Source organism: Zestomonas carbonaria (assembly GCF_904061905.1).
Taxonomy (GTDB): Bacteria; Pseudomonadota; Gammaproteobacteria; order Pseudomonadales; family Pseudomonadaceae; genus Aquipseudomonas; species Aquipseudomonas carbonaria.
On the sequence record NZ_CAJFCI010000015.1, the window covers coordinates 1 to 54,566 of the forward strand.

The following is a 54,566-nucleotide window of genomic DNA, read 5'->3' on the forward strand; positions in this document are numbered from 1 at the left end:
GCTGGGGAGAGGGCCACGGTTTCAGCCAACACCACCCTCTCCCCCGGCCCTTCTCCCGTAAACGGGAGAGGGGTGACTTGGCCCCACCTCCGTCGCCCGGATGGAATCCGGGGAAAACCGGCAACTCCACTCCCCGGATTGCATCCGGACTACCCGCAACCTCGGCCTGCTCCCTCTCCCATTCATGGGAGAGGGCTGGGGAGAGGGCCACGGTTTCAGCCAACACCACCCTCTCCCCCGGCCCTTCTCCCGTAAACGGGAGAGGGGTGACTTGGCCCCACCTCCGTCGCCCGGATGGAATCCGGGGAAAACCGGCAACTCCGCTTCCCGGATTGCATCCGGGCTACCGCTGAACACACGGCGCACCCTACGAAAAACGGCGCCCGAAGGCGCCGTTCTGCGTTTCAGCGGAAACGTCGGCCGGGGTCTTCGTCGCTGACTTCCAGGCTTAGCCCTTCGGCCATGTGGCTGAGATGGTCGCCGTCGGTCTCCGAGCCGAGCTTGATCAGCAGGCGCAGGTCGTTGGCCGAGTCGGCGTACAGCAGCGCGTCCTCGTAGGTGATCTCGCCCTGGCTGTAGAGGTTGTACAGCGCCTGGTCGAAGGTCTGCATGCCCAGCTCGGTGGAGCGCTTCATCAGCGCCTTGAGCTCGTGCACCTCGCCCTTGCGGATCAGGTCGGCGGCCAGCGGGGTGTTGATCAGCACCTCGATCACCGCGCGGCGGCCCTTGCCATCCGGGGTCGGCACCAGTTGCTGGGCGACGATGGCCTTGAGGTTCAGCGACAGGTCCATCCACACCTGGTTGTGCCGGTCCGGCGGGAAGAAGTTGATGATCCGGTCCAGCGCCTGGTTGGCGTTGTTGGCGTGCAGGGTGGCCAGGCACAGGTGGCCGGTCTCGGCGAAGGCCACGGCGTAGTCCATGGTCTCGCGGGTACGGATCTCGCCGATCAGGATCACGTCCGGCGCCTGGCGCAGGGTGTTCTTCAGGGCCACGTCGAAGGACTCGGTGTCCAGGCCCACCTCGCGCTGGGTGACGATGCAGTTCTGGTGCTGGTGGATGTACTCGATCGGGTCTTCGATGGAGATGATGTGGCCGCTGCTGTTCTTGTTGCGGTAGCCGATCATCGCCGCCAGCGAGGTGGACTTGCCGGTGCCGGTGGCGCCGACGAACAGCACCAGGCCGCGCTTGGTCATCGCCAGTTTCTTCAGGATCTCCGGCAGCTTGAGGTCGTCGATGGTCGGGATGTTGGTCTCGATGCGACGCAGCACCATGCCCACCAGGTTGCGCTGGTAGAAGGCGCTGACCCGGAAACGGCCGATGCCGCGGGCGCTGATGGCGAAGTTGCACTCGTGGTTCTTGGCGAAGTCGTGCCGCTGCTGCTCGTTCATCACGCCCAGCACCGTCTCGCGGGTCTGTTCCGGCGACATGGCCGTCTTGGTCACCGGCATGATCTTGCCGTTGACCTTCATCGATGGCGGCACGCCGGCGGTGATGAACAGGTCGGACCCGCCTTTTTCCACCATCAGGCGGAGCAGCTTCTCGAATTCCATGGTGTCGTCTCTCGCTTACCCTGCGGGTTCGGTCAGAAGGTGTCCGGGTTCTTGGATTTTTCCCGCGCGACATCGCGGCTGACCAGCCCCTTGGCGACCAGGTTCTTCAGGCACATGTCGAGGGTCTGCATGCCCAGCGAGCCGCCGGTCTGGATCGCCGAGTACATCTGCGCCACCTTGTCCTCGCGGATCAGGTTACGGATCGCCGGGGTGCCGATCATGATCTCGTGGGCGGCCACCCGGCCGCCGCCGATCTTCTTCAGCAGGGTCTGCGAGATCACCGCCTGCAGCGATTCGGAAAGCATCGAGCGGACCATGGACTTTTCTTCCGCCGGGAACACGTCGACCACCCGGTCGATGGTCTTGGCCGCCGAGGTGGTGTGCAGGGTGCCGAACACCAGGTGGCCGGTTTCCGCGGCGGTCAGCGCCAGGCGGATGGTCTCCAGGTCCCGCATCTCGCCGACCAGGATGATGTCCGGGTCTTCCCGCAGCGCCGAGCGCAGGGCTTCGGAGAAGCCATGGGTGTCGCGGTGCACCTCGCGCTGGTTGACCAGGCACTTCTTGGATTCGTGGACGAATTCGATCGGGTCCTCGATGGTGAGGATGTGGTGGTACTTGGTGTTGTTCAGGTAGTCGAGCATCGCCGCCAGGGTGGTGGACTTGCCCGAACCGGTCGGGCCGGTGACCAGCACCAGGCCGCGCGGCACGTCGGTGATCTTGCGGAACACCTCGCCCATGCCGAGCTCTTCCATGGTCAGCACTTTCGAGGGAATGGTCCGGAACACCGCGCCGGAGCCACGGTTCTGGTTGAAGGCGTTGACCCGGAAACGCGCGACGCCGGGCACTTCGAAGGAGAAGTCGGTCTCGAGGAACTCCTCGTAATCCTTGCGCTGCTTGTCGTTCATGATGTCGTAGATCAGCGCGTGCACCTGCTTGTGGTCCAGCGGCGGCAGGTTGATGCGGCGCACATCGCCATCGACCCGGATCATCGGCGGCAGACCGGCCGAAAGGTGCAAGTCGGAAGCGCCTTGCTTGGCACTGAAGGCAAGCAGCTCGGTGATGTCCATGGAACTCCCCAAAGTCGAGCAAGCAGGTAGAATGCCGCTGTCTCCGAGCGGCTGGCGCAAGTAATGTCCACGATAGCAAAGAATATTGCAAAGGTCGGTGAGCGTATCCGTGAGGCGGCGCAAGCCGCGGGGCGCGAGGCCGCGACGGTCGGCCTGCTGGCGGTGAGCAAGACCAAGCCGGCCGCCGATATCCGCGAAGCGTTCGCCGCCGGATTGCACGACTTCGGCGAGAACTACCTGCAGGAAGCCCTGGCCAAGCAGGCGGAACTGGGCGACCTGCCACTGACCTGGCACTTCATCGGGCCGATCCAGTCGAACAAGTGCAAGGCGATCGCCGAGCACTTCGCCTGGGTGCATTCGGTCGACCGGCTGAAAGTCGCCCAGCGCCTGTCCGACCTGCGCCCGGACGACCTGCCGCCCTTGAACGTCTGCCTGCAGGTCAATATCAGCGGCGAAGCCAGCAAGTCCGGCTGCGCGCCGGAACAACTGGCCGAACTGGCGGTCGCCGTGGCCCGCCTGCCGCGCCTGAAACTGCGCGGGTTGATGGCGATTCCCGAGCCCTGCGACGATCCGCACGAGCAGCGCGCCGTATTCGCCCGCGTGCGGGCCCTGGCCGACGAACTGAACGCCAGCCTGCCACTCGACCTCGACACGCTATCCATGGGCATGAGCCACGACCTGGAGGCCGCCATCGCCGAAGGCGCCACCTGGGTGCGGATCGGCACCGCCCTGTTCGGCGCCCGCGACTATCCGGCGCCCTCTATATAAGGAAACCATCATGAGCCACTCCCGTATCGCCTTCATCGGCGCCGGCAACATGGCCGCCAGCCTGATCGGCGGCCTGCGCGCCCAGGGCCTGCCGGCCGACGCCATCCGCGCCAGCGACCCGGGCGCCGAGCAGCGCGCCAGGATCGCCGCCGAGCACGGCATCCAGGTCTTCGAAAGCAACGCCGAGGCCATCCAGGGCGCCGACGTGGTCGTCCTGGCGGTCAAGCCGCAGGTCATGAAAACCGTCTGCCAGGCCCTGGCGCCGAACCTGTCCGGCAACCCGTTGATCGTCTCGATCGCCGCCGGCATCACCTGCGCCAGCCTGGAAAACTGGCTCGGCGCGCCCCGTCCCATCGTGCGCTGCATGCCCAACACCCCGGCGCTGCTGCGCGAGGGCGTCAGCGGCCTGTACGCCAACGGCGAGGTGAGTGCCGCCCAGAAGACCCTGGCCGAGCAACTGCTGTCCGCCGTCGGCCTGGCGCTGTGGCTGGAGGAAGAGGCGTTGATCGACGCGGTCACCGCCGTTTCCGGCAGCGGCCCGGCGTACTTCTTCCTGCTCATCGAGGCGATGACCGCCGCCGGCGAGAAACTCGGCCTGCCGCGCGACACCGCCGCCCGGCTGACCCTGCAGACCGCCCTCGGCGCCGCGCGCATGGCAGTCGCCAGCGATGTCGACGCCGCCGAACTGCGCCGTCGGGTAACCTCCCCGGCCGGCACCACCGAGGCGGCGATCAAGACCTTCCAGGCCGGCGGCTTCGAAGCGCTGGTCCAACAAGCCCTGGACGCCGCCGCCAAGCGCTCGGCCGAACTGGCCGAACAACTGGGTCAATAAGGAGCCCCCATGTCCGGATTCGCCGAAGCCCTCATCTACATCATCCAGACCCTGGGCAGCCTGTACCTGCTGATCGTCCTGCTGCGCTTCATCCTGCAACTGGTGCGCGCCGACTTCTACAACCCGCTCAGCCAGTTCGTGGTCAAGGCCACCCAGCCGCTGCTCAAGCCGCTGCGCCGGGTGGTCCCCGGCTTCGCCGGGCTGGACCTGGCCTCGCTGGTCCTGGCCATCCTGGTGCAATTGCTGCTGATGGCGATCACCCTGACCCTGGCCGGCTTCAACGTCGGCGGCTTCCTGCTACAACTGCTGGTCTGGTCGCTGATCGGCGTCACCTCGCTGTTCCTCAAGGTGTTCTTCTTCGCCCTGATCGTCAGCGTGATCCTCTCCTGGGTCGCCCCGGGCAGCTACAACCCCGGCGCGCAACTGGTCAACCAGATCTGCGAACCGCTGCTGGCGCCGTTCCGCCGCCTGCTGCCGAACCTCGGCGGCCTGGACATCTCGCCGATCTTCGCGTTCATCGCCATCAACCTGGTGGACCGCTTCGTGCTCGGCTACCTGGCCGCCGCCACCGGCCTGGCCGGCCCGCTGAAGCAGATCGTCGGCCCGTTCTTCTGAAAACCCGCCGCGTGGCAGCGATACCGCGACCGCTGGCACGCACACTCCCCTCTCCCTTCGGAGCGGGGCGTGTAGCCAGGGGCCGGGAGTGAGGGGCCAAAGTGTCGCTGCAATACCTGGAACCAGGGCCGTTCGCACTTGATGACGCACCCAAGCCCGCGAGCTTCACGAAGGATGTCTGCATGAGTTTCTTCCGCTGGGACGGCGAGGACCTGATCCTCGATTGCCACCTGCAACCCAAGGCGAGCCGCGACGAGTTCGCCGGGCTGCACGGCGAGCGCCTGAAGATCCGCCTCACCGCGCCGCCCGTGGAAGGCAAGGCCAATGCCCATCTGCTGAAATTCCTGGCCGAGGCCTTCGGCGTGGCGAAAAGCCAGGTGCGCCTGGAAAGCGGCGAGCTGAACCGCCAGAAGCGGGTACGCATCCAGGCGCCGAAACGCCTGCCGGCCGAGCTGCAATTGACCGCCCACACCGGCTGACCGACCTTAGGGCGGGTCGTCCATGGCGGCCAATTGACGCCATCCGCCACTCCCGCATAATGCGTCGAGACGGTCACCGTTGCGCTGCAGCGTTACCTTTCTTCAAATGACCGCAGGATGCGCCGCCGAAAGGAGAGCCCGGATGAGCATGGAACGTCTCAGTCAGCAAGTCGAAGCCTATGTGGCCTGGAAGCGCGAGCTGATGCGCGAGGTCACCCGCTACCGTAGCTGGCTGGTGCAGAACCGGCTGAACACCGAGGCCATCGAGGCGCGCCTGGATGCCGCCATCCGCCTGCTGCGCACCGATCACATCACCCTGGCTTTCGTCGGCGAGTTCTCGCGCGGCAAGACCGAGCTGATCAACAGTCTGTTCTTCTCCTCCTACGGCCAGCGCATGCTGCCCTCGCAGGCCGGGCGCACCACCATGTGCCCCACCGAGCTGTTCTTCGACCCGCGCTCGGAGCGCCCCTACATCCGTCTGCTGCCGATCGAGACGCGCCTGGCCGAGGCCAGCGTCGCCCAGTTCAAGCGCATTCCCGGGCACTGGGTGAACATCCCGCTGGACCCGGACGACCCGGTCAACATGATCCAGGCCTTCGCCCAGGTGGCGAAGACCAAGCCGATGCCGGTCGAGCAGGCGATCCAGTTCGGCTTCCACCCGGACATGCTGGAATCCGCCGGCAAGCCCGACCTGGTGCAGGTGCCGGCCTGGCGCCACGCGCTGATCAACTTCGACCACCCGCTGCTGCGCCAGGGCCTGCGCATCCTCGACACCCCCGGCCTGAACGCGCTGGGCAGCGAGCCGGAGCTGACCCTGTCGATGCTGCCCAACGCCCAGGCGATCATCTTCCTGCTCGCCGCCGACACCGGGGTAACCGCCAGCGACATGGACATCTGGCGCAACCACATCCGCCAGCTCGACGAAGACACCCAGACCAGCCTGTTCGCCGTGCTCAACAAGATCGACGTGCTGTGGGACGACCTGGCCGGCGAGATCTTCGTGCAGAACGCCATCGCCCAGGTACAGAGCGCCACCGCCAAGCAGCTCGGCATCTCCAGCGACGACGTGCTGCCGCTGTCGGCCAAGCAGGCGCTGCTGGCCAAGGTGCGCAACGACAGCCAGTTGCTCCAGCGCAGCCAGTTGGAAGCCCTGGAGAACCTGCTCTGCGAACGCATCGTCGCGCAGAAGGAACGCCTCCTCGAGCAGCGCGTGGTCAACCAGGTGCTGGCCCTGGTGCAGAACAGCCAGCACGTGCTCAACCAGCGCCTGGAGAAGGTCCGCGAGCAGCAGGGCGAGCTCTCCAACCACCAGCAGGACAACGGCCAGTTGCTGTTCGAGCTGACCGCCAAGACCAAGCACGACCACAACCAGCACCACAAGCGCCTGCTCAACCTGAAGACCAACCAGCGCCTCCTGCAACGCCAGGGCGAACTGCTCTGCGCCGCAGTGCGCGGCGAGCGCCTGGACGAGCATCTGGAGAAGCTGCGCGCCAACCTCGGCGGAAGCTGGACCACCTTCGGCATCCACCAGGCGATCCTGCATTTCTTCCACTCGGTGGAGCAGGACATGCACCATCTCGGCCAGGAAGCCGAGACGGCCAACAAGATGGTCGCCGCCATCTACCAGCGCCACAACGAGGAAAACCCGCTGCACGGCATCGACGCGCCGCTGTTCAACATCGCCCCCTACCAGCGCGAGCTGCAACAGTTGCGCGAGAAGGGAGACCAGTTCCGCCTGCACCTCAAGACCCTGCTGACCGAACAGCGCGTGCTGACCCGGCGCTTCTTCGCCACCCTGGTGCAGGAAGTCGTCGGCCTGCACCAGCGCCTGCGCCAGGAAGCCGCGCAGTGGTCGCACGACGCGCTGATGCCGCTGATGCAGCACACCCTGGAGCACAAGCAACTGCTGGAAAGCCACATGTTGCGCCTCAAGGCCCTGGCCCAGGACACCCAGCAGGCGCGCCAGCGCGGCGAGCGCCTGCAACGCTACGTCAGCGAACTGGAACAGCAGCTCCAGCAATCGGCGGAAATCCTCCGCGCGCTGCGCCGACCCGCGCCGATCCAGCGCCAGGGCAAGGTGGTCACCCTGCCAGTGGCCAGCCGGCAGCAGAGCGGCGAGTAGCCTCAGACTCCCCGTAGGGTGGGCTTCAGCCCACCAATTCAAACTTCATCTCCGCTCGGTGGGCTGAAAGCCCACCCTACTCTTTTCATGGCGCCGCCACCCCGCCCCAGCCCGCTTGCCGCAAGGGGCGACGCTCTTTAGACTGGCGCCCTTTCCCCATCCGAGAGCAGGGTGATGCCCGCCGTCTTTGCCGAAGACTCCGTTGGCCTGGTCACACCCCAGGTCGCCCATTTCAGTGAACCCCTGGCGTTGGCCTGTGGCCGCAGCCTGGGTGACTACCAACTGGTCTACGAGACCTATGGCGAGTTGAACGCCGCGCGCAGCAACGCGGTGCTGATCTGCCACGCGCTGTCCGGCCATCATCACGCCGCCGGCTATCACAGCGCAGACGAACGCAAGCCGGGCTGGTGGGATAGCTGCATCGGCCCCGGCAAGCCGATCGACACCCGCAAGTTCTTCGTCGTCAGCCTCAACAACCTCGGCGGCTGCAACGGCTCCACCGGCCCGTCGAGCATCAACCCGGCAACCGGCACCCCGTTCGGCGCCGAGTTCCCGGTGATGACCGTGGAAGACTGGGTGCACAGCCAGGCGCGGCTGGCCGACCTGCTCGGCATCCAGCAATGGGCGGCGGTGGTCGGCGGCAGCCTCGGCGGCATGCAGGCGCTGCAATGGACCATCACCTACCCCGAGCGCGTGCGCCACTGCCTGGCGATTGCCTCGGCGCCCAAGTTGTCGGCGCAGAACATCGCCTTCAACGAGGTGGCGCGCCAGGCGATCCTCACCGACCCGGAATTCCACGGCGGGCATTTCCAGGAACAGGGCGTGATCCCCAAGCGCGGCCTGATGCTGGCGCGCATGGTCGGGCACATCACCTACCTGTCCGACGACGCCATGGGCGAGAAATTCGGCCGCGGCCTGAAGAGCGAGAAGCTCAACTACGACTTCCACAGCGTCGAGTTCCAGGTGGAAAGCTACCTGCGCTACCAGGGCGAGGAGTTCTCCGGGCGCTTCGACGCCAACACCTACCTGCTGATGACCAAGGCGCTCGACTACTTCGACCCGGCGGCCGCCCACGACGGCGACCTGGCCAGGACCCTGTCGGTGGCCCAGGCCGACTTCTGCGTGATGTCCTTCACCACCGACTGGCGCTTCTCGCCGGCGCGCTCGCGGGAGATCGTCGACGCCCTGCTCGCCGCGCGCAAGAACGTCAGCTACCTGGAAATCGACGCGCCGCAAGGACACGACGCCTTCCTGATGCCGATCCCGCGCTACCTGCAGGCGTTTCGCGGCTACATGAACAGGATCGAGGTGTAATCATGCGAGCGGATCTGGAGATCATCCAGGAATGGATCCCCGCCGGCAGCCGGGTGCTCGACCTCGGCTGCGGCAATGGCGAACTCCTCGCCTGGCTGCGCGACCACAAGCAGGTCAGCGGCTACGGCCTGGAAATCGACGCCGACAAGATCGCCCAGTGCATCGAGCGCGGCGTCAACGTCATCGAGCAGAACCTCGACGAAGGCCTCGGCAACTTCGCCAGCAACAGCTTCGACGTGGTGGTGATGACCCAGTCGCTGCAAGCCCTGCACTTTCCCGACAGGGTGCTGGAGGAAATGCTGCGGGTGGGCAAGACCTGCATCATCACCTTCCCCAACTTCGCCCACTGGCGCTGCCGCTGGTACCTGACCACCAAGGGCCGCATGCCGGTGTCGGAATTCCTGCCCTACACCTGGTACAACACGCCGAACATCCACTTCTGCACCTTCAAGGATTTCGAAGCGCTGTGCCGCGAACGCCGGGTGCGCGTACTCGACCGCCTGGCCGTCGACCAGCAGCATCGCGACGGCCTGGCCAGCCGCCTTTGGCCTAATCTGTTAGGGGAGATCGGCATCTATCGCGTCAGCGGGCCTGGCGTGCTGGATCACCGCATCGCCGTCTGACCGCCTGAACAAGGAGATCCACCATGCGCCGCTTCGTCCTGTTTCTCTGCGCCCTGTGCCTGGCCTTGCCGGCGCTGGCCGAGCGCAAGATCAGCTTCGGCGAGCTGGATGTGCACTACAGCGCCTTCAACTCCAGCTTCCTGCAACCTGAGATCGCCACCGCCACCGGGCTGACCCGCAGCAAGACCCAGGGCGTGCTCAACATCGCCGTGCTCAAGGGCGGCAAGGCCAGCACCGCCAAGGTCAGCGGCCAGGTCACCGACCTGCTCGGCAAGATCCGCACGCTGAGCTTCAAGGAAGTCAACGACAGCGGCGCCATCTACTACCTGGCGCAGTTCCCCATGGACCAGCAGGAAGTCCTGCGCTTCGCCATCCAGGTGCAGGCCGGCGAAGGCGCCGTCAACAGCTTCGATTTCAGCCAGGAATTCTTCCCCGACCCATGATGCCGCTTCGCGAACTCGTACTGGCCAGCCACAACGCTGGCAAACTCAAGGAACTCCAGGCTCTTCTCGGCGACGCGGTGCGCGTGCGCTCGGTGGCCGAGTTCAGCAGCCACGAACCGGAAGAGACCGGTCTCTCCTTCATCGAAAACGCCATCCTCAAGGCCCGCCACGCCGCACAGGTGTCCGGCCTGCCGGCGCTGGCCGACGACTCGGGCCTGGCGGTGGACGCCCTCGGCGGCGCGCCGGGCATCTACTCGGCGCGCTACGCCGATGGCCAGGGCGACGCCGCCAACAACGCCAAGCTGCTGGAAGCCCTGAAGGACGTACCGGACGCCGAGCGCGGCGCCCAGTTCGTCTGCGCCCTGGCCCTGCTGCGGCACGCCGAAGACCCGCTGCCGATCCTCTGCGAAGGGCTCTGGCACGGCCGCATCCTCCACGAGGCGCGCGGCGAGCACGGCTTCGGCTACGACCCGCTGTTCTGGGTGCCCGAACGCGACTGCTCCAGCGCCGAACTGTCTCCCGTCGAGAAGAACCAGCTAAGTCACCGGGCCAGGGCGATGGCGCTGCTCAGGCAGCGGCTGGGACTATGAAAGCGGCAAGCCACGAGCCGCAAGCAGCAAGCAAAAGCGACTTGCAGCTTGAGGCTTGCAGCTTCGAGCTGCCGCCTCTGGCGGCCTACATCCATATCCCCTGGTGCGTGCGCAAGTGCCCGTACTGCGACTTCAACTCCCACGCCGCCGGGCCCGAGCTGCCGGAGGAGGCGTACGTCGATGCGCTGCTCGCCGACCTGGATGCCGACCTGACGCATGTCCACGGCCGCGAGCTGACCTCGATCTTCTTCGGTGGCGGCACGCCCAGCCTGTTCAGCGCCGCAGCCCTGGGCCGGCTGCTGGAAGGGGTCGAGCGGCGGGTGCCGTTCGCGCGCGACATCGAGATCACCCTGGAAGCCAACCCCGGCACCTTCGAGCAGGCCAAGTTCAGCGCCTACCGCCGGCTCGGTATCAACCGCCTGTCGATCGGCATCCAGAGCTTCCAGGAAAGCCAGCTCAAGGCGCTCGGCCGCATCCACGACGGCGCCGAGGCGATCCGCGCGGCGGACATGGCGCGCGCCGCCGGCTTCGACAACTTCAACCTCGACCTGATGCACGGCCTGCCCGGCCAGACGGTCGAGGACGCTCTGGCCGACCTGCGCACCGCCATCGCCCAGGCGCCGACGCACCTGTCCTGGTACCAGTTGACCCTGGAACCCAACACGGTGTTCTGGAACCAGCCGCCGACGCTGCCCGAGGACGACATCCTCTGGGACATCCAGGAAGCCGGCCAGGCGCTGCTCGCCGAGCACGGCTACGCGCAGTATGAAATCTCCGCCTACGCTCGCGACGGCCGCCGCGCGCGGCACAACCTGAACTACTGGACCTTCGGCGACTTCCTCGGCATCGGCGCCGGTGCCCACGCCAAGCTGAGCACCCCGGACGGGCTCATCCGCCGCACCTGGAAGACCCGCCTGCCCAAGGACTACCTCGACCCGGCCAAGCGCTTCCAGGCCGGCGAGCGACGGCTCGAAGCGGACGAACTGCCCTTCGAGTTCCTGATGAACGTACTGCGCCTCAGCGAGGGCGCACCGGCCGCGCTCTTCACCGCCCGCACCGGCCTGCCCCTGGCCAGCCTGAGTGCCGGCCGCCATGAGGCCGAGCGGCGCGGCCTGCTGGAAGCCGACCCGCAGCGGCTGGTGGCTACCGCCAAGGGGCAGTTGTTCCTCAATGATCTGTTGCAGTTGTTTTTGGCTTAGTGCCTGGTAGGTGGGGCAGGCTCAGGTTTTTTTTATAGAGTGAGTGATCTGGCCGCCGGGCTGGCTCCAAAGTCCGCCCCTCACCCTAGCCCTCTCCCGAAGGGAGAGGGGACTGTTCGGTGTGGCTTGGCGGCTCGGTGCTTGAACCTTGCCGTCGAGTGGCCTGACAGAATTCTCCGGAGCACGGCACGATACCTGACCGACGCCACGGTATAGCCCCCTCTCCCTCCGGGAGAGGGTTGGGGTGAGGGGCGGAGCTTCAGTCACACTCCAGGCTCCCCAACCACCCCCTCCCCAAAACCCGGAAAAGCGACTCGGCAGACCCGGCCACAAGCCTTAAACTCGGCCTTTTCCATCAGAGCCAAGGAACCGCATGGACCTGCTACTCGACCTGATCGCCACCGTGTCGCGTTGGACGCGCGGCCATCTCCACGACATCTCCCTGGCCATCATGGCCACCCTGCTGGTGCTGTTCGGCCCAGGCATCAACGCCTGGGTGCAGCAGCGCATCGGCGGCCTCAATTTCGTCTTCCGCACCCTGCTGTTCGTGGTGCTCTGCGCGGTCGGCTACGGCCTGGCGATGATCTTCCTGACGCCCTGGCTGGCCAAGGGGCTGGGCTACTTCAACAACTACGCCCTGGCGCCGGTACTGCTGCTGGTGTTCTTCCTGATCGGTGTAATCGCCGATCGCAACTGAAGCGTCTCCAACGAAAAAGCCGCCTTGAAAGGCGGCTTTTCATTTGCAACGACAACAGCTCAGTTCCCTTCGCGGCGCAGCGCCTGCGGGGTGAAGTCGCGTGGGCTGAGCGTCGCCTGGAAGTTGTACATCGGCTCGTTGTTGTCGAGGCCGTCGGCGAAGTAGCGGTCGCCCGCGAAGTCGTAGATGGTCTCCAGGGTGCTGCCGAACATCGGCGCATCGTAGTAGCTGATCGGGTGGCTTTCCTGCAAGCCGACCAGTTCGCCGCGCTTGTCGTACAGGTCGACGGCGAGGATCTGCCAACTGTCCTCGTCCAGATAGAAGCGGCGTTGCGCATAGGGATGGCTGAAGCCGGTGCGCAACTGCGCCTCGACCACCCAGACACGGTGCAGCTCGTAGCGCAGCAGCTCGGGATTGACGTGCTTGCGCTGCAGGATGTCGGCGTAGGGGATGCCCTTCTGGTGCACCGCGTAGCTGTTGTAGGGCACCAGCATTTCCTGCTTGCCGAGCATCGTCCACTCGTAGCGGTCGGGCGCGCCGTTGTAGGTGTCCACCTGGTCGGCGGTGGCCATGCCGTTGGTGTCCGGCTGCGGCGTGTCGAAGGCCAGCATCGGCAGGCGGCGCACGCGGCGTTCGCCACGGTTGAAGCGCCAGGCCTTGCGGATCGCCAGCACCTGATCGAGGGTTTCCTGCACCACCAGCGCGGAGCCGGCGACCTTGGCCGGCGCCACCACCCGGTACTTGTAGTAGAACAGGGTGTTGTCCAGGCCCTGCGGGGTCATGCCTTCGCGGCCGTAGACGAAGTAGATGTCGCGATCCAGCTTGAGCAGGTTGTAGCTGCCATTGGCGAGCACCGCCGCCTGGTTGGTGACCAGGTGGATCTGCTCGCCGCGATAGCGCAGGACATGGTTCCAGATCGCTTCCTGGCCGCTCTGCGGCAGCGGGAAGGGAACGCCCGCGGCAACGCCCTGCACGCCGTTGCCGCCGGAGATCAGTTCGGCGTTCTCGGCGTTGAAGCGGGTCGCGGCGTAGATGCGCTGCGGGGCCGCGGCGCTACGGCGGCTGGGCATCACCCGCAGGTGATAGGACGGCTGGCGTTCGAGCAGGCGCTGCAGGCCCGGCGTCAGCAGCTTCTGGTACTGATCCAGGTTGTCGCGGTTGACCACGTACTGCACGGCGTCGGCTGCGTAGGGATCGGGATGGTGCATGCCCGGCTGGTAGCCGGCGATGGGCTTGTCCAGGCCGCCATCCCAGGCGGGGATGGTACCGGCGGCGTTGCCAGCGCGTTCACCGCCCAGCGGGGTGAGGTCCTGGCCGAGCCGGTCGGCCTGCTCGGGGCTGACCTTGGCCTGGGCCGGCAGCATGGCCAGCGTCAGCAACAGAATGGCAAACGATCTCAAGGGGGATACTCCTTCGCGGCGACGTGGCGGCGTCGCTCCAACCTTCATGGCTGTTGTGTTTGTCGTGGCGAGGGCTCCTGGCCAGGCCAGGGCGCGTCCAAGCGGAATGGCATGTTAGGCCAGAGCGTTGGCGCTGTCTCGCCGCAACGGATGCAAATGCGAAGGAGTCGGGATGACTGGCTGGTCAGGGTCTGGAGGCGACGCCACACCCTCTGCTCGCGAAGCTTTCGAGGGGCCGATATTCGCGAGCAGAGCTCGCTCCTACAAAAGTGGCGTCTTGCTGTCGATCCGTTCTAGTCGATGCGCTGGAACTTGAGGTCCCACACGCCATGGCCGAGACGCTCGCCACGGCGCTCGAACTTGGTCACCGGACGCTCCTCGGGACGCTCGACCCAGCGCCCGTCGGCGGCCAGGTTGCGGAAGCCGGGCGCCGCGCTCAGCACTTCGAGCATGTGCTCGGCGTAGGGCTCCCAGTCGGTGGCCATGTGCAGCACGCCACCGACCTTGAGCTTCTGGCGAATCAGCTCGGCGAACGCCGGCTGGACGATGCGCCGCTTGTGGTGGCGGGCCTTGTGCCAGGGGTCGGGGAAGAACAGCAGGACGCGGTCCAGGCTGGCATCGGCCACGCACTGGCGCAGCACGTCGAGGGCGTCGCAGCTATACACGCGCACGTTGCTCAGGCCCCGCTGCTGCACGCCCATGAGCAGCGCGCCGACGCCGGGCCTGTGCACCTCGACGCCGATGAAGTCCTGCTCCGGTGCCGCCGCGGCCATTTCCAGGGTGGAGTGGCCCATGCCGAAGCCGATCTCGAAGGTGCGCGGCGCGCTACGGCCGAACACCGCGTCGAAGTCCTGCAGACCGTCCTCCAGTTCCAGGCCGAACTGCGGCCAGCCCTGTTCGAGGGCGCGCTGCTGGCCCTCGGTGATGCGTCCGGCGCGCATCACGAAGCTCTTGATGGTGCGCAGGCGCGTTTGCTGTTCGGCAGGAGTCTGGGTGTCGGTCATCGGGAAACTCGGTGTGTATCCGCAGGAGCGAGCCATGGCTCGCTCCTGCGAGGGGACGATGTTTACTGGATCAGGCCTTCCAGCGGCGACGAAGCGCTGGCGTAGAGCTTCTTCGGCATGCGCCCGGCGAGGTAGGCCAGGCGTCCGGCCTCGATGGCGTGCTTCATGGCGCGGGCCATCAGCACCGGGTCCTGGGCGTGGGCGATGGCGCTGTTCATCAGCACCGCCTCGCAGCCCAGCTCCATGGCGATGGTGGCGTCGGAGGCGGTGCCGACACCGGCATCCACCAGCACCGGCACGGTCGCCTCTTCGAGGATGATGCGCAGGTTGTAGGGGTTGCAGATGCCCAGGCCGGTGCCGATCAGGCCGGCCAGCGGCATTACCGCGATGCAGCCCATCTCGGCCAGTTGGCGGGCGATGATCGGGTCGTCGCTGGTGTAGACCATCACGTCGAAACCGTCCTTGACCAGCACTTCGGCAGCCTTGAGGGTCTCGATGACGTTGGGGAACAGGGTCTTCTGGTCGGCCAGCACTTCCAGCTTGACCAGTTTGTGGCCGTCGAGCAGTTCGCGCGCCAGGCGGCAGGTGCGCACCGCATCTTCGGCGGTGTAGCAGCCGGCGGTGTTCGGCAGGACGGTGTAGCGATCCGGGCTGATCACGTCGAGCAGGTTCGGCTCGCCGGGATTCTGGCCGATGTTGGTGCGGCGCACCGCGACCGTGACGATTTCCGCCCCCGACGCCTCGATGGCCGCTCGGGTCTCTTCGAGGTCCTTGTACTTGCCGGTGCCGACCAGCAGGCGCGACTGGTAGGTGCGACCGGCCAGGGTGAAAGGCTTGTCGGTGCGAACTTGGCTCATCGGGAGTCCTCTTGCTTGGCGGGTAGAGCGGATGGCGGCGGTACGAACGGCTGGGCGCGTTGTCCTCAGCCGCCGCCGATGGCGTGGACGATCTCTACCCGATCGCCCTCGCGCAGGGAGGTGATGGCGTGCTGGCTGCGCGGCACGATATCCAGGTTCAGCTCGACGGCCACGCGCTTGCCGGTCAGTTCCAGGCGCGCGAGCAGGTCGCCGAGGTTTTCGCCCTCGGGCAGCTCGTAGGGTTCACCGTTCAGTTGAATACGCATGGCTGGCGATCACACGGGAAGGGGGCCGGCATTCTAGCGCCATCGGCACGGGTGGACCAAGGCAAAGGGCCGGCCATTCGTCCCGGAACTGACGCACGGGTCAGCTTATCGGGCAAGGTTCCAGGCCGCCACCCCCAGGCTCAGCCAGCCGCCGAGGAAGGCCACGCCGCCGAACGGGGTGATCGCGCCCAGGATGCGCACGCCGCTCAGGCTGAGCAGGTAGAGGCTGCCGGAGAACAGCAGGATGCCCAGTACGAAGAGTCCGCCGGCCACCAGCAGGGCCTTGCCGGGCGCGTGCAGGCCGAGCAGCACCACCGCCAGCAGCGCCAGGGCGTGGACCATCTGATAGTGCACGCCGGTCTGGAACACCGCCAGCAGATCGGGGCTCAGTTGGCTCTTCAGGCCGTGGGCGGCGAAGGCGCCGAGCGCCACGGCGGTGAAGCCGAAGAACGCGGCCAGCAACAAGAGGATACGCAGCATGGTTCGAATCTCCATGGATCGGCGCCGGACAGACGGCAAGCGGCCGCTATAATGGCCGCCTCCCGCTTCCAGGCCAAGGCGTCATATGCGCGCACTGTTCCATCGACTCATCAAGATCCTGCTCTGGGCCATGGCCATCAGCGCCGCGCTGGTCCTGGCACTGCGCTGGGTGCCGCCGCCGGGCAGCGCCCTGATGGTCGAGCGCAAGATCGAGTCGTGGGTCGACGACAAGCCGATCGACCTGCAGCGCACCTGGCGGCCCTGGCAGGAGCTGCCGGACAGCCTGAAGATGGCGGTGATCGCCGGCGAGGACCAGAAGTTCGCCAGCCACTGGGGCTTCGACGTCGCGGCGATTCGCCAGGCCCTCTCCCACAACGAACGTGGCGGCTCGCTGCGCGGCGCCAGCACGCTCAGCCAGCAGGTGGCCAAGAACCTGTTCCTGTGGTCCGGGCGCAGTTGGGCGCGCAAGGGGCTGGAAGCCTGGTTCACCGCGCTGATCGAGCTGCTCTGGCCGAAGCAGCGGATTCTCGAGGTGTACCTGAACAGCGTCGAATGGGGCGATGGCGTATTCGGCGCCGAGGCGGCGGCCAAGCACCATTTCGGCATCGGCGCGCCCTACCTGTCGACCACGCAGGCCAGCCAGCTCGCCGCGGTACTGCCCAACCCGCGCCGCTGGAGCGCCGGCCGGCCGGATGCCTACGTCAACCGCCGCGCCGCGTGGATCCGCCAGCAGGTACGCCAGCTCGGCGGCAGCGACTACCTGGTCCGCCTCGACCCCAGCCGCCCGGCCTGGATGGTGTCGGTCATGCCGTAGGGCCCATCCGCCGACCCGCTCATTGGTAAGAAAAGGTATCGACCGCCAGCGCCCTGCCCATGGGACTCTCGTCGAGGCTCAGGCAGATATTGATGGGCTTCTTGGCGTAGAAGGCCGCCAGCATGAACTGATGGAACTGCTGGTTCAGCGCCTGCTGCTCCGCCGTGGCCCCCGCCGGGGCGAAGGGCGCCAATGCATAAGGGCTCCAGAAGTGGGGAATCTTCTGCTCCGCGGGTACCTCCAGGTCATACCTGTACTCGTTCAAGCCACGGGCCGCCTGGCGGTCGGCGGAAACCTCCAGGTCGTACAGGTATCCGAGCAGCGCGCGGGGCGTATAGCTGAAGCTGATGGAGTCTATGGTGGCCTCGGTGAACTTGTGGCAGTCGAAAGACGTGGCATTGGCCTGCCCTGGTGCTCCCCAGAAGCTCAGAAAAGACAGCGAAAATAGCGCTGCTCGAAGCGACTTGGCATTCATGAGATCGGCTCTTCACGGTTTCAAAGCGGCGCCGAGTCTAAGGCAACGCACCATCGGCGTAGCCATTGAAAGTTCTTAAAAAAGCAGTCTTTCCGCTGATTCGGCACGCGCAAAAAGAAAAGCATCGATTCGCGCTACGGTTCCGGGCGCTCATCCTGCTTTCCGTTCGACGCCACCTGCATCAGGTCCAGCCGGCCGTCGGTGAGGTAGAGGGTCAGTCCCGACTGCGGGTAGAGCCAGGCCTCGCCGCCGTCCGGCAGGCCGAAGCGGGCGCGCGGGGCGCCCAGGCTGGCACTCAGGCGGTCCTCGCGGACTTCGCTTTCCGGCTTGAGCAGCAGATCGCTCAAGCGGTGCTGGCCGAGCTGTTCGAGGAGCGTATCGCTGAGCACCTGCTCGCCATCCTCGGCGGTGGCGCCGAGCGCACCCAGCAGGCTGGCGCGCTCCTTGTCGCTCAGCGCCAGCTCGGCCTCGACCTTCCAGCGCACGTCGCCATCCTGCCAGTCGGCCCGATAGAGCAGGCGCGGCCCCTCCTCTCCTTTCGGTGCCAGCCACAGGCTGCCAGGAGCCCGCTCCCGCAAGCCCTGCACGCTCAGCACGCCGCCAGCCAGCGGCACGAACAGCTCGCCCTGCCAATCGACCAACCAGCCCATCGGCTCGGCCGGGCGCTGCTGCCACTGGGTCCACAGGCTCCAGGCGCAGATCGCCAGGACGGCGGTGTAGATCAGCCAGCGGAAGCGGCTCAGGGCGGATGGCATGGCGGTGATCTCCAGATAACAAAAAGCCGCACCAGGGTGCGGCTTTTCGAGGGGGGCGCGGCTCAGGCGGCGATGCTGCCCTTGAGCTTGTTCATCGCGTTCTTCTCCAACTGGCGGATGCGCTCGGCGGAGACGTTGTACTTGGCGGCCAGCTCGTGCAGGGTCGCTTTCTCCTCGGCCAGCCAGCGCTGGTAGAGGATGTCGCGGCTGCGCTCGTCGAGACCTTCCAGCGCTTCGTGGAGGCTGGCGCTGGAACTGTCGCTCCAGTCGGAATCCTCCAACTGGCGGGCCGGGTCGTAGCGGTGGTCTTCCAGGTAATGCGCCGGCGACTGGAAGGCGCTTTCGTCATCGGCGTCGGCGGCCGGGTCGAAGGCCATGTCCTGGCCGGTCAGGCGGCTTTCCATCTCGCGCACTTCATGGGGCTCGACGCCCAGGCTCTCGGCCACCGCGTGCACTTCTTCGTTGTTCAGCCAGGCCAGGCGCTTCTTCTGGCTACGCAGGTTGAAGAACAGCTTGCGCTGCGCCTTGGTGGTGGCGACCTTGACGATGCGCCAGTTGCGCAGGATGAATTCGTGGATCTCGGCGCGAATCCAATGCACCGCGAAGGACACCAGGCGCACGCCCATTTCCGGGTTGAAGCGCTTCACCGCCTTCATCAGGCCGACGTTGCCTTCCTGGATCAGGTCGGCCTGGGCCAGGCCATAGCCCGAATAACTCTTGGCGATGTGCACGACGAAACGCAGGTGGGCCAGCACCAGTTGCCGGGCCGCTTCCAGGTCTTGCTGGTAATAGAGGTTTTCCGCCAGCTCGCGCTCCTGCTCGACGCTCAGCAGCGGGATGCTGTTCACCGTATGCACGTAGGCTTCGAGGTTGGCCCCCGGCGCCAGGGCATAGACAGGTTGCAGAGAAGTGGTCATTCGAATCCTCCGATTCTTGAACTCTCGAGTTCAGTATTGCCGATATGACATGGAATCTGACTCGAAGTTCAAAAACAGCCAAAACGGGCGGAGCAAGAACTTACTACTTAGGTGCCAGCTCGCTCAAGTGCCGTGCGACGGCCAGCCAGGCGCCAATGTAACCGAGCAATACAGCCCCGAGCAGCAACGACAGGCCATCGCCCGCCGGCACGCCGGCCAGCGCGAAGTCGCTGCCGTACAGGCCGGCCAGGCGCACCACCGCGCCGTTCAGCCAGTCCAGGCTGTAGGCCAGCACCGCCCAGGCCAGCAGGCCGGCGCCGCAGCCGTAGAACGCCCCCATGTAGAGGAAGGGCCGGCGCACGTAGCCGTCGGTGCCGCCGACCAGCTTGATCACCTCGATCTCGCTGCGGCGGTTCTCGATGTGCAGGCGGATGGTGTTGCCGATCACCAGCAGCAGGGCCAGCACCAGCAGCAGGGTCAGGCCGAAGATGAAGCGGTCGCCGAGCTTGAGGATCGCCCCCAGGCGCTCGACCCACAGCAGGTCGAGCTGGACCTGGTCGACCTTGGGCAGCTCCACCAGGCGCTGGCGCAGCATTTCGAGGGCGACCTTGTCGATCTCCTGGGGCGTGACCAGCAAGCTGCCCGGCAGCGGGTTCTCCGGCAGGTCCTTGAGCGCCTGGCCGAGCCCGGACTGCTGCTGGAACTGCGCCAGCGCCTGCTCGCGGCTGATCCACTGCGCCTCGGCGACATCGGGCATCGCGGCGATCTCGTCGCGCAGCCGCTCGCCGTCGGCATCGCTGGCGTCCAGCTTGAGGTAGACGGAAATCTGCGCGGCGCTCTGCCAGGAGCCGCCGAGCCGTTCGAGGTTGTGGAGCAACAGCGCCAGGCCCATCGGCAGGGCCAGGGCGATGGCCATCACCAGGCAGGTGAAGAAGCTGCCGATCGGCTGGCGGACCAGCCGGCGCAGGCTGTCGACCAGGCTGGCGCGATGGCTTTCCAGCCAGGCGTGGAACAGTTCCTGGAAGCTCGGGCCGTCGTGCTCGCGCTGTTTGTCGGCCTTCTTCGGCGCGCCGCCGAGGCGTTCGGCGGTCTTCTCTTGCGGCGTCTGCGAAGCACCCATCAGGCAGCCTCCCCATCGCCGATCAGGCGTCCGCGTTGCAGGGTCAGCATGCGGTGGCGCATGCGTGCGATCAGCGCCAGGTCGTGGCTGGCGATCAAGACGGTGGTGCCCAGGCGGTTGATGTCCTCGAACACGCCCATGATCTCGGCGGCCAGGCGCGGGTCGAGGTTGCCGGTCGGTTCGTCGGCGAGCAGCAGGGCCGGGCGATGGACCACGGCGCGGGCGATGCCGACGCGCTGCTGCTGGCCGGTGGACAGGTCGGCGGGGAACTGCTCGGCCTTGTCGGCCAGGGACACGCGCTCCAGCGCGGCGCCGACCCGCTTGGCGATCTCCGGCTTGGACAGGCCGAGGATCTGCAACGGCAGGGCGACGTTGTTGAACACGGTGCGGTCGAACAGCAACTGGTGGTTCTGGAACACCACGCCGATCTGCCGGCGCAGGAAGGGAATCTGCGCGGTGGTGATCTGCGAGAGGTCCTGGCCGGCGAGCAGCAGCTTGCCGGTGGTCGGCCGCTCCATCGCCAGCAGCAGGCGCAGCAGGGTGCTCTTGCCGGCGCCGGAATGCCCGGTGACGAACAGGAACTCGCCGCGCCGCACGCGGAAACTCAGCTCATGCAGGCCGACATGGCCATTGGGGTAACGCTTGCCGACCTGCTCGAATCGAATCATGCACGCTCCCGCTCTGCAAAAAGGGCTTGAACGAAGGCTTCGGCCTCGAAGGTGCGCAGATCGTCGATGCCTTCGCCGACACCAATGTAGCGGATCGGCAGGCCGAACTGCTTGGCCAGGGCGAAGATCACCCCGCCCTTGGCGGTGCCGTCCAGCTTGGTCAGCGCCAGGCCGGTGAGGTTGACGGTCTGGTTGAACTGCTTGGCCTGGTTGATGGCGTTCTGGCCGGTGCCGGCGTCGAGCACCAGCAGCACCTCGTGGGGCGCCGTTTCGTCCAGCTTGCCGATCACCCGACGGACCTTCTTCAGCTCCTCCATCAGGTTGTCCTTGGTGTGCAGACGGCCAGCGGTGTCGGCGATCAGCACGTCGATGCCACGCGCCTTGGCGGCCTGCACCGCGTCGAAGATCACCGAGGCGGAATCGGCGCCGGTGTGCTGGGCGATCACCGCGATATTGTTGCGCTCGCCCCACACCTGGAGCTGTTCGACGGCGGCGGCGCGGAAGGTGTCGCCGGCGGCGAGCATGACCTTCTTGCCTTCCAGTTGCAGCTTCTTGGCCAGCTTGCCGATGGTGGTGGTCTTGCCGGCGCCGTTCACGCCGACCACCAGGATCACATAGGGCTGCTTGTCGGTGGCGATCGCCAGGGGCTGCTCGACCGGCTTGAGCAGCGCGGTCAGCTCGTCCTGCAATGCCTTGTAGAGCGCGCCGCTGTCAGCCAGTTCCTTGCGCGCCACGCGCTTGGTGAGGTTCTGCACGATGGCGGTGGTGGCCTCGACGCCGACGTCGGCGGTCAGCAGGCGGGTCTCGATCTCGTCGAGCAAGTCGTCGTCGATGGCCTTCTTGCCGAGGAACAGGCTGGCCATGCCCTCGCCGAGGTTGGCGCTGGTCTTCGACAGGCCCTGCTTGAGGCGGGCGAAGAAGCCGGGCCGGGTTTCCTCGCGGGATTCGGCGACGGGGGCGGCCGGGGCCGGCTCGACGGGAACGGGCTCGGCCGCGACCGGCGCCTCGACGACCGGCTCGGCCGGCGCCGGGGCATGGGGCACTTCGCTGCCGATGTTCAGGCGGAAGCGCGATGGCGCGGCCACCGGTTCGGGAGTGGGCGCGGGCTCGGGGATCGGCTCGGGCGCCGGGGCTTCCGGCACGGCGGCCGGCACGCTGTCGGCAGCGGGCTGCGGAGCGGCTTCCGGCACCGGCTGCGGGGCGGCCTCGGTGACGGCGGGAGCGGTTTCCACCGGCGCTGCGGCATCGGCCGGGGTGGTTTCCTGCGGCTTCTTGCGCATCCAGCCGAACAGGCTTTTCTTCTCCCCGGGCGCGGCCGGAGCTTTCTTGTCGTCGTTGGAACCAAACATGGGGACGGCTATCTCAAGGTAGCGACGCGCCAGCGGAATCCGTTCGCAACCTTGCGCTACGGATCCGGGCGTGGCCGCCGGGAAAACGAACCAGTATCCTAGCACCTCCTCGCCCGCCGGCGCTAAGCCCGCCGAGGGCTGTCCGACAGGTCGCCCCATCGATGAAAATGACTGCCCGCCGCATGGCTGGACTGCTCCTCGCCACCCTTTGCCTGCCTTTCGCCGCGCTGGCCGCCGAGCCGCAGGCGACCCACGAATTCAGCCTGGACAACGGCCTCAAGGTCATCGTCCGCGAAGACCACCGCGCCCCCGTGGTGGTTTCGCAGGTCTGGTACAAGGTCGGCTCCAGCTACGAGACACCCGGCCAGACCGGCCTCTCCCACGCCCTCGAACACATGATGTTCAAGGGCAGCGCCAAGCTCGGCCCCGGCGAAGCCTCGCGCATCCTCCGCGAGCTGGGCGCCGAAGAGAACGCCTTCACCAGCGACGATTACACCGCCTACTACCAGGTGCTGGCCCGCGACCGCCTGGCCGTGGCCTTCGAACTGGAGGCCGACCGCATGGCCAGCCTCCGGCTCCCGCCGGAAGAGTTCGCCCGCGAGATCGAGGTGATCAAGGAAGAGCGCCGCCTGCGCACCGACGACCGCCCCAACTCGCTGGCCTACGAGCGCTTCAAGGCCATCGCCTACCCGGCCAGCGGCTACCACATCCCGACCATCGGCTGGATGGCCGACCTCCAGCGGATGACCGTCGACGACCTGCGCCGCTGGTACGAACACTGGTACGCGCCGAACAACGCCACCCTGGTGGTGGTCGGCGACGTCACCGTCGACGAGGTGAGAAGCCTCGCCGAGCGCTGGTTCGGCCCCATCCCGCGCCGCGAGCTGCCGCCCGCCAAGCTGCCGCTGGAACTGCCGGAACCCGGCGAGCGGCGCATCACCCTGCACCTGCGCACCCAGTTGCCGAGCCTGGTGATAGGCTTCAACGTGCCCGGCCTGGCAACCACCGAGCAGCCGCGCGAAGTGCACGCCCTGCGACTGATCGCCGCGCTGCTCGACGGCGGCTACAGCGCGCGCCTGGCCACCCGCCTGGAGCGCGGCGAGGAACTGGTCTCCGGCGCCTCGGCCAGCTACGACGCCTTCAACCGTGGCGACAGCCTGTTCCTGCTCTCCGCCACGCCCAACGTGCAGACCGGCAAGACCCTGGAGCAGGTCGAGGCCGGCCTGTGGGGCCAACTGGAAGACCTCAAGCAGAACCCGCCGAGCGCCGGGGAGCTCAAGCGCGTGCGGGCCCAGGTGATCGCCGGGCTGGTCTACGAGCGCGACTCGATCACCCGCCAGGCCAGCACCATCGGCGAACTGGAGACGGTCGGCCTGTCCTGGCGGCTGATGGACCAGGACCTCGCCGCCATCGAGGCGGTGACCCCGGCCGACATCCAGCAGGCCGCCCGCACCTACTTCACCCGCGAACGGCTCACCGTCGCCCACGTCCTGCCCGAGGAGTCCCGCCATGAGTGAGCGTAACGGCCTGCGTTACGGGCTGATCGTCCTGGTCACGCTGCTATTGACCGGTGCCCTGACCCTGCTGGCCAGCCGCCAGGCCTCGGCGCCCGACACCGCCCCGGTCGCGGACAACGGCACCGCGCCGCGCCTGGAATCCCTGGCCGGCCTCAACGGCCAGGCGCCGGGCCGCCGCGCCCTGCAGATCCAGACCTGGCATACCGCCGAAGGCACCAAGGTGCTGTTCGTCGAGGCCCGCCAGTTGCCGATGTTCGACCTGCGCCTGACCTTCGCCGCCGGCAGCAGCCGCGACGGCGACACCCCCGGCCTGGCCATGCTGACCAACGCCATGCTCAACGAAGGCGTGCCCGGCAAGGACGTCACCGCCATCGCCGAGGGCTTCGAGGATCTCGGCGCCGACTTCGGCAACGGCTCCTACCGCGACATGGCCATCGCCAGCCTGCGCAGCCTGAGCGACCGCGAGCAGCGCGAGCCGGCGCTGGCACTGTTCGCCCAGGTGATCGGCCAGCCGACCTTCCCCGAAGACGCCCTGGCGCGCATCAAGAACCAGGTGCTGGCCGGCTTCGAATACCAGAAGCAGAACCCCGGCAAGCTGGCCGGACTCAAGCTGTTCGAACGCCTGTACGGCGAGCACCCCTACGGCCATCCCAGCGAAGGCACCGAGCGGTCGATCCCGCCGATCACCACCGCCCAGTTGCGCGACTTCCACGCCCGGGCCTACGCCGCCGGCAACACGGTGATCGCCCTGGTCGGCGACCTCGACCGCAGCGAAGCCGAGGCCATCGCCGCGCAGGTCTCCGCCGCGCTGCCCAAGGGCCCGGCGCTGCCGCCGCTGCCCGAACCCAAGGCGCCGGAGCCGGGGCTGACCCATATCGAGTTCCCCTCCAAGCAGACCCACCTGATGATCGCCGAACTGGGCATCGACCGCCGCGACCCGGACTACGCCGCGCTCAGCCTGGGCAACCAGATCCTCGGCGGCGGCGGTTTCGGCAGCCGGCTGATGGAAGAAGTGCGCGAAAAGCGCGGACTGACCTACGGCATCTACTCCGGCTTCAGCCCGATGGCCACGCGCGGGCCGTTCATGATCAACGTGCAGACCCGCGCCGAACAGAGCGCCGGCACCCTCGGGCTGATCCAGCAACTGCTCGCCGACTACCTGAAGGAAGGCCCGACCCAGAAGGAGCTGGACGACGCCAAGCGCGAGATGGCCGGCAGCTTCCCGCTCTCCACGGCGAGCAACGCCGACATCGTCGGCCAGCTCGGCTCGATCGGCTTCTACGACCTGCCGCTGACCTACCTGGAAGACTTCATGCAGGAAGTCCAGGGGCTGACCGTCGAACAGGTCAAGGCGGCCATGGCCAGGCACATCGACCCGCAGGCGCTGGTGATCGTCAGCGCCGGGCCGACCGTCGAGCAGCAACCGCTGCCGCCGCCCACCGACAAACCCGCCGTGCAACCGCTCGGCGTTCCGGAGCACTGATGGCCAGGCGACCCACGAAACCCGCACGCAACCACGGCGGCCAGGGCCAGGTACGGATCATCGGCGGCCAGTGGCGCAGCCGGCGCTTCCCGGTGCCCGACGGCCCGGGCCTGCGGCCGACCCCGGACCGCGTGCGCGAAACCCTGTTCAACTGGCTGGCGCCCTACGTGGAAGGCGCCCGGGTACTCGACCCCTTCGTCGGCAGCGGCGCGCTGTACCTGGAAGCCCTGTCGCGCGGCGCCGCCCAGGCCCTTGCGCTGGACAGCAACGCCGCAGCGATCGCCACCCTGCGCCAGACCCTGCAAACCCTGGACTGCCCCGACGGACAACTCCACCAGGGCGACGCCCTGCGCTACCTGGAAGGCCAGCCGGCGACACCGTTCGACCTGGTGTTCCTCGACCCGCCCTTCCACCAGAACCTGCTGCTGCCCGCCTGCCAGTTGCTGGAAACCCGCGGCTGGCTGGCCCCGCATGCCTGGATCTACTGCGAAAGCGAAGCCGCCCCCTCCGCCCTCGGCCTCCCACCCAACTGGCGCCTGCACCGCGAGAAACAGACCGGGCAGGTCTACTACTCGCTGTGGGAGCGCCAACCGTAGGGTGGAAAACCGCGAAGCGTTTTCCACCACGCGCTGGTGGATGTAAAAAGCAACATCCACCCTACGAAAGCCATCCCGCATGAACACCGCCCCCTTCCACCCCGCCTGGTGGCTTCCCGGCCCGCACTTGCAGACGCTGTGGGCGCCGTTCTTCCGGCGTGCGCCGCAACTGGTGCGGCGCCGTGAGCGGTTGTGGCTGGAGGATGGGGATTTCCTCGATATCGACTGGTACGGCCCGCACGACGCCCAGGCGCCATTGGTGCTGGTGCTGCACGGGTTGACCGGCTCCTCGGAGTCGCACTACGTGCTCGGCCTGCAACAGCGCCTGGCCGAACGCGGCTGGGCCAGCGCGGCGCTGAACTGGCGCGGTTGCTCGGGCGAGCCGAACCTGTTGCCGCGCGGTTACCACTCCGGGGTCAGCGAGGACCTGGCCGCCACCATCGCCCACCTGCGCGCCTGCCGGCCGCTGGCGCCGTTGTATGCGGTGGGTTATTCGCTGGGCGGCAACGTGCTGCTCAAGCACCTCGGCGAGACCGGCGAGGAGTGCGGCCTGCGCGCGGCAGCGGCGGTGTCGGTGCCGTTCCGCCTGGACCAGTGCGCCGACCGCATCGGCATCGGCTTCTCGCAGGTCTACCAGCGCCATTTCATGACCGAGATGGTCGCCTACGTGCAGCGCAAGCAGCAGCGCTTCCAGCAGTTGCGCGAGGATGCCCACCTGGCCGCCCTGCAACGCCTCGGCCCGCTCGACGGCCTGCGCACCTTCTGGGACTTCGACGGACGCATCACCGCGCCGCTGCACGGTTTCGCCGACGCCGAGGACTACTACCGGCGCGCCTCCTGCCGCTATTACCTGGGCGGCATCCGCGTGCCGGCGCTGATCGTCCAGTCCGCCGACGATCCCTTCGTGTTCCGCCACAGCCTGCCCGAGGCCGGCGAGCTGGCGGCCGGCGTCGAGTTCGAGCTGCACGCGCGCGGTGGGCATGTCGGTTTCATCGAGGGCTCGCCGCGCCGGCCGGGTTTCTACCTGGAGCGGCGGGTTCCGGAGTGGCTGGCGACGCAGGGCTAGGACTTGGAGGGGTCTTGCTCGGCCGATTTGGCGAAGGCGAGAATGACTTCGCGGACGATCTTGCGCTGCGGCAGGGGCAAAGCCAGGTAGGCTTCGAAGGTCTGGCGTTCCTGGTAATAGCGGGAGTCTTCCCAGACGCCACGGTTCTCGCGCAGTTGCCTGACCGCCCAGTCGCCGAAGCGCAGCGCCTGCGGCTCCACGCCCAGCCACTCGGCCAGCACCTGGAGCTTGTCCTGGGAAGGAATGGACAGTCCGCGCAGCCAGCGCGAGACAGCCTGGAAGGATACCGAGCGCCCCCAGTAGCGGGAGTTGAATTCCCGCTCCAGCACGGCAGGGCGGACGGGATAGCCTGCGGCCTGCATGGCGGCTTTCAAGCGTTCGGCGAATTCAGCTTTTTCGTTCATGGAAGCAAAGCTAAATTCTGCTTCCATCACAAATTTAACCTTCGATTCCAAATTTTATGGAAGATTTGATTTAATCGGCGAGACATTCAGGCCATGGAGTACTGGAACGAGGCCACCGACCAAGGAAAGGACATGGAACGCAGGAAACGAAAAGCCCTGGTTTGCGCCACGCTTTTGCAAACGCTGGAAACCCTGACCGAGCTGCTCGAACGGGTACAGACCCCGGAAGCCCGCAAGCGCCTGGAGCGGCAGAAGAAGCGGCTGTACGCGCGACTCAGGAACGAGAACGACTAGGGCGAACGACATTCGACCCGGATCTCATTGCCTCGTGATCCGGAACATTTCCCCGGATGACGTTCGAAACACATTGCTCACAGGGTGAGCCGTGCACACCGGAACGCTCGACAGGTGCGCACGGCGCCCCTACCTCCCGGATTGCATCCGGGCTACGGAATCACCTGCTCCAGCGGCACGTGCAGCTTGTGGTACAGGGTATCGACCGCCGCCCGCGCGGACGGAGCCGTGTAGCCGCCCTCCAGCGCCAGCACCTGGTAGATGCCACGGCGCATCAGCTCCTCGCTGAGGTCGCCCGGGTCGCCACGAGTGGTGCACAGGAAGCGCACCCAGGAGGTCATGATGATCCAGCTATTGAGCGCCAGCGCCTCGATCTGCGCGGCGTCCATCAGCAGGATGCCGGCCTCGACGAAACCCTGGTAGATCACCACGGCGTTGCTCAGGCAGTGCCGGGCGAACAGGCGGTAGCGCGCCGCCAACTCCGGATCGGCGTCGAGCAGGTGTTCGAGGTCGCGGTGCAGGAAGCGGTACGCCCACATCTCCGCGAGCAGCGCCTCGAGGTAGAAGGTCTTGTCCTCCACCGTCATCGCGCGCCCTTCGGGCACCCGCAGGATGGCGTCGACCCGCGCCTCGTAGGCGGCGAACAGCTCGGCGATGATCGCCTGCTTGTTGCGGAAGTGGTAGTACAGGTTGCCCGGCGAAATGCCCAGGTGCGCGGCGATGTGGTTGGTGGTGACGTTGCGCTCCCCCTGGCTGTTGAACAGCTCCAGGCTGGCTTGGACGATACGCTCGCGGGTCTTGATGGGTGCGGCCATAACTCAGCTCTGTGGTGAAGGGCGGGCGCGGGCAAAGGTACACGCAGTTACCGGCGGAATGTTACCCCCGGAAGCGCTGCGCCGCTTGGCGGTTCAAGGGCCTATCGCGGCCATGGGCCGCTCCTACGTTTCTGTCTAGTGGATCCCCGCGTTCGCGGGGACGACGGCTGGACGCCGATCTTTCCCGCGTCATTCCCGCGAACGCGGGAATCCAAAAGACAAACGCAGAGATGTAGCCAGCTTTTCGTTGGGCTGCATCTCGTCAGTCGAACCGGCATTCTGTTTGACACTTTAGAGTAATTGCTCTAAAAATCCAGCGAACCACAACAACAGACGGTCCGCCGAGGAGCCGCCCCATGGTTGCCGATATCGCCCACATCCAGCAGAACCAGCAGCAGATCAGCGAGTTGGAAGGCCTGTTCCAACGCCAGCGCGAGGCCTTCCGCGCCAATCCGATGCCCACCGCCGAACAGCGCATCCAGTGGCTGCAATCGTTGCGCGAACTGCTGCGCAACGAGCAGCAGGCGCTGATCGACGCGATCAGCCAGGACTTCAGCAACCGCTCCGCCAGCGAGACCCTGCTCGCCGAACTGATGCCCTCGCTGCAAGGCATCCACTACGCCAGCAAGCGCATCAAGAAGTGGATGAAGCCGTCGCGCCGCGCGGTCAGCGTGGCCTTCCAGCCGGCCTCGGCCAAGGTGGTCTACCAGCCGCTCGGCGTGGTCGGGGTGATCGTGCCCTGGAACTACCCGCTGTTCCTCGCCGTCGGGCCGCTGGTCGGCGCGCTGTCGGCCGGCAACCGGGTGATGATCAAGATGAGCGAGTCGACCCCGGCCACGTCGCAACTGTTCAAGGAACTGATGGCGAAGATCTTCCCCGAGGATCTGGTCGCCGTGGTGCTCGGCGAGGCGGAGGTCGGCATGGCCTTTTCCAAGCTGCCGTTCGACCACCTGCTGTTCACCGGCGCCACCAGCATCGGCAAGCACGTGATGCGCGCCGCCGCCGAGAACCTGGTGCCGGTGACCCTGGAACTGGGCGGCAAGTCGCCGGCCATCGTCAGCGCCGACGTGCCGCTGGCCGATGCCGCCGAGCGCATCGCCTTCGGCAAGACCCTCAACGCCGGGCAGACCTGCGTGGCGCCGGACTATGTGCTGGTGCCGCGCGATCGTCTCGACGGCTTCGTCGAGGCCTACCGCCAGGCGGTACAGGGCTTCTACCCGCAGCTCGAGAACAACCCCGACTACACGGCGATCATCAACGAGCGCCAGTTGCAGCGCCTGCGCGGCTACCTCGCCGATGCCGAGAGCAAGGGCGCGCGCCTGGTGCCGCTGTATCCGCAGGCCCAGGGCCGGCGCCTGCCGCACACCGTGGTGCTGAACGTCAACGACGACATGAAGCTGATGCAGGACGAGATCTTCGGCCCGCTGCTGCCGGTCATCCCCTACGACCGCCTGGAAGAGGCCTTCGACTACATCAACGACCGGCCACGGCCGCTGGCGCTGTACTACTTCGGCTACGACAAGCGCGAGCAGCAGCGCGTGCTGCACGAGACCCACTCCGGCGGCGTGTGCCTCAACGACACCCTGCTGCACGTCGCCCAGGACGACATGCCGTTCGGCGGCGTCGGCCCCTCGGGCATGGGCCACTACCACGGCCACGAGGGCTTCCTGACCTTCAGCAAGGCCAAGGGCGTGTTCATCAAGCAGCGCTTCAACGCCGCCAGGACCATCTACCCTCCCTACGGCAAGGCGTTGCAGAAGCTGGTCTTCAAGCTGTTCGTGCGCTGACGGCGCTGTTTTATTGGGTCCCCGCGTTCGCGGGGACCCAGAAGACCCAGAAAAATAAAAACACACCGGTGAATACAACAATGACAGACACCACCCTCGACGCCCCCGGCCTGTCGCGGCGCAACCTGCTCAAGGTCGGCCTGCTCGGCTCGGCGTTCCTGGCCACCGCCGGGGTCGCCGCCAGCCTCAGCGGTTGCTCGGCCGACACCCCGGCCAGCGGCATGCGCGCGCTGCGCCAGTCCGACCTGCCGTTCCTGCGTGCGCTGGTCCCGGCGATGCTGGCCGGCGCGGTGCCCGCCGCCAGCCTGCCGCAGGCCGTGGACAAGACCATCGCGGGCCTCGACTACAGCCTCGACCACCTGTCGCCGGAAATGCTCAAGCTCACCCTGCAATTGTTCGACGTGCTCGCCCTGCCGGTCACCCGCGGCCCGCTGACCGGGATCTGGGGCAGTTGGGAAAAGGCCTCGGCGGAGGACGTCCGCGCCTTCCTGGAACGCTGGCAGAACAGCTCGCTGAGCCTGCTGAAGATGGGCCACAGCTCCCTGCTGCAACTGGTGATGATGGCCTGGTACGGCAACCCCGAGTCCTGGGCGCATTGCGGCTACCCCGGCCCGCCCAGCATCTGATCCCGCACGCCCCATAACGACAAGAGATACGCCTGATGCCTGTACCCGATCTGTTCGCCGAGGGCCTGGCCCGCGGCTGGAAGACCCATGACGGCTCGCGCCTGGAGCAGGACCTGACCCTCGAAGCCGACGTCGCCATCGTCGGCACCGGCGCCGGCGGCGGCACCACCGCCGAAATCCTCAGCGCGGCCGGCCTCAAGGTGCTGCTGATCGAGGAAGGCCCGCTGAAGACCAGCCGCGACTTCAAGCTGCAGGAACCCGAGGCCTACGCCAGCCTGTATCAGGAAGGCATCGGCCGGATGACCAAGGACGGCGCCGTCACCATCCTCCAGGGCCGCGCCGTCGGCGGCACCACGCTGGTCAACTGGACCTCCAGCTTCCGCACCCCCGACCCGACCCTCGAACACTGGGCCAGGGAGCACGGCGTGAAAGGCCATAGCCCGGCCGAGATGGCGCCGTGGTTCGAGAAGATGGAAGAACGCCTCGGCGTGGCGCCCTGGATGGTGCCGCCGAACCCCAACAACGAGGTGATCCGCGCCGGCTGCGAAAAGCTCGGCCTGCACTGGAAGGTGATCCCGCGCAACGTGCGCGGCTGCTGGAACATCGGCTATTGCGGGATGGGCTGCCCGACCAATGCCAAGCAGTCGATGCTGGTCACCACCATCCCGGCGACCCTCGACAAGGGCGGCGAACTGCTCTTCCTGGCACGCGCCGAACGCCTGCTGCTGGACGGCGACAAGGTCGCCGGCATCGAATGCCTGGCCCTCGACGAGCGCTGCGTGGCGCCGACCGGCCGCAAGATCACCGTCAAGGCGCGCCACTACGTGCTGTCCGGCGGCGGCATCAACACCCCGGCGCTGCTGCTGCGTTCCGACGCGCCGGACCCGCACGAGCGGGTCGGCAAGCGCACCTTCCTGCACCTGGTGAACTTCTCCGCCGCACTGTTCGAGCAAGTGATCAACCCCTTCTACGGCGCGCCGCAGTCGATCTACTCCGACCACTTCCAGTGGGACGACGGCACCATCGGGCGGATGTCCTACAAGCTGGAAGTCCCGCCGCTGCACCCAGCGCTGGCGAGCACCCTGCTCGGCGGCTTCGGCGAGGCCAACTCCCTGCGCATGGAACAGTTGCCGCACACCAACGTGATGCTCGCCCTGCTGCGCGACGGCTTCCACCCGGACAGCGCCGAAGGCACGGTGGAACTGCGCGGCGACGGCAGCCCGGTGCTCGACTACCGGGTCACCGACTACACCTGGGACGGCGTGCGCCGCGCCTTCCACAGCATGGCCGAGATCCAGTTCGCCGCCGGCGCCAAGGCGGTGATGCCGATGCACAGCGACGCCGGCTACGTGAAGACCCTGGCCGAAGCCAGGAAGCTGATCGACGGCCTGCCGCTGGAGCTGTACCGCACCCGCCTGGGCAGCGCCCACGTGATGGGCGGTTGCGCCATGGGCGAGGACGCGAAGCTGGCGGTCACCGACAGCCTCGGCCGCCATCACCAGTTGCAGAACCTGTCGATCCACGATGGCTCGCTGTTCCCCACCAGCATCGGCGCCAACCCGCAGTTGTCGGTCTACGGCCTCACCGCCAAACTGGCCAGCGCCCTGGCCGAACGCTTGAAAACGTAAGGTGAGTGAAGAAAACGCAGGATGGGTGAAGGAGCGCAGCGACGAAATCCATCGAGCCGTGCGATGAACAGGCCATGGAGCTGAGGTCACGCACGCTCCCTCACCCCAACCCTCTCCCGGAGGGAGAGGGAGTTAGCCCGAGTTGCCGACGGACACCGTGCGTGATCGCAGCACCGATCAGCCCCCTCTCCCCCTGGGAGAGGGCTGGGGTGAGGGGCGGCGCCAACCTCCCTCACCAACCCCCAGCATCCACCCATGAGGAAACCCCATTTCCGCCTCGGCTTGGCCGCCGCGCCTTCGCTGCGCTACCATCCGACTCCCCCAGGGACTCCGCCAGGACGTCACGATGAATCGAGTGCTTTACCCCGGTACCTTCGACCCGATCACCAAGGGTCACGGCGATCTGATCGAGCGCGCCTCGCGGTTGTTCGACACGGTGATCATCGCGGTCGCCGCCAGCCCGAAGAAGAATCCGCTGTTCCCCCTCGAACAGCGCGTGGCACTGGCCCGCGAGGTCACCAAGCATCTGCCCAACGTCGAAGTGGTCGGCTTCTCCAGCCTTCTTGCGCACTTCGTCAAGGAACAGAACGCCAACGTGCTGCTGCGCGGCCTGCGCGCGGTGTCCGACTTCGAGTACGAGTTCCAGTTGGCCAACATGAATCGCCAGTTGGCGCCGGACGTGGAAAGCATGTTCCTCACCCCGTCGGAGAAGTACTCCTTCATCTCCTCCACCCTGGTGCGCGAGATCGCCGCGCTGGGCGGCGACATCACCAAGTTCGTCCACCCGTCGGTGGCCGAGGCGCTGACCCGACGCTTCCAGAGCTGATCCGGGGTGGGCGCTGCCCGGCGGTCCGGCGTGCAAGCCGGCCGCCGATCCGGCACAATTCGCCCATGATTTCCCCATTGCCACGGTCGCCCGACCTGGCAGGAGTTGTTCGATGTCCCTGAAAATCACCGACGACTGCATCAACTGCGACGTCTGCGAACCCGAATGCCCGAACGGCGCGATCTCCCAGGGCGAGGAGATCTACGTGATCGACCCCAACCTGTGCACCGAATGCGTCGGCCACTACGACGAGCCGCAGTGCCAGCAGGTCTGCCCGGTCGACTGCATCCCGCTGGACGAAACCCACGTGGAGAGCAAGGACGAGCTGATGGAGAAATACCGCAAGCTCACCGGCAAGGCCTGAGCCCGCCATTTCTCCCGCGCACGAAGCGTCTGCAGTGCCAACGCCCGCTCCCAGCAGCATCGTCCATACTGCAACGACCCCGCCCGACCCGGACCCGCGATGAAACGCCTGCCGCTGCTGTTCCTCCTGCTGACCGCCAGTTTCGCCGCCTGGGCCACCGGGCCCGGCAAGGGCGCGGTGGCCACCGCCCACCCGGCCGCCACGGTGGCCGGCCTGGAGGCGCTGAGCAGCGGCGGTAACGCCTTCGACGCGGCGGTGGCGATCAGCGCCGCGCTGGCGGTGGCCGAACCCTACGGCTCGGGCCTCGGCGGCGGCGGTTTCTTCCTGCTGCGCCAGGCCGGCGAACCGCCGCAGTACCGCTTCATCGATGCCCGCGAACGCGCCCCGCAGGCCGCGCGCGCCGACCTTTACGTGCGCGGCGGCAAGGTCGAGCCGAGCCTGTCGCTGGACGGCGCACTGGCCGCTGCGATTCCCGGCCTGCCGGCGGCCCTCGACCACCTCTCCTCCGGCTACGGCCGGCTGTCGCTGGCCGACAACCTGGCGCCGGCGATCCGCCTGGCCCGCGACGGCATCTCGGTGGACCGGATCTACCGCGAACGCGCGCTGTGGCGCCTGGCCGCGCTGCGCGACGACCCGGAAAGCGCCCGCCTGTTCCTCGACAAGGGCCAGGTGCCGGAACAGTGGAGCCTGCTGCGCCAGCCGCACCTGGCGCGAACCCTGGAACGCATGTCGCGCTATGGCCGCAGCGGTTTCTACGCCGGCGAGACGGCGGAGAAGCTGGTCGCCGCGGTGCGCGCCGGCGGCGGCATCTGGACCCTGCGCGACCTGGCCGACTACCGGGTGGTGGAGCGCGCGCCGCTGCGCTTCCCCCTTGAAGGTGGCCGCGAGCTGATCAGCGCGCCGCCGCCCTCGGCCGGCGGCGTGGCCCTGGCGCAGAGCCTGGCGATCCTCCAGCAACTGCCCTGGCGCGAGGCCGACCGGATACAGCGCAGCCACTATGTGATCGAGACGCTGCGCCGGGTCTACCGCGACCGTGGCCTGCTCGGCGACCCGGACTTCGTCGCCAACCCGCTGGGCCAGTTGCTCGCCCCCGCCTACCTCGAGCGCCTGGCCAGCGGCATCGACCCACGGCGCGCCACGCCGAGCAGCACCCTGCCACCGGCGCCGGCCTGGCGCGAGGGCGACCACACCACCCACTTCACGGTGATCGACGCGGACGGCAACGCGGTGGCCGGCACCCTGTCGATCAACCTGCCGTTCGGCGCCGCCTTCACCGCACCCGGCACCGGCGTGCTGCTCAACAACGAGATGGACGATTTCGCCGCCGATCCGCATGGCGCCAACGCCTACGCGCTGGCCGGCAGCCAGGCCAACGTCATCGCCGGCGGCAAGCGCCCGCTGTCGAGCATGAGCCCGAGCTTCATCGAAAGCGCCGAGGTCTTCGCCAGCTTCGGCACTCCGGGCGGCAGCCGCATCCCCAGCATGGTGCTGCTCGGCATGCTCGACTACCTGGACGGCAAGGCGGTCAGCCAGTGGCCGGCGACGCCGCGCTACCACCACCAGTACCTGCCCGACGTGGTGCAGTACGAGCCGGGCACCTTCAACGTCGCCGAAGTGCAGGCTCTGGAGCAGCGCGGCCATCGCCTGGAGCGCCGGCAGCAGCGCTACGGCAACCTTCAGGTGCTGCTGTGGGACAAGCGCGGCGACCAGGTCGAAGTGGCCAGCGATCCGCGCGGGGTCGGCGAGGCGACCGTGCTGATGCCCTGGCCGGCCCCACCGGTGGATGCCCGCCCGGCGGCGCGCGTTCCCGTGCAGCCCAGGGTGCCCTGAAGGGCGAGCGAAGCGAGTCAACCAGAGAAAACAGGCCAGACCGTTATCCCCTGTAGCCTGGCCGGCCCAGATCCTCCTCACTCCACCACGATCAGCGACTCATCCCCGGCCGGCGCGCGCCGCAGGGCGCGGAGCGCTTCCTGGCCCTCGCCGAGCAGCAGCACGTTGCGCAGGCTCTGGAAGATGCGGCTGGCATAGCCCAGGTCGTTCATCAGCGAGCTGGTCTGCAAACCGTCCAGCTCGCGGGTGCGGACCATGGCGAATAGCCGCACGCGGAAGGCGGCGTCGAAGTCGGCGGCCCGCTCGTCGAGCGCCTGCAACTGCGCGCGCCAGGCCTCGTCGCTGAGCTCCGAGCGCGCCAGTTCGTGCATAGCGTGGAGCAGCGAGAGCAAGTGCCGGCGCAGCTCCACATAGGCGGTGCGCGCGGGCGACGGCTCCTGGTTCAGGTAGTGGCCGAGGTTCTTCTGCAGGTGCTTGGCGTCCTTGACCGCGTCCACCAGTTGCAGGGCGGCCAGTTGGCAATTGACCCAGAACTGCTGGTGGGCCTCGTCCAGCGTCACTTCCAGGCGCCCCATGAAGCTCAGCAGGTCGCCGTACACGCCCTTGATGTGCCGCTGGTAGAGCGTCTCGGCATCCAGCCCGCGCGGGTCCGGGCGCGCCTGCAACAGCGCCTCGTCGCCCTGGGCGCGGGCCAACTGGTCGACCGGCAGGTACAGGGCGTGGCAGATCACTTCCAGGCTCAACCGGCCGAGGTGGCGCAGTTCCTGGACCACCGCGCTGGCGGCGGCGTCCGCCGAGTCCAGCGCCCGCTCGCTGAGGTAGCGCGCCCTGGTCCGCTCGGGTTCCCGGTTGTCCGGGGCCAGTTCGGTGATCAGTACCTGCGGCTCGACGCGGTCGGGCAACAGGCGGATGAGCAGCCGCGCCAGCCCGGCCTGCCAGGGCCAGAACAGCAGCACGCCGGTGGCGTTGAACAAACTGTGGAACAGCGCCAACTGGATCAGGCTGTTGTCGCCCAGGCCGACCTGCGCGGTCAGCCACTGCACCAGCCAGGTCAGCGGCAGCAGCAGGGCCAGCGCCAGGCAGGCGGTCACCACATTGAACAGCACATGGGCGAGCGCCAGGCGCTGGCCGCTGCGGTTGCCGCCGAGCGAACCGACCACCGCCGTGCTGACGCTGCTGCCGACGTTCGAGCCGATGGCGATGGCCAGGCCCTGGCCGAGTTCCAGTTGGCCGCCGGCCAGGGCCGCCAGGGTCAGCATCAGGGTCGCGTGGCTGGATTGCAGGACCACCGTGACCAGCAGGCCGATGGCGGTGAACAGCAGCGGACCGGCGATGCCTTCGACCTGGTACTGGCTCATGTCCAGGTCGCCGCCGAAGCTGGAGAAGCCATCCTTGATCTGGTCGATGCCGAGGAAGATGAAGGCGATGCCCAGCACGATGCGCCCGGCCGCCTTGCTCTTCGGCCCGTTGAAGCCGGCCAGCACACCGAACACCAGCAGCGGCAGGGCCAGCGGGCTGAGGCTGAGGTTCTGCCCGGCCAGCGCCAGCAGCCAGATGCCGCTGGTGGCACCGAGGTTGGCGCCGAACAGGATGGCGATGCCGCCGGCCAACTGGATCAGCCCGGCGCTGATGAAAGCGATGGTGAGCAGCGAGACCAGGGTGCTGGACTGCAGCAGCATGGTGCCGCAGACGCCGAACATCAGGGCCTTGAAGGGTGTTTCCGTGCTCTTGCCGAGCAACTGTTCGAGCTTGCCGCCGGCCAGTTGGCGCAGGCCCTCTTCCAGGCACTGCATGCCGAACAGGAACAGCGCCAGGCCGGCGCAAAGCTGCAGCCAGCCGGCGCTGGACCAGAAGGACCAGGAAAGCCCCGCTCCGATCAGAACCAGAAGAATGATGCGCGAGTAGTGCTTCACGCCCTTGCCGCTCCATTGCCAGGAGCGGCAATTACACCACAGCGCGGCACTCCGGAAGGAGTCTTGTGCCCGGTCTTTTCCGGGCTCCCGCATGCGCGGGAGCGATGGGGTGGAGGGAAGCTCCGTGGCTCAACCGTCATCCCCGCGAACGCGGGGACCCAATTACGGTCACGAGCGCACACGAAAAAGCCCCTGGCGCTTGCGCACCAGGGGCTCTGGCCGGCAGGCCGGGGGAAATCAGTCGCGCTGGTAGCCGCTGGAGGTGCAGCCCAGGCAGCGCACGAAGGCTTCCTTGCCGGGATCGACCACCAGCGCCTTGCCGGCGGCGCCGATGTTGCCGCCGGCGGCGCTGAACGGCAGGCTGATGACGAACAGGCCGGCACCGATGATGGTGCCGGCGATCAGCAGCGGACGGGCGATCAGCAGGTCGCCGACCATGGCGTAGGCCGGCGGCGCTTCGACGGTGTAGAACGGGTCGCCACTGACATTCTCCTGAACCACCTGCCCGGCGTTTGCCGGCAGCGTCAGCAGGCCAGTGGTCAGAGCCAAGACAACAGCGGTTGCACGGAACAGGTTCATGGGGCGGTCCTTCGAGTGTCGGTTTTATTGGATGGCAGTGCCGGTAACTATAACAGCGCTCCGCCAGATGTCAGCGTGATGGCCTTCAATCACCGAGAAATGCGTACTGCGGCTTTTTCGGCGGAAAGTCGCGATAGAACGCCAGTATCTGCCGCAGGTCCGCGGCCTCGTCGCCGGTCGGCACGAACGGCGGGCCGATGACGATGCGCCGCCGCTCGTAGTCCAGCGCCGCCAGCACCACCGGCACGCCGGCGCCACGGGCGATGTGGTAGAAGCCCATCTTCCAGCGCTCGACCTTCTTGCGGGTGCCTTCCGGGGCGATCACCAGCATGAACTGGCGCTGCTCGCGGAACTGCTGCACGGCCTGGTCGACCACGTTCGACTGGCGGTCGCGACGGATCGGCACGCCGCCCCAGCGCTTCAGCAGATCGCCGAACGGCCAGCGGAAGATCGAATGCTTGGCGAACCAGCGGGCATTCAGGCGCAGCACGAACTTGGCGGCGATGAACAGCACGAAGTCCCAGTTGGAGGTGTGGTGGGCGCCGATCACGACGAACTTGTCGAGCGGCGGCAAGGCGCCTTCGATGCGCCAGCCCATGAGCGCCAGGATGGTGTTGCCGACCCGCTCGGCGAACGGGTTGGGCGGCAGGTAGTTGGTGTTGTCCACGTTCTTGTTCTTATAGGAGTTGGTAGAGGATTGGATTCCCGCGTGCGCGGGAATGACGGTCAACTTCGTGTCATCCCCGCGAACGCGGGGACCCAGAAAAAACAGCTCAGCGCTGGCAACGCGGGCAATACACGCTCGCGCGCTGCCCCAGCCTGATCTCCCGCAACGTGCTGCCACAGACCTTGCAGAACTCGCCGCCACGGCCGTAGACGAACAGCTCCTGCTGGAAGTAGCCGGGCTTGCCGTCGCCGCCGACGAAGTCGCGCAGGGTGGTGCCGCCGCACTCGATGGCCTGGGCGAGGATGCGCTTGATCTCTTCCGCCAGCCGCATATAGCGGGCCCGCGAGATGGAACCGGCGGGGCGGCGCGGGTCGATGCCGGCGGCGAACAGCGCCTCGCTGGCGTAGATGTTGCCGACCCCGACCACCACCGCGTTGTCCATGATGAACGGCTTGACCGCCACGTTCTTGCCGCGCGAGAGCTGGTACAGGCGCTCGCCGTCGAACAGTTCGCCAAGCGGCTCCGGGCCGAGGCGCACGAGCAGCTCGTGGTGCAGCGGGTCGTTGCTCCACAGCAGCGCGCCGAAGCGGCGTGGATCGGTGTAGCGCAGCGCCAGGCCGGACTCCAGCTCGATGTCGACGTGCTCGTGCTTGGCCGCCGGCAGCCCCTGTTCGACCAGGCGCAGGCTGCCGGACATGCCCAGGTGGCCGATCAGGGTGCCGACCTCGGCCTGGATCAGCAGGTACTTGGCGCGCCGCTCGACGGCAAGGATCAGTTGGCCGGACAGGCGCACGTCGAGGTCTTCGGGAATCGGCCAGCGCAGCCGGCGCTCGCGCACCACCACGCGGCTGACGCGCTGGCCCTTGAGGTACGGCTCGATGCCGCGGCGGGTGGTTTCGACTTCGGGTAGTTCAGGCATGGTCGTCCGGTGATGCAGTGTCAGGTGTCGGCCCCCCCCCGGGAGAGAGGTCAGGGTGCGCGGCCGATCGGGAATCCGATCCTCACCCTACCCCTCTCCCGGAGGGAGAGGGAATAGCGGTTAGTAGCGCCCCAGCTCGCGGATGCTTTCCTTGAGGTTGTCGAAGTCGTACTCGGACAGGCCGACGTACTCCAGCACCGGCTCGCGGATCGCCTCCCACTCCTGGTCGACTTCCTGGTCGCCGAGCACCCGGTAGGACTCGCAGATGTGCTCGGCCATCTTGAGAATGGCCAGCAGGTTCTTCAACTGCGCGTCGCGGCCGGAATCGTCGCTGAACAGCGACAGGCAGTTGTGGTGGCTGGCGATCGCCTCGCAGAGGTGCTGCGGCAGGTTCCACGAACGCGCGGTGTAGTAGCCGACCACCGCGTGGTTGGTGTTGAGCAGGCGGTTCTCGGTGTCGACGATGCGCCGCTCGCCGCTGGCACAGGCGTAGGACTCCTCGAGCACCGCCATGTAGTCGGGGAAGCGCTTGAGCATCAGCGGGATGCCGCAGTTGTGGAACAGGCCGAGGGTGTAGGCCTCGTCCACCGCCTCGCAGCCGACGCGCTTGGCCAGGGTCAGGCAGCTCATGGCCACGTCCTGGGCGTTGTCCCAGAAGCGGTTGAGGGTGACGATGGTCTCGTCGCTCATCTCGCCCTTGATCGACAGCGCGTTGATCATGTTGATCACCGAGCGGCTGCCCAGCAGGTTCACCGCGCGCTGGATCGAGCCGACCTTGTTGGCCAGGCCGAAATACGGCGAGTTGACGATCTTCAGCAACGCCCCGGACAGCCCCGGGTCCTGGCCGATCAGGCGGGCGATGGTCTTCAGGTCGGGGTTGGGCATGACCTGCTCCATCTGCAGGTCGACCATGATCTGTGGCTGCGGCGGCACGCTGATGCCCTGCAACACCTGTTGAATCTGTTCGGCGGAAAGTTCTGTGTTCATCACGACTGCTCGACGGTGAGCGCGCAGTCTAGCAACTGCGCGCCGATTCACCCATGGCCTGGCGAGCCGGCCGTGGGTTTCCGGACCCATCCGGCTATCGGCGTCGTGGCGGGGAAGTTGAGGGGGCAATCGTCATTCGACAAAGCGCTGGAGGCTGGACGGGGTTCTGGTCATGCACCTTCTACGTCAAGCCTTTTTTCGCGGCCATGGAACTGGGCGTCCCCGCCGTTCCTACGACGGAGTCCTGTTGTAGGAGCGCGCCATGCGCGCGATCCTCGGCAACGTAGAAGCATCGCCAGCAAGCTGGCTCCTACAACAGCGGACGAGTAGCCCGGATGCAATCCGGGAGGCTGTTTATTGGGTCCCCACGCAGGGGGATGACGGGGACGCGCGCCCAACGCCAGACCGTCATTCCCGCGCACGCGGGAATCCAATGAAAGAGCGAGAGGGCCGCCTTTTCGCCCAGCCTCCAGCCCTCCAGCGCTTTTCCCCGGCTCTTCACCCCCGCCCCTTGGTTTATAATCGCGCTCTTTTTCCGGAGCTTCCCTGATGACCCTGCCCAGCCTGCGCCTCAAAGCCAATGCCGACCGCCGCCTGCGCGCCGGCCATCTGTGGGTCTACAGCAACGAGATCGACGTCGCCGCCACGCCGCTGGCGGCTTTCCAGCCCGGTGACCAGGCGATCCTCGAAGCCGCCGGCGGCAAGCCGCTGGGCATCGTCGGCATCAGCCCGAACAACCTGATCTGCGCCCGCCTGCTGTCGCGCGACCTCAAGCACACGCTGGACAAGTCGTTGCTGGTGCATCGCCTCAACGTCGCCCTGTCCCTGCGCGAGCGGCTGTTCGACGCGCCCTGCTACCGCCTGGTGTACGGCGATTCCGACCTGCTGCCGGGGCTGGTGGTCGACCGCTTCTTCGACATCCTCGTCGTGCAACTGGCCAGCGCGACCATGGAGCGCCACAAGGACGAAGTGCTCGCCGCGCTGATCCAGGTGCTCAAGCCCAGCGGCATCCTGCTCAAGAACGACTCCGCCGCGCGCGATGCCGAGGGCCTGGAGCGCTACGTCGAGACCGTCCACGGCGACGTGCCGGAGTGGGTCGCGCTGGAAGAGAACGGCGTGAAGTTCGAGGCGCCGGTGCTGGCCGGGCAGAAGACCGGCTGGTTCTACGACCACCGCCTCAACCGCGCGCGCCTGGCGCCCTACGTCAAGGGCAAGCGGGTGCTCGACCTGTTCAGCTACATCGGCGGCTGGGGCGTGCAGGCCGCGGCGTTCGGCGCCAGCGAAGTGATGTGCGTGGACGGCTCGGCCCTGGCCCTGGACGGCGTCGAGCGCAACGCCACCCTCAACGGCGTGGCCGAGAAGCTGACCTGCGTGGAAGGCGACGTGTTCGAGGCGCTGAAGGAGCTGAAGGCCGCCGAGGAACGCTTCGACGTGGTGATCGCCGACCCGCCCGCCTTCATCAAGCGCAAGAAGGACCTGAAGAACGGCGAGGCCGCCTACCGCCGCCTCAACGAACAGGCCATGCGCCTGTTGACCAAGGACGGCATCCTGGTCAGCGCCTCCTGCTCCATGCACCTGCCGGAAGACGACCTGCAGAACATCCTGCTCGGCAGCGCCCGCCACCTCGACCGCAACATCCAGTTGCTCGAACGCGGCGGCCAGGGCCCGGACCATCCGGTACACCCGGCGATCCCCGAGACCCGCTACATCAAGAGCCTGACCTGCCGCCTGCTGCCCAATAGCTGACACGGACCGTAGGGTGGATGTCGCTTTTACATCCACCAGCCTTTTCCGGTGGAAAACGCTTCGCGGTTTTCCACCCTACGCAAGCAGCTTCTCTCCATCCTGCGAAGCCGCTTTGCGTAGCCCGGATGCAATCCGGGAAAGCCCCCGCCACGTCTCCCACGTCATGCCCGCGCACGCGGGACGGTGCTTGCATCGAACGCCCTTGGCGGCCCGAAGGGTGAGCGAAGCGAGTAATCCAGAGACAGAGCGAGACAGCCACTCCCACGCAGAGCGAGCCGCCCCGTTTGCGTGCCTCCGTCATCACACCCCGCACCAGGCTGGCGCGTTTCGCCGGCCACATCCTGCTACGTCGAGTGTTACCAACCCACCCCGAAAAACTGGGCGATCTGCCATCGTGGTCTAGGCTTTAGGAAGCCTTGGACAGTGCTGTCGCGGCTGGAGGATGTCTGGCGCGCTTCTTGCCTTACCTGTGCACTCAGACTGGTCGATCCTCCCACAAGGTGGTCACGACTGGCACGGATAGAGACACCGATCGGGTTCACCCGCCGGATCGGACAACCCTGACAACTATAAGGGGAGGGGTATGGCGGTACAGCCTGGGGACAAACCGTTCCTGCAATTCACCAACGTGAAGAAGACCTACGACCACAAGACCCTGGTGGTGAAGGACTTCAACCTGGATGTGGCCAAGGGCGAGTTCATCACCCTGCTCGGCCCCTCCGGTTCCGGGAAAACCACCTGCCTGATGATGCTCGCCGGCTTCGAGGACGTGACCAGCGGCGAGATCCTGATCAACGGCCGCCAGGTCACCAGCATCGCGCCCTACCAGCGCAACATCGGCATGGTGTTCCAGCAGTACGCGCTGTTCCCGCACATGACCATCCGCGAGAACCTCGCCTACCCGTTGAAGATCCGCAAGAAGTCCAAGGAAGAGATCCGCGCCAAGGTCAACGAGTACCTGGCCCTGGTCGAACTGCAGGCCTTCGGCAACCGCTATCCGGCGCAGCTCTCCGGCGGCCAGCGGCAGCGCGTGGCGCTGGCCCGCGCGCTGATCTTCGCCCCCGACATCGTGCTGATGGACGAACCGCTCGGCGCCCTGGACAAGAAGCTGCGCGAGCAGATGCAGTTCGAGATCAAGCGCCTGCACGACCAGCTCGGTTTCACGGTGATCTACGTCACCCACGACCAGACCGAGGCGCTGACCATGTCCGACCGCATCGCCGTGTTCAACCACGGCATCGTCCAGCAGTGCGCGCCGCCCCACGTGCTCTACGAGCGCCCGGCCAACCTGTTCGTCGCCGACTTCATCGGCGAGAGCAACAAGCTCAAGGGCACCATCGAGGCAGTCGGCGACGAGCGGGTCGACGTGCGCCTCGACGACGGCGGCCTGGTCAGCGTCCTGAAGGCCAACCGTACCGAGGTCGGCCAGGCGACCACGGTGTCCATCCGCCCGGAGAAGCTCACCTTCACCGACCGCCTGGGCAGCGCCGGCAACCAGATCAGGGCGCGCTTCGTCACCAGCCACTACGTCGGCGAGTACATCCGCTACCACTTCGAGACCGCCGACGGCACCGAACTGGTGGTGAAGAACATGAACGACAGCTCGGCACCGCAGCTCGACCCGCAGGAGGAAATCTCCCTGGCCTGGCTGCCGCAGGACAGCCAGGCACTGGACCGGCACGACTCGCCGCAGCCGGCCTGAGACCCCGCTCGCGATCTCTCGCCCGACGCGCGGCGGATCGTGGACAGGCGCCAAGAAGGATCACCACCAACAAGAGGCAACGGAGCACAACAATGGCTAGATCACTGACCACAAGCGTTTCCGCATTCGCCCTGACCGCTGCGCTGGCCATGGCATCCTTTCACGCCAGCGCCCAGGATTCGCTGACCGTGGTGTCCTGGGGCGGCGCCTACGGGGCGGCGCAGAAGAAACACGTCATCGACCCCTACCAGAAGGACAGCGGGGTCAAGGTGCTGTTCGAGGACTACTCCGGCGGTGTCGCCGAGATCAAGGCCCAGGTCGAGTCCGGCAACATCCAGTGGGACGTGGTCGACTTCGAGGTAATCGACCTCGAGCGCGCCTGCTCCGAAGGCCTGCTGGAAGAAATCCCGCGCGACATCCTGCCGCCCGGCGTGGATGGCACCCCGGCCGAGCAGGACTTCATCCCCGAAGCCCTGGCCAGCGAGTGCGCCATCGGCAACATCGTCTGGTCGGTGGTGTTCGCCTACAACGAGCGGACCATCGGCGGCACCAAGGCCGCGACCCTCACCGACTTCTTCGACACCGCCAAGATCCCCGGCAAGCGCGCCCTGCGCAAACGTCCGCAGGTGAACCTGGAATGGGCGCTGATCGCCGACGGCGTACCGCCGGCCGAGGTCTACGAGGTGCTGGCCACGCCGGAAGGCCAGCAACGCGCTTTCGACAAGCTGGCGACCCTCAAGAAGGACATCGTCTGGTTCGACTCCTGGTCGCAGGCGCCGCAACTGCTCAACGACGGCGGCGCGGTGCTGGTGCAATCGGCCAACGGCCGCTTCTACGACGCCATCCGCCAGGAGAAGAAGCCCTTCGTGATCGTCTGGGACGGCCATGTCTACGACCTCGACGCCTGGGCCATCGTCAAGGGCTCGCCGAAGAAGGACCTGGCCCTCAAGTTCATCGCCTACGCCACCGGTTCCAAGCCACTGGCGGGCATGCCGGACGTGGCCTACGGCCCGACCCGCAAGTCCTCCACGCCGCTGATGGACCAGACCGCCGCGCCGCACCTGCCGACCGCGCACCTGGATAAAGGCATCCAGGCCGGCTCGGAGTTCTGGGCCGACCACGGCGAGGCCCTCGGCGAGAAGTTCAACGAGTGGCTGCTGAACTAAGCGCCTGCTCCACCCTGCACCTCGTGTGCGGGGTGGAGCCCCATGTTGTCCAGGAGTTCCAAGGGCCTCTTGGCACTACTGAGCGACCGCGACGGAGCCTGTTTTTGCGCGGGGCTAGGCGCGAGGAGAGAGGTTTGGTTATTCCAAATGAACGACGAGTAACGACGCACCGCGCAAAAACAGGCCCGTCCCTTCGGGTTGCGCGGCAAATGGCGCCATGCGTCGGGCAAGGGAACGACCATTCCCTGCGTCCCGCGCCTGCGGAACGCCGCCCGGCCATGGCGCCATTTGGCGCGGCAACGCGGTTCGCGAAGTAGTGTCAAGAGGCTCTAACATGTCATCCCTGACTTCCAGCGAAGCCGGCCAGGCCGCCAGCGCCCGGCGCAAGAAACGCCTGACCGCCTTCCTTTTCGTGGTCCCCCTGCTGGTCTTCATCCTGCTGACCTTCGTCGCGCCGATCGGCAGCATGCTGTGGCGCAGCGTGCACCATCCCACCGTGGTCGAGCTGATCCCGCGCACCATCGAACAGTTGCAGCGCTGGGACGAGCACGGCCTGCCGGACCAGGCCACCCTGACCGTGTTCGCCGAGGAACTGCACGGCCTGGCCAAGACACGGCAGTCCGGCAAGCTGGCCGAGGAGCTCAATCGCGCCTTCACCGGCATGTCCAGCGTGGTCAAGACCACCGCCCGCCAGGTAGGCCGCCTGGACCCGGAACAGCTTGACGAACAGGGCGCCGAGACCCTGCTCAAGACCCATCGCAACTGGTCGCGCAGCGAGGTCTGGTACGCCATCAAGCGCGCCGGCAAGGCCTACACCTACGACTACTACCTGACCGCCCTGGACCTGGAACCGCACCCGGACGAAGGCATCAAGGAACGCAGTACGCAGATCTACCAGAAGCTGTACAGCAAGACCCTGAACATGGCGCTGGTGATCACCCTGCTCTGCGCCCTGCTCGGCTACCCGTTGTCCTATTACCTGGCCAACCTGCCGGAGAACCGCGCCAACCTGCTGCTGGTGATGGTGCTGCTGCCGTTCTGGACCTCGCTGCTGGTGCGCACCACCGCGTGGATCGCGCTGTTGCAGACCAACGGGGTGATCAACTCGTTCCTGATCGGCACCGGGGCGATCAACCAGCCGTTCGAGATGCTCTACACCTCGTTCGCCACCGTGCTGGCCATGACCCACATCCTGCTGCCGTTCATGGTCCTGCCGCTGTACAGCGTGATGCGCGGCATCGACCCCAGCTACCTGCGCGCGGCCCTGTCGCTCGGCGCCCGGCCGATCCCGGCCTTCGCCCGCATCTACTTCCCGATGACCCTGCCGGGGCTGAGCGCCGGCGCGCTGCTGGTGTTCATCATCTCCGTCGGCTACTACATCACCCCGGCGCTGGTCGGCGGCACCGACGGGCAGATGATCAGCAACATCATCGCCTTCCACATGCAGTCGTCGAACAACTGGGAGCTGGCCGCCGCGCTGGGCTCGCTGCTGCTGGCGCTGATCCTGATCCTCTACTGGGTGTACGACCGTTTCGTCGGCGCCAGCAATATCAAGTTGGGATGATATTGAGCGGCAAGCTTCGAGCCACAAGCTTCAAGCCAGAGCCGCTCCGCCTTTGCTCTTACTTGTAGCTTGCGGCTTACAGGTATTTTTCAGGACGACACGCTATGAAAACTCCCGCCTACTACGGTTTCTGGCACCACCTGGGGAGCTGGCTGCTGAAGGCCAGTTCCTGGCTGGTGCTGCTGTTCCTGATCCTGCCGATCCTGGTGATCGTGCCGCTGTCGTTCAACACCGAGCCGTTCTTCAGCTTCACCGAGGGCATGCTCACCCTGCAGCCGGAAGCCTACTCGCTGCGCTGGTACGACCAGGTGTTCACCGACCCGCGCTGGATCCTGGCGATCAAGAACAGCTTCATCATCGGCATCTTCGCCACCGCGCTGGCCACCGTGCTGGGCACCTGCGCGGCGGTGGGCCTGGCCCGGGACGAGATGCCCTTCCGGCGCTTCATCACCGCCCTGCTGCTGTCGCCGATGATCGTGCCGCTGATCATCACCGCCGCCGGGATGTTCTTCTTCTATTCCGACTTCGGCCTGGCCGGCACCTACCTGGGCGTGATCATCGCCCACGCGGCGCTGGGCACGCCGTTCGTGATCATCACCGTCACCGCCACCCTGGCGGGCTTCGACTACTCGCTGGTGCGCGCCGCCCTGAACCTGGGCGCCACGCCGCTGCGGGTGTTCTTCGACGTGATCATGCCGCTGATCCGGCCAGGGGTGATCTCCGGCGCGCTGTTCGCCTTCATCACCTCCTTCGACGAGGTGGTGGTCATCCTGTTCATGGCCGGGCCCCAGCAGCGCACCATCCCCCGGCAGATGTTCTCGGGCCTGCGCGAGCAGATCAACCCGAGCATCCTCGCCGTGGCGACCCTGCTGATCCTCGTCTCCATCGCCCTGCTGGTGACCCTCGAACTGCTCCGCCGCCGCGCCGAACGACTACGCCTGGAGCCCGCCGAATAACCCACGCATACCCCGTAGGGTGCGCCGCGCGCACCGATCCAGGGCCGACACCTACGTTCCAGGCGAAACACCGTGCTCGCCCCAGGGTAAACGGTGCGCGCGGCGCACCCTACAAAAGCCGGCCCGCTTGCTCGTTCGGCCCTCCAGCCTCCAGCGCTTTTCCCCGGCTTTTCGCCACCCACCAACCCACCTGCCATCGCCCCGCCCTTCCGCCCCTCGTCCACCTGGGATTAGAATCGCGGCTTCCCTGCCCCCATCCCAGGCGGACTCACGAGCCAGGCCGAGCCAGCGGCGATCCCGCGCAGCCTTCCGGCCCCACAGCCCCGGCAACGGTCACTTCCATTTGCCAGCGGCCCGTGGCGCGCTCACCATACGCATAAACAGCGGGCCGAAAGCCCGCGTCGTGATTAGCCCGCAGGACCACCGCCATGCCCGATTACCGCTCGAAAACCTCCACCCACGGCCGCAACATGGCCGGCGCCCGCGCCCTCTGGCGTGCCACCGGGATGAAGGACGAGGACTTCAAGAAGCCGATCATCGCCATCGCCAACTCCTTCACCCAGTTCGTGCCCGGCCACGTGCACCTGAAGGACCTCGGCCAACTGGTCGCCCGCGAGATCGAGAAAGCCGGCGGCGTGGCCAAGGAATTCAACACCATCGCCGTGGACGACGGCATCGCCATGGGCCACGACGGCATGCTCTATTCCCTGCCGAGCCGCGAGATCATCGCCGACTCCGTGGAATACATGGTCAACGCCCACTGCGCCGACGCCATCGTCTGCATCTCCAACTGCGACAAGATCACCCCCGGCATGCTGATGGCCGCCCTGCGCCTGAACATCCCGGTGGTGTTCGTCTCCGGCGGCCCGATGGAAGCCGGCAAGACCAAGCTGGCCAACCACGGCCTGGACCTGGTCGACGCCATGGTCGTCGCCGCCGACGACTCCTGCTCCGACGAGAAGGTCGCCGAATACGAGCGCAGCGCCTGCCCGACCTGCGGTTCCTGCTCCGGCATGTTCACCGCCAACTCGATGAACTGCCTGACCGAAGCCCTCGGCCTGTCGCTGCCGGGCAACGGTTCGACCCTAGCCACCCACAGCGACCGCGAACAACTGTTCCTGCGCGCCGGCCGCCTGGCCGTCGAGCTGTGCCAGCGCTACTACGGCGAAGGCGACGCCAGCGTGCTGCCGCGCAACATCGCCAACTTCAAGGCGTTCGAGAACGCCATGACCCTGGACATCGCCATGGGCGGCTCGACCAACACCATCCTGCACCTGCTGGCCGCTGCCCAGGAGGCCGAGGTGCCGTTCGACCTGCGCGACATCGATCGCCTGTCGCGCAAGGTGCCGCAGCTCTGCAAGGTGGCGCCGAACATCCAGAAGTACCACATGGAAGACGTGCACCGCGCCGGCGGCATCTTCTCCATCCTCGGCGAACTGGCGCGCGGCGGCCTGCTGCACACCGACGTGCACACCGTGCACAGCCCGAACATGGGCGAAGCCATCGCCCAGTGGGACATCACCCAGACCCAGGACGAAGCCGTGCACACCTTCTTCAAGGCCGGCCCGGCAGGCATCCCCACCCAGACCGCGTTCAGCCAGAGCACCCGCTGGCCGACCCTCGACCTGGACCGCGCCGAAGGCTGCATCCGCAGCGTCGAGCACGCCTACTCCCAGGAAGGCGGCCTGGCCGTGCTGTACGGCAACATCGCCCTGGACGGCTGCGTGGTGAAGACCGCCGGCGTGGACGAATCCATCCACGTATTCGAAGGCACCGCGAAGATCTACGAGAGCCAGGACGGCGCCGTGAAAGGCATCCTCAACGACGAGGTGAAGGCCGGCGACATCGTGATCATTCGCTACGAAGGCCCGAAAGGCGGCCCGGGCATGCAGGAAATGCTCTACCCGACCAGCTACCTGAAGTCCAAGGGCCTGGGCAAGCAGTGCGCCCTGCTCACCGACGGCCGCTTCTCCGGCGGCACCTCGGGCCTGTCCATCGGCCACGCCTCGCCGGAAGCGGCGGCCGGCGGCGCCATCGGCCTGGTGCAGGACGGCGACAAGGTCCTCATCGACATCCCCAACCGCAGCATCAACCTGCTGGTGAGCGATGAAGAACTGGCCACCCGTCGCGCCGAGCAGGACAAGAAGGGCTGGAAACCGGCACAACCGCGCGCCCGCAAGGTCAGCACCGCCCTCAAGGCCTACGCCCTGCTCGCCACCAGCGCCGACAAGGGCGCGGTGCGCAACAAGGCGTTGCTGGAAGGCTGATAGCCGCTCCTCCCGAAAAGCCCGGCCCCGCGCCGGGCTTTTCGTTTTCAGCCCCCTGTAGGAACGAGTTCTGCTCGCGAAGTCCGCAGGATGGGTCGAGGAGCGCAGCGACGATACCCATCACCGCATGGGTATCGCTCCGCTCAACCCATCCTACGGACTGCGGAATCCGCCCCTACGGATCAACCGGAGGCCCAGGCGCGGCAAGGCTCAGGTAGAATCGCCGCTTTTTCGCGGTCGATCGCCATGACTTCACTGGAAAAGCCCCCCATCCCCGAGCCCCGCAGCGAACTGCTCTACGGGCTGGACGAATGCCCGCGGCCGCTGGCCGCCCTGCTCGCCGCCCTGCAGCACCTGCTGGCGATCATCGTCCCCATCGTCACCCCGGGCCTGCTGATCTGCCAGGCGCTGGGCGTGTCGGCGCGCGACACCAACCTGATCGTCTCCATGTCGCTGCTGGTCTCCGGCATCGCCACCTTCGTCCAGTGCCGACGCTTCGGCCCCTTCGGCGCCGGCCTGCTGATCGTCCAGGGCACCAGCTTCAACTTCGTCGGCCCGCTGATCGCCGGCGGCTCGCTGATGGTCAGCCAGGGCACGCCGGTGGAGGCGGTGATGGCGGCGATCTTCGGCGTGGTGATGGTCGGCGCCTTCGTCGAGATGGGCGTGTCACGCATCCTGCCCTTCATCAAGCGGCTGATCAGCCCTCTGGTGACCGGCATCGTGGTGCTGCTGATCGGCCTGACCCTGATCAAGGTCGGCCTGATCAGCATGGGCGGCGGTTTCGCGGCGATGGCCGACGGCAGCTTCGCCAACGGCGAGAACCTGCTGCTGTCCGGCACGGTGCTGGCGATCATCGTGGTGCTCAACCGCATCCCGCTAGTGTGGCTACGCAGTTGCGCCATCGTCATCGCCCTGGCCGCCGGCTACGCCCTCGCCGCGTGGCTCGGCCGCCTCGACTTCGCCGGCCTGGAGGACGCGCCGCTGTTGCAGGTGCCGACCCCGCTGCACTTCGGCCTGGGCTTCTCCTGGGCGCTGTTCATCCCCATGCTGGTGATCTACCTGGTCACCTCGCTGGAGGCCATCGGCGACGTCACCGCCACCAGCAAGGTCTCGCGCCAACCGGTGGAAGGCCCGCTGTGGATGCAGCGGATCAAGGGCGGCGTGCTGGTCAACGGCGCCAACTCGCTGCTGGCCGGCCTGCTCAACAGCTTCCCCAGCTCGATCTTCGCGCAGAACAACGGGGTGATTCAGTTGACCGGCATCGCCAGCCGCCACGTCGGCCTGTGGATCGCCCTGCTGCTGGTGCTGCTGGGCCTGTTCCCGGCCGTCGCCGGGGTGCTCCAGGCGATTCCCGAGCCGGTGCTGGGCGGCGCCGCCCTGGTGATGTTCGGCGCGGTGGCCGCCTCCGGCATCAACATCCTCGCCGGCACCAACCTGGACCGCCGCGCCCTGCTGATCATCGCGGTCAGCCTGGCCCTCGGCCTGGGCGTGTCCCAGGTGCCGGAATTCCTCGCCCACATGCCGGCGGCACTGCGCACCGTGCTGGAATCGGGCGTGGCCACCGGCGGCCTCTGCGCCCTGCTGATGAACTGGTTCCTGCCGGAAACCCCGTCCGTCGGGCACTGAAGCATAGGCGGCGCAACGCGCCACGGGCTGGCACAATCAGGGCTCGTCCCCTCCACGAGCCCAGCCCCATGAGCAGCACCGGGCCGTACCTTGGCCTGATCTCCGACACCCACGGCCTGCTGCGCCCCGAAGCACTGGCGGCGCTGGCCGGCTGCGAGCGGATCATCCACGCCGGGGACATCGGCAAGCCGGACATCCTCGACGCCCTGGCCGAGCTGGCGCCGGTGCACGCGGTGCGCGGCAACAACGACACCGCCGACTGGGCCTCGTCCCTGCCCCACAGCCTGCAACTGGACTGGCATGGTGTATGCATTTTCGTCACCCATGAGGCGGCACATTTTCCAGCCGATCTGTACACACGTGGCTTCCGCGTGGCGATCTGCGGCCATTCCCACAAGCCGCTGATCGAGGAGCGGGATGGCCTGTTGCTGATCAATCCTGGCAGTGCCGGACCACGCCGCTTCCGTTTGCCGATCACCGTCGCCCGACTCCATCTGGAGGATGGCCAGGTCCGCAGCGAACTGCTGGACCTGTGATCGGCGCGCCACGACGGTGCATCCGCACCGCGTGGGTGCCATTCGTCGCACGGAAGTTTCCTGACCATATGGTCAGCTAACCATTTACCGGAATTCACGGCTGTTCGCAGCCAGGAATCGCAAATTGGAGAACTTGCCTGCAAGATAAAATGTATACAAAACACTGGTCAAGACAGTATTTTTTTGTCTACATTGGCCAACACAAGAACAACAGCGAGAAGCCTCACCATGACAGTCTCATCCGTAAGTCCGTCTCCGGAGAAGCGCCCGGAAGACGAAAACCTCGGTATCGGCGCCAACCTCGCCTACGGTCTGCAGCACGTGCTGACCATGTATGGCGGCATCGTGGCGGTTCCCCTGATCGTCGGCCAGGCCGCGGGACTGTCGCCCGCCGACATCGGCCTGCTGATCGCCGCCTCTCTGTTCGCCGGTGGCCTGGCGACCCTGCTGCAGACCATCGGCGTACCGTTCTTCGGTTGTCAGTTGCCGCTGGTGCAGGGCGTGTCCTTCGCCGGCGTGGCGACCATGATCGCGATCATCGGCAGCGACGGCGCCGGCGGCATCCCGGTGGTGCTCGGCTCGGTGATCGCCGCCTCGCTGATAGGCCTGTTGATAACGCCGGTGTTCTCGCGGATCACCAAGTTCTTCCCGCCCCTGGTGACCGGCATCGTCATCACCACCATCGGCCTGACCCTGATGCCGGTCGCGGCGCGCTGGGCAATGGGCGGCAACAGCCAGGCGGCGGACTTCGGCAGCGTGGCCAACATCAGCCTGGCCGCCTTCACCCTGGGCACCGTGCTGCTGCTGAGCAAGCTCGGCAGCGCCAGCATCTCGCGCCTGTCGATCCTCCTGGCGATGGTGATCGGCACCGTCGTCGCGATGTTCTTCGGCATGACCGATTTCTCCAAGGTGCTCGAAGGCCCGCTGGTGGCGATGCCCACCCCGCTGCACTTCGGCATGCCGGTGTTCCAGGTCGCGGCGATCCTGTCGATGGTGATCGTCATCATCGTCACCCTGGTGGAAACCTCGGCGGACATCCTCGCGGTCGGCGAGATCATCGGCACCAAGGTCGACTCCAAGCGCCTGGGCAACGGCCTGCGCGCGGACATGATCTCCAGCAGCCTGGCGCCGATCTTCGGTTCCTTCACCCAGAGCGCCTTCGCCCAGAACGTCGGCCTGGTGGCGGTGACCGGCATCAAGAGCCGCTACGTGGTGGCCACCGCCGGCCTGATCCTGGTAACCCTCGGCCTGCTGCCGGTGATGGGCCGACTGATCGCCGCGGTGCCCACGGCGGTGCTCGGCGGCGCGGGCGTAGTGCTGTTCGGCACGGTGGCCGCCAGCGGCATCCGCACCCTGTCGAAGGTCGACTACCGCAACAACATGAACCTGATCATCGTCGCCACCTCGATCGGCTTCGGCATGATCCCGATCGCCGCGCCGAGCTTCTACCACCACTTCCCGGCCTGGTTCGAGACCATCTTCCACTCCGGCATCAGCTCGGCGGCGATCATGGCCATCGCGCTGAACCTGCTGTTCAACCACTTCAAGGCCGGCAACTCGGACCAGCAATCGGTGTTCGTCGCCGCCAGCGACCGCACCCTGCGCTACCAGGACATCGCCGCGCTGAACGACGGCGACTACTTCCGCGACGGCAAGCTGTACGACGCCGAAGGCAACGAAGTGACGATCCTCGGCGAAGACGACCACCACGGCGCCCCACCGGCGCAACGCGCCAAGCCCACGACGGCGGCCAGTCCCAGCGGGGGTTGATCAGGAAGTTGTGGGCCGAGAGACGCTCCGTGGGCAGTCATGATTCCATGGTGGGCGAAACTTCGGCCCTCACCCCAACCCTCTGGGGCTGATCGGAGTGACGGGAGAGCACGGAGCTTGCCGGCATGCACGGATACTCCCCTCTCCCTCCGGAGCGGGGCGCGTAGCCAGGGGCCGGGGGGTGAGGGGCTGAGGTTCCGGCGCAAAGCGTTATCTAACCTGGAATCGCAGTTGCCCACGGGTCAATGACAAGGCCCAGGTTGCCGGGCTCCAGCCCACCCTACAGAAAGCGCGCTACTTCCTGTCCCACACCTCAAACGCATAAGCCGGCGTCCCCTCGCCGGCTTCGTGCTCGATGCTCGACGCCAGGTGCCACTCGCCCTCGGCGAACGCCGGAAAATACGCATCCCCCGCGGGGCTCAGCGCCACGCGGGTCAGGTAGAGCCGCTGCGCCAGCGGCAACGCCTCGGCATAGAGCTGGGCGCCGCCGATCAGCATCAGTTCCTCGGCATCTTCCGCGCGGGCCCA

53 protein-coding genes (1 of these 53 running past the window's edge) are annotated in these 54,566 nt (G+C 66.9%); 32 read left to right on the plus strand and 21 right to left on the minus strand.

The window, feature by feature from the left end:
- Nucleotides 1–404 precede the first annotated feature (404 nt).
- Together PSEWESI4_RS01415 and pilT are read right to left on the minus strand one after the other, a co-directional pair.
- Nucleotides 405–1,550 (minus strand): PilT/PilU family type 4a pilus ATPase, encoded by a 1,146-nt coding sequence (locus PSEWESI4_RS01415; RefSeq protein ID WP_187669412.1) that lies wholly within the window; start codon nt 1,548–1,550, stop codon nt 405–407.
- A gap of 32 nt (nt 1,551–1,582) precedes the next feature.
- Nucleotides 1,583–2,617, minus strand: coding sequence for a type IV pilus twitching motility protein PilT (pilT, locus tag PSEWESI4_RS01420; RefSeq protein ID WP_187669413.1), 1,035 nt, complete (start codon nt 2,615–2,617; stop codon nt 1,583–1,585).
- A gap of 63 nt (nt 2,618–2,680) precedes the next feature.
- Here pilT and PSEWESI4_RS01425 point away from each other — a divergent pair, with 63 nt between their 5' ends.
- From PSEWESI4_RS01425 to PSEWESI4_RS01475, 11 genes are all read left to right on the plus strand, one after another.
- A complete protein-coding gene (locus PSEWESI4_RS01425; RefSeq protein ID WP_187669414.1) occupies nt 2,681–3,385 on the plus strand; it encodes a YggS family pyridoxal phosphate-dependent enzyme in 705 nt (234 codons plus the stop codon).
- A gap of 10 nt (nt 3,386–3,395) precedes the next feature.
- Nucleotides 3,396–4,217 carry a pyrroline-5-carboxylate reductase gene (gene proC, locus PSEWESI4_RS01430; RefSeq protein WP_187669415.1) on the plus strand — a complete coding sequence of 274 codons (822 nt, stop codon included), beginning with the start codon at nt 3,396–3,398 and terminating at the stop codon, nt 4,215–4,217.
- A gap of 9 nt (nt 4,218–4,226) precedes the next feature.
- Complete coding sequence (locus tag PSEWESI4_RS01435) at nt 4,227–4,832, plus strand: YggT family protein (RefSeq protein WP_187669416.1); 606 nt, start codon at nt 4,227–4,229, stop codon at nt 4,830–4,832.
- Nucleotides 4,833–5,014: 182 nt separating this feature from the next.
- Nucleotides 5,015–5,311, plus strand: coding sequence for a DUF167 domain-containing protein (locus tag PSEWESI4_RS01440; RefSeq protein WP_187669417.1), 297 nt, complete (start codon nt 5,015–5,017; stop codon nt 5,309–5,311).
- 142 nt (nt 5,312–5,453) lie between these two features.
- Complete coding sequence (locus PSEWESI4_RS01445) at nt 5,454–7,433, plus strand: dynamin-like GTPase family protein (protein ID WP_187669418.1); 1,980 nt, start codon at nt 5,454–5,456, stop codon at nt 7,431–7,433.
- A gap of 174 nt (nt 7,434–7,607) precedes the next feature.
- Nucleotides 7,608–8,747: a homoserine O-succinyltransferase MetX gene (gene metX, locus PSEWESI4_RS01450; protein ID WP_187669419.1), complete on the plus strand. Its 1,140-nt coding sequence runs from the start codon at nt 7,608–7,610 to the stop codon at nt 8,745–8,747.
- Between the two features lie 2 nt (nt 8,748–8,749).
- A complete protein-coding gene (metW, locus tag PSEWESI4_RS01455; RefSeq protein WP_187669420.1) occupies nt 8,750–9,370 on the plus strand; it encodes a methionine biosynthesis protein MetW in 621 nt (206 codons plus the stop codon).
- 23 nt (nt 9,371–9,393) lie between these two features.
- On the plus strand, nt 9,394–9,813 hold the full coding sequence (locus PSEWESI4_RS01460) for a DUF4426 domain-containing protein (RefSeq protein WP_187669421.1): 420 nt from the start codon (nt 9,394–9,396) through the stop codon (nt 9,811–9,813).
- Nucleotides 9,810–10,403: an RdgB/HAM1 family non-canonical purine NTP pyrophosphatase gene (gene rdgB, locus PSEWESI4_RS01465; RefSeq protein WP_187669422.1), complete on the plus strand. Its 594-nt coding sequence runs from the start codon at nt 9,810–9,812 to the stop codon at nt 10,401–10,403. The genes PSEWESI4_RS01460 and rdgB overlap by 4 nt, the downstream gene beginning before the upstream one ends.
- Nucleotides 10,400–11,602 carry a radical SAM family heme chaperone HemW gene (gene hemW / locus PSEWESI4_RS01470; protein ID WP_187669423.1) on the plus strand — a complete coding sequence of 401 codons (1,203 nt, stop codon included), beginning with the start codon at nt 10,400–10,402 and terminating at the stop codon, nt 11,600–11,602. The genes rdgB and hemW overlap by 4 nt, the downstream gene beginning before the upstream one ends.
- 373 nt (nt 11,603–11,975) lie before the next feature.
- On the plus strand, nt 11,976–12,299 hold the full coding sequence (locus tag PSEWESI4_RS01475; protein ID WP_187669424.1) for a DUF3392 domain-containing protein: 324 nt from the start codon (nt 11,976–11,978) through the stop codon (nt 12,297–12,299).
- Nucleotides 12,300–12,358: 59 nt separating this feature from the next.
- Here the strand turns inward: PSEWESI4_RS01475 and PSEWESI4_RS01480 are convergent, their stop codons facing one another.
- The 5 genes from PSEWESI4_RS01480 to PSEWESI4_RS01500 form a co-directional block, all read right to left on the minus strand.
- Nucleotides 12,359–13,663: a DUF1329 domain-containing protein gene (locus PSEWESI4_RS01480; protein WP_235978862.1), complete on the minus strand. Its 1,305-nt coding sequence runs from the start codon at nt 13,661–13,663 to the stop codon at nt 12,359–12,361.
- A gap of 329 nt (nt 13,664–13,992) precedes the next feature.
- Nucleotides 13,993–14,703 carry a tRNA (guanosine(46)-N7)-methyltransferase TrmB gene (trmB, locus tag PSEWESI4_RS01485; protein ID WP_187669426.1) on the minus strand — a complete coding sequence of 237 codons (711 nt, stop codon included), beginning with the start codon at nt 14,701–14,703 and terminating at the stop codon, nt 13,993–13,995.
- A 62-nt stretch (nt 14,704–14,765) separates the two neighbouring features.
- Entirely contained in the window at nt 14,766–15,560 is a 795-nt protein-coding gene (locus PSEWESI4_RS01490) for a thiazole synthase (protein ID WP_187669427.1), read from the minus strand.
- A 65-nt stretch (nt 15,561–15,625) separates the two neighbouring features.
- Nucleotides 15,626–15,826, minus strand: coding sequence for a sulfur carrier protein ThiS (gene thiS / locus PSEWESI4_RS01495; protein WP_187669428.1), 201 nt, complete (start codon nt 15,824–15,826; stop codon nt 15,626–15,628).
- A gap of 105 nt (nt 15,827–15,931) precedes the next feature.
- Nucleotides 15,932–16,306, minus strand: a complete 375-nt coding sequence (locus tag PSEWESI4_RS01500; protein WP_187669429.1) for a DUF423 domain-containing protein — start codon at nt 16,304–16,306, stop codon at nt 15,932–15,934.
- A gap of 85 nt (nt 16,307–16,391) precedes the next feature.
- On the opposite strand from PSEWESI4_RS01500, the gene mtgA reads away from it, so the two are divergent.
- Nucleotides 16,392–17,120: a monofunctional biosynthetic peptidoglycan transglycosylase gene (gene mtgA / locus PSEWESI4_RS01505; protein WP_187669430.1), complete on the plus strand. Its 729-nt coding sequence runs from the start codon at nt 16,392–16,394 to the stop codon at nt 17,118–17,120.
- 19 nt (nt 17,121–17,139) lie between these two features.
- On the opposite strand, the gene PSEWESI4_RS01510 is transcribed toward mtgA, so the two are convergent.
- The 6 genes from PSEWESI4_RS01510 to ftsY form a co-directional block, all read right to left on the minus strand.
- Nucleotides 17,140–17,595 carry a hypothetical protein gene (locus PSEWESI4_RS01510; protein ID WP_187669431.1) on the minus strand — a complete coding sequence of 152 codons (456 nt, stop codon included), beginning with the start codon at nt 17,593–17,595 and terminating at the stop codon, nt 17,140–17,142.
- Between the two features lie 134 nt (nt 17,596–17,729).
- Nucleotides 17,730–18,350 carry a hypothetical protein gene (locus PSEWESI4_RS01515; protein ID WP_187669432.1) on the minus strand — a complete coding sequence of 207 codons (621 nt, stop codon included), beginning with the start codon at nt 18,348–18,350 and terminating at the stop codon, nt 17,730–17,732.
- A gap of 62 nt (nt 18,351–18,412) precedes the next feature.
- Nucleotides 18,413–19,267: an RNA polymerase sigma factor RpoH gene (rpoH, locus tag PSEWESI4_RS01520; protein WP_187669433.1), complete on the minus strand. Its 855-nt coding sequence runs from the start codon at nt 19,265–19,267 to the stop codon at nt 18,413–18,415.
- Nucleotides 19,268–19,370: 103 nt separating this feature from the next.
- Nucleotides 19,371–20,387 carry a permease-like cell division protein FtsX gene (gene ftsX / locus PSEWESI4_RS01525; RefSeq protein ID WP_187669434.1) on the minus strand — a complete coding sequence of 339 codons (1,017 nt, stop codon included), beginning with the start codon at nt 20,385–20,387 and terminating at the stop codon, nt 19,371–19,373.
- Nucleotides 20,387–21,055, minus strand: coding sequence for a cell division ATP-binding protein FtsE (ftsE, locus tag PSEWESI4_RS01530; protein WP_187669435.1), 669 nt, complete (start codon nt 21,053–21,055; stop codon nt 20,387–20,389). The genes ftsX and ftsE overlap by 1 nt, the downstream gene beginning before the upstream one ends.
- Complete coding sequence (gene ftsY / locus PSEWESI4_RS01535) at nt 21,052–22,404, minus strand: signal recognition particle-docking protein FtsY (protein WP_187669436.1); 1,353 nt, start codon at nt 22,402–22,404, stop codon at nt 21,052–21,054. The genes ftsE and ftsY overlap by 4 nt, the downstream gene beginning before the upstream one ends.
- A gap of 161 nt (nt 22,405–22,565) precedes the next feature.
- Between ftsY and PSEWESI4_RS01540 the strand changes: the two genes are divergently transcribed.
- The 4 genes from PSEWESI4_RS01540 to PSEWESI4_RS01555 all read left to right on the plus strand — a co-directional run bounded on the left by PSEWESI4_RS01540 (nt 22,566) and on the right by PSEWESI4_RS01555 (nt 27,066).
- Nucleotides 22,566–23,921 carry a M16 family metallopeptidase gene (locus PSEWESI4_RS01540; RefSeq protein ID WP_187669437.1) on the plus strand — a complete coding sequence of 452 codons (1,356 nt, stop codon included), beginning with the start codon at nt 22,566–22,568 and terminating at the stop codon, nt 23,919–23,921.
- Complete coding sequence (locus tag PSEWESI4_RS01545) at nt 23,914–25,404, plus strand: M16 family metallopeptidase (RefSeq protein WP_187669438.1); 1,491 nt, start codon at nt 23,914–23,916, stop codon at nt 25,402–25,404. The genes PSEWESI4_RS01540 and PSEWESI4_RS01545 overlap by 8 nt, the downstream gene beginning before the upstream one ends.
- On the plus strand, nt 25,404–26,000 hold the full coding sequence (gene rsmD, locus PSEWESI4_RS01550) for a 16S rRNA (guanine(966)-N(2))-methyltransferase RsmD (protein WP_187669439.1): 597 nt from the start codon (nt 25,404–25,406) through the stop codon (nt 25,998–26,000). Before PSEWESI4_RS01545 ends, rsmD begins: the two co-directional genes overlap by 1 nt.
- 79 nt (nt 26,001–26,079) lie before the next feature.
- Entirely contained in the window at nt 26,080–27,066 is a 987-nt protein-coding gene (locus PSEWESI4_RS01555; protein WP_187669440.1) for a hydrolase, read from the plus strand.
- Here PSEWESI4_RS01555 and PSEWESI4_RS01560 read toward each other — a convergent pair.
- Nucleotides 27,063–27,470, minus strand: coding sequence for a helix-turn-helix domain-containing protein (locus PSEWESI4_RS01560; protein WP_187669441.1), 408 nt, complete (start codon nt 27,468–27,470; stop codon nt 27,063–27,065). The genes PSEWESI4_RS01555 and PSEWESI4_RS01560 overlap by 4 nt on opposite strands.
- A gap of 132 nt (nt 27,471–27,602) precedes the next feature.
- Here PSEWESI4_RS01560 and PSEWESI4_RS01565 point away from each other — a divergent pair, with 132 nt between their 5' ends.
- Nucleotides 27,603–27,764, plus strand: a complete 162-nt coding sequence (locus PSEWESI4_RS01565) for a hypothetical protein (RefSeq protein WP_187669442.1) — start codon at nt 27,603–27,605, stop codon at nt 27,762–27,764.
- A 152-nt stretch (nt 27,765–27,916) separates the two neighbouring features.
- Here the strand turns inward: PSEWESI4_RS01565 and PSEWESI4_RS01570 are convergent, their stop codons facing one another.
- Nucleotides 27,917–28,579: a TetR/AcrR family transcriptional regulator gene (locus tag PSEWESI4_RS01570; RefSeq protein WP_187669443.1), complete on the minus strand. Its 663-nt coding sequence runs from the start codon at nt 28,577–28,579 to the stop codon at nt 27,917–27,919.
- A gap of 356 nt (nt 28,580–28,935) precedes the next feature.
- On the opposite strand from PSEWESI4_RS01570, the gene PSEWESI4_RS01575 reads away from it, so the two are divergent.
- The 6 genes from PSEWESI4_RS01575 to ggt all read left to right on the plus strand — a co-directional run bounded on the left by PSEWESI4_RS01575 (nt 28,936) and on the right by ggt (nt 35,640).
- Entirely contained in the window at nt 28,936–30,366 is a 1,431-nt protein-coding gene (locus PSEWESI4_RS01575; RefSeq protein WP_187669444.1) for a coniferyl aldehyde dehydrogenase, read from the plus strand.
- Between the two features lie 80 nt (nt 30,367–30,446).
- On the plus strand, nt 30,447–30,992 hold the full coding sequence (locus tag PSEWESI4_RS01580; protein WP_187669445.1) for a twin-arginine translocation pathway signal protein: 546 nt from the start codon (nt 30,447–30,449) through the stop codon (nt 30,990–30,992).
- Nucleotides 30,993–31,027: 35 nt separating this feature from the next.
- Nucleotides 31,028–32,620 carry a GMC family oxidoreductase gene (locus PSEWESI4_RS01585; protein ID WP_187669446.1) on the plus strand — a complete coding sequence of 531 codons (1,593 nt, stop codon included), beginning with the start codon at nt 31,028–31,030 and terminating at the stop codon, nt 32,618–32,620.
- Between the two features lie 346 nt (nt 32,621–32,966).
- Nucleotides 32,967–33,446, plus strand: a complete 480-nt coding sequence (gene coaD, locus PSEWESI4_RS01590; protein ID WP_187669447.1) for a pantetheine-phosphate adenylyltransferase — start codon at nt 32,967–32,969, stop codon at nt 33,444–33,446.
- A gap of 112 nt (nt 33,447–33,558) precedes the next feature.
- The gene (locus PSEWESI4_RS01595; RefSeq protein WP_187669448.1) at nt 33,559–33,810 is read left to right on the plus strand and encodes a YfhL family 4Fe-4S dicluster ferredoxin; all 252 of its coding nucleotides are present in this window, start codon (nt 33,559–33,561) and stop codon (nt 33,808–33,810) included.
- A gap of 99 nt (nt 33,811–33,909) precedes the next feature.
- A complete protein-coding gene (gene ggt / locus PSEWESI4_RS01600; protein ID WP_187669449.1) occupies nt 33,910–35,640 on the plus strand; it encodes a gamma-glutamyltransferase in 1,731 nt (576 codons plus the stop codon).
- 77 nt (nt 35,641–35,717) lie between these two features.
- On the opposite strand, the gene PSEWESI4_RS01605 is transcribed toward ggt, so the two are convergent.
- The 5 genes from PSEWESI4_RS01605 to PSEWESI4_RS01625 all read right to left on the minus strand — a co-directional run bounded on the left by PSEWESI4_RS01605 (nt 35,718) and on the right by PSEWESI4_RS01625 (nt 40,705).
- The gene (locus PSEWESI4_RS01605; protein ID WP_235978860.1) at nt 35,718–37,553 is read right to left on the minus strand and encodes a Na/Pi cotransporter family protein; all 1,836 of its coding nucleotides are present in this window, start codon (nt 37,551–37,553) and stop codon (nt 35,718–35,720) included.
- 237 nt (nt 37,554–37,790) lie between these two features.
- Nucleotides 37,791–38,132: a multidrug transporter gene (locus tag PSEWESI4_RS01610; RefSeq protein ID WP_187669451.1), complete on the minus strand. Its 342-nt coding sequence runs from the start codon at nt 38,130–38,132 to the stop codon at nt 37,791–37,793.
- Nucleotides 38,133–38,217: 85 nt separating this feature from the next.
- A complete protein-coding gene (locus PSEWESI4_RS01615) occupies nt 38,218–38,799 on the minus strand; it encodes a lysophospholipid acyltransferase family protein (protein ID WP_187669452.1) in 582 nt (193 codons plus the stop codon).
- Nucleotides 38,800–38,905: 106 nt separating this feature from the next.
- Nucleotides 38,906–39,718 carry a bifunctional DNA-formamidopyrimidine glycosylase/DNA-(apurinic or apyrimidinic site) lyase gene (gene mutM, locus PSEWESI4_RS01620; RefSeq protein WP_187669453.1) on the minus strand — a complete coding sequence of 271 codons (813 nt, stop codon included), beginning with the start codon at nt 39,716–39,718 and terminating at the stop codon, nt 38,906–38,908.
- Nucleotides 39,719–39,838: 120 nt separating this feature from the next.
- The gene (locus PSEWESI4_RS01625; RefSeq protein WP_456243202.1) at nt 39,839–40,705 is read right to left on the minus strand and encodes an HDOD domain-containing protein; all 867 of its coding nucleotides are present in this window, start codon (nt 40,703–40,705) and stop codon (nt 39,839–39,841) included.
- 549 nt (nt 40,706–41,254) lie between these two features.
- Between PSEWESI4_RS01625 and PSEWESI4_RS01630 the strand changes: the two genes are divergently transcribed.
- From PSEWESI4_RS01630 to PSEWESI4_RS01670, 9 genes are all read left to right on the plus strand, one after another.
- Nucleotides 41,255–42,451 carry a class I SAM-dependent rRNA methyltransferase gene (locus PSEWESI4_RS01630; protein WP_187669454.1) on the plus strand — a complete coding sequence of 399 codons (1,197 nt, stop codon included), beginning with the start codon at nt 41,255–41,257 and terminating at the stop codon, nt 42,449–42,451.
- A gap of 583 nt (nt 42,452–43,034) precedes the next feature.
- Nucleotides 43,035–44,153: an ABC transporter ATP-binding protein gene (locus tag PSEWESI4_RS01635; protein WP_187669455.1), complete on the plus strand. Its 1,119-nt coding sequence runs from the start codon at nt 43,035–43,037 to the stop codon at nt 44,151–44,153.
- Nucleotides 44,154–44,245: 92 nt separating this feature from the next.
- A complete protein-coding gene (locus tag PSEWESI4_RS01640) occupies nt 44,246–45,319 on the plus strand; it encodes an ABC transporter substrate-binding protein (protein WP_187669456.1) in 1,074 nt (357 codons plus the stop codon).
- Nucleotides 45,320–45,653: 334 nt separating this feature from the next.
- The gene (locus PSEWESI4_RS01645) at nt 45,654–46,883 is read left to right on the plus strand and encodes an ABC transporter permease (protein ID WP_187669457.1); all 1,230 of its coding nucleotides are present in this window, start codon (nt 45,654–45,656) and stop codon (nt 46,881–46,883) included.
- Between the two features lie 104 nt (nt 46,884–46,987).
- On the plus strand, nt 46,988–47,839 hold the full coding sequence (locus PSEWESI4_RS01650; RefSeq protein WP_187669458.1) for an ABC transporter permease: 852 nt from the start codon (nt 46,988–46,990) through the stop codon (nt 47,837–47,839).
- Nucleotides 47,840–48,267: 428 nt separating this feature from the next.
- Nucleotides 48,268–50,106 carry a dihydroxy-acid dehydratase gene (gene ilvD, locus PSEWESI4_RS01655; protein ID WP_187669459.1) on the plus strand — a complete coding sequence of 613 codons (1,839 nt, stop codon included), beginning with the start codon at nt 48,268–48,270 and terminating at the stop codon, nt 50,104–50,106.
- Nucleotides 50,107–50,352: 246 nt separating this feature from the next.
- On the plus strand, nt 50,353–51,732 hold the full coding sequence (locus PSEWESI4_RS01660; protein ID WP_187669460.1) for a nucleobase:cation symporter-2 family protein: 1,380 nt from the start codon (nt 50,353–50,355) through the stop codon (nt 51,730–51,732).
- Nucleotides 51,733–51,800: 68 nt separating this feature from the next.
- Nucleotides 51,801–52,268 carry a metallophosphoesterase family protein gene (locus PSEWESI4_RS01665; protein ID WP_187669461.1) on the plus strand — a complete coding sequence of 156 codons (468 nt, stop codon included), beginning with the start codon at nt 51,801–51,803 and terminating at the stop codon, nt 52,266–52,268.
- A gap of 228 nt (nt 52,269–52,496) precedes the next feature.
- A complete protein-coding gene (locus PSEWESI4_RS01670; protein WP_187669462.1) occupies nt 52,497–54,038 on the plus strand; it encodes a nucleobase:cation symporter-2 family protein in 1,542 nt (513 codons plus the stop codon).
- A gap of 294 nt (nt 54,039–54,332) precedes the next feature.
- Here the strand turns inward: PSEWESI4_RS01670 and PSEWESI4_RS01675 are convergent, their stop codons facing one another.
- A protein-coding gene (locus PSEWESI4_RS01675; protein ID WP_187669463.1) for a dihydrofolate reductase crosses the window boundary here: on the minus strand, nt 54,333–54,566 show its 3' end. It continues 282 nt past the right edge of the window; 234 of the gene's 516 nt are visible here — the last part of the coding sequence; the start codon falls outside the window, past its right edge; its stop codon occupies nt 54,333–54,335.

What these genes read in the sequence shown, in the direction of transcription:
- rdgB (WP_187669422.1), top strand. Translation starts at nt 9,810, where the DNA reads ATGATGCCGCTTCGCGAACTCGTACTGGCCAGCCACAACGCTGGCAAA.
- PSEWESI4_RS01650 (WP_187669458.1), top strand. Translation starts at nt 46,988, where the DNA reads ATGAAAACTCCCGCCTACTACGGTTTCTGGCACCACCTGGGGAGCTGG.
- PSEWESI4_RS01575 (WP_187669444.1), top strand. Translation starts at nt 28,936, where the DNA reads ATGGTTGCCGATATCGCCCACATCCAGCAGAACCAGCAGCAGATCAGC.
- PSEWESI4_RS01475 (WP_187669424.1), top strand. Translation starts at nt 11,976, where the DNA reads ATGGACCTGCTACTCGACCTGATCGCCACCGTGTCGCGTTGGACGCGC.
- hemW (WP_187669423.1), top strand. Translation starts at nt 10,400, where the DNA reads ATGAAAGCGGCAAGCCACGAGCCGCAAGCAGCAAGCAAAAGCGACTTG.
- pilT (WP_187669413.1), bottom strand. Translation starts at nt 2,617, where the DNA reads ATGGACATCACCGAGCTGCTTGCCTTCAGTGCCAAGCAAGGCGCTTCC.
- PSEWESI4_RS01555 (WP_187669440.1), top strand. Translation starts at nt 26,080, where the DNA reads ATGAACACCGCCCCCTTCCACCCCGCCTGGTGGCTTCCCGGCCCGCAC.
- PSEWESI4_RS01440 (WP_187669417.1), top strand. Translation starts at nt 5,015, where the DNA reads ATGAGTTTCTTCCGCTGGGACGGCGAGGACCTGATCCTCGATTGCCAC.
- PSEWESI4_RS01425 (WP_187669414.1), top strand. Translation starts at nt 2,681, where the DNA reads ATGTCCACGATAGCAAAGAATATTGCAAAGGTCGGTGAGCGTATCCGT.
- trmB (WP_187669426.1), bottom strand. Translation starts at nt 14,703, where the DNA reads ATGACCGACACCCAGACTCCTGCCGAACAGCAAACGCGCCTGCGCACC.
- PSEWESI4_RS01595 (WP_187669448.1), top strand. Translation starts at nt 33,559, where the DNA reads ATGTCCCTGAAAATCACCGACGACTGCATCAACTGCGACGTCTGCGAA.
- PSEWESI4_RS01645 (WP_187669457.1), top strand. Translation starts at nt 45,654, where the DNA reads ATGTCATCCCTGACTTCCAGCGAAGCCGGCCAGGCCGCCAGCGCCCGG.
- mutM (WP_187669453.1), bottom strand. Translation starts at nt 39,718, where the DNA reads ATGCCTGAACTACCCGAAGTCGAAACCACCCGCCGCGGCATCGAGCCG.
- thiS (WP_187669428.1), bottom strand. Translation starts at nt 15,826, where the DNA reads ATGCGTATTCAACTGAACGGTGAACCCTACGAGCTGCCCGAGGGCGAA.
- rpoH (WP_187669433.1), bottom strand. Translation starts at nt 19,267, where the DNA reads ATGACCACTTCTCTGCAACCTGTCTATGCCCTGGCGCCGGGGGCCAAC.
- PSEWESI4_RS01565 (WP_187669442.1), top strand. Translation starts at nt 27,603, where the DNA reads ATGGAACGCAGGAAACGAAAAGCCCTGGTTTGCGCCACGCTTTTGCAA.
- mtgA (WP_187669430.1), top strand. Translation starts at nt 16,392, where the DNA reads ATGCGCGCACTGTTCCATCGACTCATCAAGATCCTGCTCTGGGCCATG.
- PSEWESI4_RS01635 (WP_187669455.1), top strand. Translation starts at nt 43,035, where the DNA reads ATGGCGGTACAGCCTGGGGACAAACCGTTCCTGCAATTCACCAACGTG.
- PSEWESI4_RS01660 (WP_187669460.1), top strand. Translation starts at nt 50,353, where the DNA reads ATGACTTCACTGGAAAAGCCCCCCATCCCCGAGCCCCGCAGCGAACTG.
- ggt (WP_187669449.1), top strand. Translation starts at nt 33,910, where the DNA reads ATGAAACGCCTGCCGCTGCTGTTCCTCCTGCTGACCGCCAGTTTCGCC.
- PSEWESI4_RS01670 (WP_187669462.1), top strand. Translation starts at nt 52,497, where the DNA reads ATGACAGTCTCATCCGTAAGTCCGTCTCCGGAGAAGCGCCCGGAAGAC.
- rsmD (WP_187669439.1), top strand. Translation starts at nt 25,404, where the DNA reads ATGGCCAGGCGACCCACGAAACCCGCACGCAACCACGGCGGCCAGGGC.
- PSEWESI4_RS01540 (WP_187669437.1), top strand. Translation starts at nt 22,566, where the DNA reads ATGAAAATGACTGCCCGCCGCATGGCTGGACTGCTCCTCGCCACCCTT.
- PSEWESI4_RS01570 (WP_187669443.1), bottom strand. Translation starts at nt 28,579, where the DNA reads ATGGCCGCACCCATCAAGACCCGCGAGCGTATCGTCCAAGCCAGCCTG.
- PSEWESI4_RS01510 (WP_187669431.1), bottom strand. Translation starts at nt 17,595, where the DNA reads ATGAATGCCAAGTCGCTTCGAGCAGCGCTATTTTCGCTGTCTTTTCTG.
- PSEWESI4_RS01415 (WP_187669412.1), bottom strand. Translation starts at nt 1,550, where the DNA reads ATGGAATTCGAGAAGCTGCTCCGCCTGATGGTGGAAAAAGGCGGGTCC.
- ftsX (WP_187669434.1), bottom strand. Translation starts at nt 20,387, where the DNA reads ATGGGTGCTTCGCAGACGCCGCAAGAGAAGACCGCCGAACGCCTCGGC.
- PSEWESI4_RS01585 (WP_187669446.1), top strand. Translation starts at nt 31,028, where the DNA reads ATGCCTGTACCCGATCTGTTCGCCGAGGGCCTGGCCCGCGGCTGGAAG.
- PSEWESI4_RS01490 (WP_187669427.1), bottom strand. Translation starts at nt 15,560, where the DNA reads ATGAGCCAAGTTCGCACCGACAAGCCTTTCACCCTGGCCGGTCGCACC.
- PSEWESI4_RS01460 (WP_187669421.1), top strand. Translation starts at nt 9,394, where the DNA reads ATGCGCCGCTTCGTCCTGTTTCTCTGCGCCCTGTGCCTGGCCTTGCCG.
- PSEWESI4_RS01640 (WP_187669456.1), top strand. Translation starts at nt 44,246, where the DNA reads ATGGCTAGATCACTGACCACAAGCGTTTCCGCATTCGCCCTGACCGCT.
- coaD (WP_187669447.1), top strand. Translation starts at nt 32,967, where the DNA reads ATGAATCGAGTGCTTTACCCCGGTACCTTCGACCCGATCACCAAGGGT.
- PSEWESI4_RS01560 (WP_187669441.1), bottom strand. Translation starts at nt 27,470, where the DNA reads ATGAACGAAAAAGCTGAATTCGCCGAACGCTTGAAAGCCGCCATGCAG.
- PSEWESI4_RS01445 (WP_187669418.1), top strand. Translation starts at nt 5,454, where the DNA reads ATGAGCATGGAACGTCTCAGTCAGCAAGTCGAAGCCTATGTGGCCTGG.
- PSEWESI4_RS01630 (WP_187669454.1), top strand. Translation starts at nt 41,255, where the DNA reads ATGACCCTGCCCAGCCTGCGCCTCAAAGCCAATGCCGACCGCCGCCTG.
- PSEWESI4_RS01580 (WP_187669445.1), top strand. Translation starts at nt 30,447, where the DNA reads ATGACAGACACCACCCTCGACGCCCCCGGCCTGTCGCGGCGCAACCTG.
- PSEWESI4_RS01515 (WP_187669432.1), bottom strand. Translation starts at nt 18,350, where the DNA reads ATGCCATCCGCCCTGAGCCGCTTCCGCTGGCTGATCTACACCGCCGTC.
- ilvD (WP_187669459.1), top strand. Translation starts at nt 48,268, where the DNA reads ATGCCCGATTACCGCTCGAAAACCTCCACCCACGGCCGCAACATGGCC.
- ftsY (WP_187669436.1), bottom strand. Translation starts at nt 22,404, where the DNA reads ATGTTTGGTTCCAACGACGACAAGAAAGCTCCGGCCGCGCCCGGGGAG.
- metX (WP_187669419.1), top strand. Translation starts at nt 7,608, where the DNA reads ATGCCCGCCGTCTTTGCCGAAGACTCCGTTGGCCTGGTCACACCCCAG.
- PSEWESI4_RS01480 (WP_235978862.1), bottom strand. Translation starts at nt 13,663, where the DNA reads ATGCTGCCGGCCCAGGCCAAGGTCAGCCCCGAGCAGGCCGACCGGCTC.
- PSEWESI4_RS01625 (WP_456243202.1), bottom strand. Translation starts at nt 40,705, where the DNA reads ATGAACACAGAACTTTCCGCCGAACAGATTCAACAGGTGTTGCAGGGC.
- PSEWESI4_RS01610 (WP_187669451.1), bottom strand. Translation starts at nt 38,132, where the DNA reads ATGAACCTGTTCCGTGCAACCGCTGTTGTCTTGGCTCTGACCACTGGC.
- PSEWESI4_RS01665 (WP_187669461.1), top strand. Translation starts at nt 51,801, where the DNA reads ATGAGCAGCACCGGGCCGTACCTTGGCCTGATCTCCGACACCCACGGC.
- PSEWESI4_RS01545 (WP_187669438.1), top strand. Translation starts at nt 23,914, where the DNA reads ATGAGTGAGCGTAACGGCCTGCGTTACGGGCTGATCGTCCTGGTCACG.
- metW (WP_187669420.1), top strand. Translation starts at nt 8,750, where the DNA reads ATGCGAGCGGATCTGGAGATCATCCAGGAATGGATCCCCGCCGGCAGC.
- proC (WP_187669415.1), top strand. Translation starts at nt 3,396, where the DNA reads ATGAGCCACTCCCGTATCGCCTTCATCGGCGCCGGCAACATGGCCGCC.
- PSEWESI4_RS01500 (WP_187669429.1), bottom strand. Translation starts at nt 16,306, where the DNA reads ATGCTGCGTATCCTCTTGTTGCTGGCCGCGTTCTTCGGCTTCACCGCC.
- PSEWESI4_RS01435 (WP_187669416.1), top strand. Translation starts at nt 4,227, where the DNA reads ATGTCCGGATTCGCCGAAGCCCTCATCTACATCATCCAGACCCTGGGC.
- ftsE (WP_187669435.1), bottom strand. Translation starts at nt 21,055, where the DNA reads ATGATTCGATTCGAGCAGGTCGGCAAGCGTTACCCCAATGGCCATGTC.